The sequence below is a fragment of the Hahella sp. CCB-MM4 genome, assembly GCF_002260525.1.
Classification (GTDB): Bacteria; Pseudomonadota; Gammaproteobacteria; order Pseudomonadales; family Oleiphilaceae; genus Hahella.
Genome location: NZ_MRYI01000001.1, coordinates 1 through 57,671, shown reverse-complemented (window position 1 = coordinate 57,671; position 57,671 = coordinate 1). Strand labels below are relative to the sequence as shown.

Annotated in this window: 57 protein-coding genes (1 of these 57 running past the window's edge); 45 read left to right on the top strand and 12 right to left on the bottom strand. The window is 46.7% G+C overall.

The window, feature by feature from the left end; genetic code table 11:
- Positions 1-1,006 carry the 3' portion of an amidase family protein gene (locus tag BTA51_RS00280; RefSeq protein ID WP_094705127.1) on the top strand. 470 nt of this gene lie to the left of the window's left edge, so 1,006 of the gene's 1,476 nt are visible here — the last part of the coding sequence; its start codon lies beyond the left edge, outside the window; the stop codon is at positions 1,004-1,006.
- A 112-nt stretch (positions 1,007-1,118) separates the two neighbouring features.
- Here the strand turns inward: BTA51_RS00280 and BTA51_RS00275 are convergent, their stop codons facing one another.
- From BTA51_RS00275 to BTA51_RS00245, 7 genes are all read right to left on the bottom strand, one after another.
- Positions 1,119-2,153, bottom strand: coding sequence for an AraC family transcriptional regulator (locus BTA51_RS00275; RefSeq protein WP_168188009.1), 1,035 nt, complete (start codon positions 2,151-2,153; stop codon positions 1,119-1,121).
- Between the two features lie 126 nt (positions 2,154-2,279).
- Complete coding sequence (locus BTA51_RS00270) at positions 2,280-4,142, bottom strand: alpha/beta hydrolase (protein WP_094705123.1); 1,863 nt, start codon at positions 4,140-4,142, stop codon at positions 2,280-2,282.
- 90 nt (positions 4,143-4,232) lie between these two features.
- Positions 4,233-4,622: a phasin family protein gene (locus BTA51_RS00265; protein ID WP_094705121.1), complete on the bottom strand. Its 390-nt coding sequence runs from the start codon at positions 4,620-4,622 to the stop codon at positions 4,233-4,235.
- Positions 4,623-4,793: 171 nt separating this feature from the next.
- A complete protein-coding gene (locus tag BTA51_RS00260) occupies positions 4,794-6,194 on the bottom strand; it encodes a wax ester/triacylglycerol synthase family O-acyltransferase (RefSeq protein WP_094705119.1) in 1,401 nt (466 codons plus the stop codon).
- A 228-nt stretch (positions 6,195-6,422) separates the two neighbouring features.
- Positions 6,423-8,147 carry a SulP family inorganic anion transporter gene (locus BTA51_RS00255; protein WP_094705117.1) on the bottom strand — a complete coding sequence of 575 codons (1,725 nt, stop codon included), beginning with the start codon at positions 8,145-8,147 and terminating at the stop codon, positions 6,423-6,425.
- A gap of 69 nt (positions 8,148-8,216) precedes the next feature.
- Positions 8,217-9,890: a bifunctional protein tyrosine phosphatase family protein/NAD(P)/FAD-dependent oxidoreductase gene (locus BTA51_RS00250; protein ID WP_094706007.1), complete on the bottom strand. Its 1,674-nt coding sequence runs from the start codon at positions 9,888-9,890 to the stop codon at positions 8,217-8,219.
- Positions 9,891-10,032: 142 nt separating this feature from the next.
- Complete coding sequence (locus BTA51_RS00245) at positions 10,033-10,932, bottom strand: MBL fold metallo-hydrolase (protein ID WP_094705115.1); 900 nt, start codon at positions 10,930-10,932, stop codon at positions 10,033-10,035.
- A 527-nt stretch (positions 10,933-11,459) separates the two neighbouring features.
- On the opposite strand from BTA51_RS00245, the gene BTA51_RS00240 reads away from it, so the two are divergent.
- From BTA51_RS00240 to BTA51_RS00225, 4 genes are all read left to right on the top strand, one after another.
- The gene (locus tag BTA51_RS00240; protein ID WP_094705113.1) at positions 11,460-12,590 is read left to right on the top strand and encodes an HD domain-containing phosphohydrolase; all 1,131 of its coding nucleotides are present in this window, start codon (positions 11,460-11,462) and stop codon (positions 12,588-12,590) included.
- A 185-nt stretch (positions 12,591-12,775) separates the two neighbouring features.
- A complete protein-coding gene (locus BTA51_RS00235) occupies positions 12,776-14,116 on the top strand; it encodes a sigma-54-dependent Fis family transcriptional regulator (RefSeq protein ID WP_168188008.1) in 1,341 nt (446 codons plus the stop codon).
- Between the two features lie 42 nt (positions 14,117-14,158).
- On the top strand, positions 14,159-14,980 hold the full coding sequence (locus BTA51_RS00230) for a class III extradiol ring-cleavage dioxygenase (RefSeq protein ID WP_094705111.1): 822 nt from the start codon (positions 14,159-14,161) through the stop codon (positions 14,978-14,980).
- A 173-nt stretch (positions 14,981-15,153) separates the two neighbouring features.
- Positions 15,154-15,975, top strand: coding sequence for a hypothetical protein (locus tag BTA51_RS00225; protein WP_094705109.1), 822 nt, complete (start codon positions 15,154-15,156; stop codon positions 15,973-15,975).
- A 156-nt stretch (positions 15,976-16,131) separates the two neighbouring features.
- Here the strand turns inward: BTA51_RS00225 and BTA51_RS00220 are convergent, their stop codons facing one another.
- Positions 16,132-16,959, bottom strand: coding sequence for an ABC transporter substrate-binding protein (locus BTA51_RS00220; protein WP_094705107.1), 828 nt, complete (start codon positions 16,957-16,959; stop codon positions 16,132-16,134).
- A 326-nt stretch (positions 16,960-17,285) separates the two neighbouring features.
- Entirely contained in the window at positions 17,286-17,693 is a 408-nt protein-coding gene (locus BTA51_RS00215; protein WP_094705105.1) for a ketosteroid isomerase-related protein, read from the bottom strand.
- Positions 17,694-17,947: 254 nt separating this feature from the next.
- Here BTA51_RS00215 and BTA51_RS00210 point away from each other — a divergent pair, with 254 nt between their 5' ends.
- Complete coding sequence (locus tag BTA51_RS00210) at positions 17,948-18,454, top strand: polysaccharide biosynthesis/export family protein (protein WP_094706005.1); 507 nt, start codon at positions 17,948-17,950, stop codon at positions 18,452-18,454.
- Positions 18,455-20,857 (top strand): polysaccharide biosynthesis tyrosine autokinase, encoded by a 2,403-nt coding sequence (locus BTA51_RS00205; RefSeq protein ID WP_094705103.1) that lies wholly within the window; start codon positions 18,455-18,457, stop codon positions 20,855-20,857.
- Positions 20,858-20,877: 20 nt separating this feature from the next.
- Here BTA51_RS00205 and BTA51_RS00200 read toward each other — a convergent pair whose 3' ends face one another.
- The gene (locus BTA51_RS00200; RefSeq protein WP_094705101.1) at positions 20,878-21,636 is read right to left on the bottom strand and encodes a Mut7-C RNAse domain-containing protein; all 759 of its coding nucleotides are present in this window, start codon (positions 21,634-21,636) and stop codon (positions 20,878-20,880) included.
- Positions 21,637-21,883: 247 nt separating this feature from the next.
- Here BTA51_RS00200 and BTA51_RS00195 point away from each other — a divergent pair, with 247 nt between their 5' ends.
- The 11 genes from BTA51_RS00195 (at position 21,884) to BTA51_RS00145 (ending at position 34,412) form a co-directional block, all read left to right on the top strand.
- Entirely contained in the window at positions 21,884-22,834 is a 951-nt protein-coding gene (locus tag BTA51_RS00195; RefSeq protein ID WP_168188007.1) for an endonuclease/exonuclease/phosphatase family protein, read from the top strand.
- Positions 22,835-23,547: 713 nt separating this feature from the next.
- Positions 23,548-24,564 carry an N-acetylneuraminate synthase family protein gene (locus tag BTA51_RS00190; protein WP_094705097.1) on the top strand — a complete coding sequence of 339 codons (1,017 nt, stop codon included), beginning with the start codon at positions 23,548-23,550 and terminating at the stop codon, positions 24,562-24,564.
- A complete protein-coding gene (locus BTA51_RS30430) occupies positions 24,548-25,465 on the top strand; it encodes an HAD hydrolase family protein (RefSeq protein ID WP_094705095.1) in 918 nt (305 codons plus the stop codon). Before BTA51_RS00190 ends, BTA51_RS30430 begins: the two co-directional genes overlap by 17 nt.
- 15 nt (positions 25,466-25,480) lie before the next feature.
- The gene (locus BTA51_RS00180; RefSeq protein ID WP_094705093.1) at positions 25,481-26,176 is read left to right on the top strand and encodes a cytidylyltransferase domain-containing protein; all 696 of its coding nucleotides are present in this window, start codon (positions 25,481-25,483) and stop codon (positions 26,174-26,176) included.
- The gene (locus tag BTA51_RS00175) at positions 26,164-27,075 is read left to right on the top strand and encodes a dihydrodipicolinate synthase family protein (protein ID WP_094705091.1); all 912 of its coding nucleotides are present in this window, start codon (positions 26,164-26,166) and stop codon (positions 27,073-27,075) included. The genes BTA51_RS00180 and BTA51_RS00175 overlap by 13 nt, the downstream gene beginning before the upstream one ends.
- Before the next feature lie 359 nt (positions 27,076-27,434).
- Positions 27,435-28,613 carry a hypothetical protein gene (locus tag BTA51_RS00170; RefSeq protein WP_094705089.1) on the top strand — a complete coding sequence of 393 codons (1,179 nt, stop codon included), beginning with the start codon at positions 27,435-27,437 and terminating at the stop codon, positions 28,611-28,613.
- The gene (locus BTA51_RS00165; RefSeq protein WP_094705087.1) at positions 28,613-30,061 is read left to right on the top strand and encodes a hypothetical protein; all 1,449 of its coding nucleotides are present in this window, start codon (positions 28,613-28,615) and stop codon (positions 30,059-30,061) included. Before BTA51_RS00170 ends, BTA51_RS00165 begins: the two co-directional genes overlap by 1 nt.
- A gap of 18 nt (positions 30,062-30,079) precedes the next feature.
- A complete protein-coding gene (locus BTA51_RS00160) occupies positions 30,080-30,811 on the top strand; it encodes an SGNH/GDSL hydrolase family protein (RefSeq protein ID WP_141215502.1) in 732 nt (243 codons plus the stop codon).
- Complete coding sequence (locus BTA51_RS00155) at positions 30,811-32,265, top strand: lipopolysaccharide biosynthesis protein (protein WP_094705083.1); 1,455 nt, start codon at positions 30,811-30,813, stop codon at positions 32,263-32,265. Before BTA51_RS00160 ends, BTA51_RS00155 begins: the two co-directional genes overlap by 1 nt.
- A gap of 44 nt (positions 32,266-32,309) precedes the next feature.
- Positions 32,310-33,446, top strand: a complete 1,137-nt coding sequence (gene gmd / locus BTA51_RS00150; protein WP_094705081.1) for a GDP-mannose 4,6-dehydratase — start codon at positions 32,310-32,312, stop codon at positions 33,444-33,446.
- A 6-nt stretch (positions 33,447-33,452) separates the two neighbouring features.
- Positions 33,453-34,412: a GDP-L-fucose synthase gene (locus tag BTA51_RS00145; RefSeq protein WP_094705079.1), complete on the top strand. Its 960-nt coding sequence runs from the start codon at positions 33,453-33,455 to the stop codon at positions 34,410-34,412.
- 31 nt (positions 34,413-34,443) lie between these two features.
- On the opposite strand, the gene BTA51_RS00140 is transcribed toward BTA51_RS00145, so the two are convergent.
- A complete protein-coding gene (locus tag BTA51_RS00140) occupies positions 34,444-35,229 on the bottom strand; it encodes an ABC transporter substrate-binding protein (protein ID WP_246840862.1) in 786 nt (261 codons plus the stop codon).
- 184 nt (positions 35,230-35,413) lie between these two features.
- Here BTA51_RS00140 and BTA51_RS00135 point away from each other — a divergent pair, with 184 nt between their 5' ends.
- From BTA51_RS00135 to BTA51_RS00005, 27 genes are read left to right on the top strand one after another with little or no spacing between them, the layout of a single operon-like run.
- Positions 35,414-35,950, top strand: a complete 537-nt coding sequence (locus tag BTA51_RS00135; protein WP_094705077.1) for a lipopolysaccharide assembly protein LapB — start codon at positions 35,414-35,416, stop codon at positions 35,948-35,950.
- Between the two features lie 11 nt (positions 35,951-35,961).
- Positions 35,962-37,098 (top strand): tetratricopeptide repeat protein, encoded by a 1,137-nt coding sequence (locus tag BTA51_RS00130; RefSeq protein ID WP_094705075.1) that lies wholly within the window; start codon positions 35,962-35,964, stop codon positions 37,096-37,098.
- Positions 37,099-37,110: 12 nt separating this feature from the next.
- Positions 37,111-37,377 (top strand): flagellar biosynthesis protein FliQ, encoded by a 267-nt coding sequence (gene fliQ / locus BTA51_RS00125; protein WP_094705073.1) that lies wholly within the window; start codon positions 37,111-37,113, stop codon positions 37,375-37,377.
- Positions 37,378-37,384: 7 nt separating this feature from the next.
- A complete protein-coding gene (locus tag BTA51_RS00120) occupies positions 37,385-38,155 on the top strand; it encodes a flagellar biosynthetic protein FliR (protein ID WP_094705071.1) in 771 nt (256 codons plus the stop codon).
- A gap of 39 nt (positions 38,156-38,194) precedes the next feature.
- Positions 38,195-39,304, top strand: a complete 1,110-nt coding sequence (locus tag BTA51_RS00115; RefSeq protein WP_094705069.1) for a flagellar biosynthesis protein FlhB — start codon at positions 38,195-38,197, stop codon at positions 39,302-39,304.
- Complete coding sequence (locus tag BTA51_RS00110) at positions 39,301-41,400, top strand: flagellar biosynthesis protein FlhA (RefSeq protein ID WP_094705067.1); 2,100 nt, start codon at positions 39,301-39,303, stop codon at positions 41,398-41,400. Before BTA51_RS00115 ends, BTA51_RS00110 begins: the two co-directional genes overlap by 4 nt.
- Entirely contained in the window at positions 41,397-42,104 is a 708-nt protein-coding gene (locus BTA51_RS00105) for a flagellar hook-basal body protein (protein ID WP_094705065.1), read from the top strand. The genes BTA51_RS00110 and BTA51_RS00105 overlap by 4 nt, the downstream gene beginning before the upstream one ends.
- A 10-nt stretch (positions 42,105-42,114) precedes the next feature.
- Positions 42,115-42,885 carry a flagellar basal-body rod protein FlgG gene (flgG, locus tag BTA51_RS00100; RefSeq protein WP_094705063.1) on the top strand — a complete coding sequence of 257 codons (771 nt, stop codon included), beginning with the start codon at positions 42,115-42,117 and terminating at the stop codon, positions 42,883-42,885.
- 9 nt (positions 42,886-42,894) lie between these two features.
- Positions 42,895-43,878, top strand: coding sequence for a flagellar basal body P-ring formation chaperone FlgA (gene flgA / locus BTA51_RS00095; protein WP_094705061.1), 984 nt, complete (start codon positions 42,895-42,897; stop codon positions 43,876-43,878).
- Positions 43,875-44,456 carry a flagellar basal body L-ring protein FlgH gene (locus BTA51_RS00090; RefSeq protein WP_094705059.1) on the top strand — a complete coding sequence of 194 codons (582 nt, stop codon included), beginning with the start codon at positions 43,875-43,877 and terminating at the stop codon, positions 44,454-44,456. The genes flgA and BTA51_RS00090 overlap by 4 nt, the downstream gene beginning before the upstream one ends.
- A complete protein-coding gene (locus tag BTA51_RS00085) occupies positions 44,426-45,580 on the top strand; it encodes a flagellar basal body P-ring protein FlgI (RefSeq protein WP_246840861.1) in 1,155 nt (384 codons plus the stop codon). Before BTA51_RS00090 ends, BTA51_RS00085 begins: the two co-directional genes overlap by 31 nt.
- Positions 45,581-45,596: 16 nt before the next feature.
- Positions 45,597-45,977, top strand: a complete 381-nt coding sequence (locus tag BTA51_RS00080) for a flagellar basal body protein (RefSeq protein ID WP_094705057.1) — start codon at positions 45,597-45,599, stop codon at positions 45,975-45,977.
- Complete coding sequence (flgC, locus tag BTA51_RS00075) at positions 45,977-46,384, top strand: flagellar basal body rod protein FlgC (RefSeq protein ID WP_094705055.1); 408 nt, start codon at positions 45,977-45,979, stop codon at positions 46,382-46,384. Before BTA51_RS00080 ends, flgC begins: the two co-directional genes overlap by 1 nt.
- Positions 46,381-46,686, top strand: coding sequence for a flagellar hook-basal body complex protein FliE (fliE, locus tag BTA51_RS00070; RefSeq protein WP_246840860.1), 306 nt, complete (start codon positions 46,381-46,383; stop codon positions 46,684-46,686). Before flgC ends, fliE begins: the two co-directional genes overlap by 4 nt.
- Before the next feature lie 51 nt (positions 46,687-46,737).
- Positions 46,738-48,171 carry a flagellar basal-body MS-ring/collar protein FliF gene (gene fliF / locus BTA51_RS00065; protein ID WP_094705051.1) on the top strand — a complete coding sequence of 478 codons (1,434 nt, stop codon included), beginning with the start codon at positions 46,738-46,740 and terminating at the stop codon, positions 48,169-48,171.
- A gap of 2 nt (positions 48,172-48,173) precedes the next feature.
- Positions 48,174-48,647 (top strand): hypothetical protein, encoded by a 474-nt coding sequence (locus BTA51_RS00060; RefSeq protein ID WP_141215501.1) that lies wholly within the window; start codon positions 48,174-48,176, stop codon positions 48,645-48,647.
- The gene (locus tag BTA51_RS00055) at positions 48,647-49,444 is read left to right on the top strand and encodes a FliH/SctL family protein (protein WP_094705047.1); all 798 of its coding nucleotides are present in this window, start codon (positions 48,647-48,649) and stop codon (positions 49,442-49,444) included. The genes BTA51_RS00060 and BTA51_RS00055 overlap by 1 nt, the downstream gene beginning before the upstream one ends.
- A gap of 1 nt (position 49,445) precedes the next feature.
- Entirely contained in the window at positions 49,446-50,753 is a 1,308-nt protein-coding gene (locus BTA51_RS00050) for a FliI/YscN family ATPase (RefSeq protein ID WP_094705045.1), read from the top strand.
- A gap of 6 nt (positions 50,754-50,759) precedes the next feature.
- Positions 50,760-51,206: a hypothetical protein gene (locus BTA51_RS00045; protein ID WP_094705043.1), complete on the top strand. Its 447-nt coding sequence runs from the start codon at positions 50,760-50,762 to the stop codon at positions 51,204-51,206.
- A 49-nt stretch (positions 51,207-51,255) separates the two neighbouring features.
- On the top strand, positions 51,256-51,927 hold the full coding sequence (locus BTA51_RS00040; protein WP_094705041.1) for a hypothetical protein: 672 nt from the start codon (positions 51,256-51,258) through the stop codon (positions 51,925-51,927).
- Positions 51,927-52,337, top strand: a complete 411-nt coding sequence (locus tag BTA51_RS00035) for a flagellar hook capping FlgD N-terminal domain-containing protein (RefSeq protein WP_094705039.1) — start codon at positions 51,927-51,929, stop codon at positions 52,335-52,337. The genes BTA51_RS00040 and BTA51_RS00035 overlap by 1 nt, the downstream gene beginning before the upstream one ends.
- Before the next feature lie 4 nt (positions 52,338-52,341).
- A complete protein-coding gene (locus BTA51_RS00030) occupies positions 52,342-54,324 on the top strand; it encodes a flagellar hook-basal body complex protein (RefSeq protein ID WP_094705037.1) in 1,983 nt (660 codons plus the stop codon).
- Positions 54,324-55,085, top strand: coding sequence for a flagellar motor switch protein FliM (locus tag BTA51_RS00025; protein WP_094705035.1), 762 nt, complete (start codon positions 54,324-54,326; stop codon positions 55,083-55,085). The genes BTA51_RS00030 and BTA51_RS00025 overlap by 1 nt, the downstream gene beginning before the upstream one ends.
- A gap of 50 nt (positions 55,086-55,135) precedes the next feature.
- On the top strand, positions 55,136-55,498 hold the full coding sequence (locus tag BTA51_RS00020) for a FliM/FliN family flagellar motor switch protein (RefSeq protein WP_094705033.1): 363 nt from the start codon (positions 55,136-55,138) through the stop codon (positions 55,496-55,498).
- A complete protein-coding gene (locus tag BTA51_RS00015; protein ID WP_094705031.1) occupies positions 55,495-55,983 on the top strand; it encodes a hypothetical protein in 489 nt (162 codons plus the stop codon). The genes BTA51_RS00020 and BTA51_RS00015 overlap by 4 nt, the downstream gene beginning before the upstream one ends.
- A gap of 5 nt (positions 55,984-55,988) precedes the next feature.
- Positions 55,989-56,738 (top strand): flagellar type III secretion system pore protein FliP, encoded by a 750-nt coding sequence (gene fliP, locus BTA51_RS00010; RefSeq protein WP_094705029.1) that lies wholly within the window; start codon positions 55,989-55,991, stop codon positions 56,736-56,738.
- A 13-nt stretch (positions 56,739-56,751) separates the two neighbouring features.
- The gene (locus BTA51_RS00005) at positions 56,752-57,348 is read left to right on the top strand and encodes a tetratricopeptide repeat protein (RefSeq protein WP_168188005.1); all 597 of its coding nucleotides are present in this window, start codon (positions 56,752-56,754) and stop codon (positions 57,346-57,348) included.
- 126 nt (positions 57,349-57,474) lie between these two features.
- Here BTA51_RS00005 and BTA51_RS30425 read toward each other — a convergent pair.
- A partial coding sequence (locus BTA51_RS30425; RefSeq protein WP_210404732.1) for a hypothetical protein occupies positions 57,475-57,671 on the bottom strand: 197 nt, incomplete at its 5' end.

Here is a 57,671-nt window from a genome sequence, read left to right as displayed (position 1 = left end):
GGGAGGTGCTGCTGCCGCACTGGCTGCGGGACTCACACCTCTGGAACTGGGCAGCGATCTGGCGGGCTCCATTCGAATACCCGCTCATTATTGTGGCGTCTACGGACATAAACCCAGTCATGGAATTATCCCATTACGTGGGCACATTCCCGGTCCGCCCGGGACTCTGGGAGAGCCACCCCTGGCAGTGGCAGGTCCGATGGCACGGACAGCTGATGACCTGGAGATGATGCTGGATATTGTGGCCGGGCCACCACCGGAAATGGCTCCTGGTTGGCAGGTGAATCTGCCTGCTCCCGGAAAAGAAAAACTCCAGGACTATCGAGTATTGATGTGGACTGAAGACCTGCTTTGTCCTGTGGATGAGGGGATGCAGCAGAAATACGCAGAGCTGAAAACCCGGTTGGTAGACGCCGGTGTCCGGGTCGACTCAGGCGCTCCCAAGGGAGTGGACATGGAACAACTGTATGCTACCTACATGCGGCAGTTGGGTGGTTTAATTGGCACTGCCAGTCCCAAGCGATTAAGGGTGTTGATTTATCTGGCGGGTCTGTTGCTGGGGCGTCTGGAAGAATTTCTGCGTATGCCGAAACAGTTCAGGCAGTTTATGGCAGGGAACAATATCAGTTATGCCGGATGGACCGGCCTGGATCAGACAGCCAGGCGTATTCGGGAACAGTTTAATCGGGTGTTTGATGATTATGATGTCATCTTGATGCCGCCAACGGCCACCACTGCCATATTGCACCAGCAGGAACCGGACATTCCAAGACGCCGAGTGCAGATCAATGGGCAAAGTATCAGTTATATGGATCTCTTTATCTGGATTTCGCCGGCCACGCTGTTTGGCTTACCTGCCACTAGTGCGCCGATTGGGGTAAGCGATAGGAAAACGCCGGTGAATGTTCAGATTGTTGCGGGTCCATATCAGGACCGGGCAAGCATTGATTTTGCCCGTCATCTGGCCACGATTATGGGGGGCTTTCAGGCTCCCCCGGGGTATTGAGGACGATAAGTTTGCTCCCTAATTGCGCTGGGCTTGAGAGTGTGGAATATGGGATATGAGAGAGCGGGATGTGATAAGGGATGTGAGAGAATGAAAACTAAGAGAACAAGCGTCAGTCATTATCCCGCATCTGTCTATACTGGCTGGGGGTGTGGCCGGTCCATTGACGAAACGCTCGGGTAAAATTGGCAGGATCCTGGTATCCCAGTAATCCGGCAATCTTCTGAATGGATATTGCTCTGTCATCCAGCAGTTTTATCGCGTCCCGGCGACGCGCGTCATCCAGCAGTGTCTTGTAGCGTGTACCTTGCTGCTGGAGACGCCTTCTCAGTGTACGGGCACTCAGGTTAAGTCGATCGGCCATATCATTCAGTCCCGGATAGCCGCGCGAATCGAAGACCATTTCCCTCTGTACTCTATCCAGGACCGGATCACTTTTCAGCTGGGTAAGCTGGAACTCTTGTTCGCACTGTTCAACGGCAAACGCCAGTCCTGTTGGATTGGACATATCCAGTGGATGGGACAGAAGTGTTTTTGCCAGCCTGAATTGGGTTGCCGGCATGCCAAAATATACACTTCCAAGTATTTTCCTGGCTTTTTCCTCGTAAACCGGAGCTGGGCTGTTGAGCCAGATTTCTGCTTTGGCGCTACTGTCTCTTAACAGAAGATGAAACCCCCGCATGACACTGGCGATGGTCGTTTCCAGGATTTGCTGCCGAAACGGTTCGCGAATCATGTCCGGCACTGACAGATCGACCACACACAGATCATCCTGAATACCGGCGGTCATGTTGACTCCGCGGGCGTTGATATGCCAAAAGCGTTGGCACAGCTCAAGCACTGACTGCAGGTTCGGGCAACACAATAGAGCATAGCCGAAGTTTCCGTAGGCTGTTGGTGGCAAACGCCATCCGACTTCCAGGCCAATACCGTTATCGTCGGCAACGTCCAATACAGCCAGAATCAATACTTCGAATTGTTCCAGGCTCAGCTCCTTCCCGGCTCCTCTGGCAAAATCTCCAGGGATACCGGCCTGCTTCAATATGCCGGGAACGGACGCTCCGCGCTCACCGGCAATTTGCAGGTAAGCCTGGGGATAGATATGGGGTACAGGTTGGCTGAATATATCAACGCTTCGTCTGGTCATGGCCATGGAAATCCGGAACGGGTAGGGCTATCAGAGTGAATTGATCCTACGCGTTTTCCCGCTGGATGGCCACTGAAGACAAGTCTGCAACGCTAATCTATTTCCAGACGATATTGATGAATGAATTCAGGTGCACGAGAGTTTCAGTACGTCAGCAATTCTTTGTTTAACGTATCTTCCCGGGGCGTCTTCCAAAATTGGAAGCTGTCCATTCTCCGGTTTTCGTGCGGTGATCTTGCGCCCGGAATAGGCTTTGATCCATTGTTGCCAGTGCGGCCACCAGGAACCATCATGCTTTTCAGCGTGCTGGTACCAGTCGTCGGGGTTTTCCGGTAATGGTTCACCTTTACCAAGAATCCGGTAGCCATATTTGTTGGCTGCCGGAGGATTCACAACCCCGGCAATATGGCCGGATCCGGATAGTACGAAAGTGACGCTGCCTTGATGGGCTTTGGCGCCGACGTAAGTGGATTTCCATTTTGCGATATGATCCTGCTCAGCCGATAGAAAGTAGCTGGGAGTTGTAATATTGCGCAGGTCAATGTCGGTCCCGGCCAGACAGATCCCTTTCGGCTTTATCAGCCGGTTTTCCAGGTACATATTGCGCAAATAATACTTCTGCATCGCGGCGGGCAGGTTAGTGCCGTCTGAGTTCCAGTAAAGCAGATCAAAGGCGGCAGGCTTTTCACCCTTCAGGTAGTTGTTAACGAAATAGGACCAATAGAGATCATTCTCCCGCAACATATTAAAACTGAACGCCATAGCCCGGCCGTCAAAATAGCCGGTTTTATCCAGGAATTTCTCAATATTGCCGATAGTGTGCTCGTTAATGAAAACCCCGATTTCACCTGGATCTGAAAAATCCAGCAGGGTGGTGAAATAGGTGGCGGATTTGATCTGATCAGCTTCATCGCGTGCATGTAAATAGGCAAGAGTACAGCCCAGCAGAGTGCCCCCGATGCAATAGCCGATGGTATTCAGCTGCTCTTCTCCGGTGGCTTCACGAACTACCCGGATGGCTTCCAGAGCGCCTTGGGTCATGTAGTCTTCAAAGCGCGTATCTCCCATGTCCGGTCCCGGGTTTTTCCATGACACCACAAATACCGAATGGCCCTGGTCCACGGCCCATTTGATAAAGGAGTTTTTAGCCTTGAGGTCAAGAATGTAATACTTGTTAATCCAGGGAGGGATAATCAGCAAGGGCGTCTGAAATACCTTGGCTGTTGTCGGTTCATACTGGATCAGTTGCATCAGGTCGTTCTGGAAGATGATCTTTCCGGGCGTGGTGGCAATATTTCTTCCCACTTCGAATGCGGAATAGTCGGTCATGGCAATATTGAACATGCCGGGATTACTGCGATAGTCCTCCCACAGATTTTTGGCGCCCTCAACCACGCTTAACCCTTTGGTTTCCCATATTTTGCGCAAGACCTCCGGGTTCAGTACCGGCAAATTCGAGGGAGAAAGCGTGTTCACCAGTTGGCGGGTATAGAACACGAACTCGGCGTGGCTGTGGGTGCGGGTATCCTCCAACTGATCCACAAGTTCCAGTACAGCATTCGCGTTAATCAGATAGGCCTGCTTGATGTAATCAAACAGTAGATTATTGGACCAGTCCTCATGATTGAAACGGCGGTCCGCAGCCTCTGGTGTGACGACTGGCTCAACCTCCTGTCCCAGGGCTTTGCGGGCCGTATGAATGATCAGTCTGGCCTGATCCCTGATCAGCTTGATCTCTCTTTTGGACGTCTGCACCGGATGTAAAGCCAGTTGTTCCAGTATCACCCGGTAACTGTCCATCATGTCCAGCAGGGTCGACATCTGGGCATCATTGACGGCTTTGTTTCTGCTCCATAATTTTTCCAGTTGGTCGCGGTATTTCACTGCGGCGTCATCCGCAGCATCCACCATTTTTCGGGCGATACGCGCCGCCGGGTTGTTGCTGAAGAATTCATTCTTGAACAGATTGTCCGTAAAAAGAGAGGTCATGGTTCGAGGTCCGTGTGGGCTTATTATTGTGACGGTGGCCACCCGCTATTCATTGATACTGCGGGTGGCCATTGGGAATATCAGGAAGCACTATGCCTCTTTGTCTGAGATTTCTTTGTCAGTGCCTTCTTTGGCGGATTCTTCCTCTTGCCCGGATGATTCGGAGAAGGCTTTTTCCACGTCTTCCTTTAGCTCAGCTCCCAGCTGACCCAGGGTACGAAAATCCTCCATGATCCGACTGCCGAGGTTGCCGACAAAGTCCGCTTGACCGGAGGCATAACCCTTAAGGGATTCCAGGTCCTTAACGGCAGAAGCCCCTTTGATATTCTCCAGGGTCATATCGCCGTAGGTGCGGGCTGATTTCATCTGGAATTCTGCCAGCTTGCCCATGTGTTCCAGCAGTGCCGTATTCAGACGTGCCGCCGGTTCCATCATTTTTTTCATTTGTTCTGTCATGGTGTCGAATTGATGGTTTTCCATTTCTCTCTCCTTGCAGGTTGTAGAATTTGTGAAAACTAATTGGAAGTTATGACAAACTTGTTGCGTTACTGTCCGGGTCAACAATTCATACAGGGCCAACAGTTCTTATCCGCTGGCGATATTAACGAGTTTAGGGGATTCCCCCCGCTATTCGGTTGATATGGGTCAACCTCATTTCAGGCTATCGTCCGCCAGTCTTTTAAGTTCCAGGTAGGACTGCTTGAATCCTGCAACCAATTGATCCGGATCGGGGATCAATTGCTGGTCTGCCACCACTCCGAATTGCACCGTGTTGTGATAGCTGAGAATACTTAACCCCATGCCGACTTCTCCGGACTGGGGAACCCAGAAAATGGGCTGGCGAACCTGGCACCCCGCCAGATACAGGGCATGTTTTGGTCCAGGGACGTTGGTCATGACCAGAGAGGCTTTTTTACTGAGTATTTCCAGAGCGGTCTGTTCCAGGATGCTTGGGCCTTTGCCGAACACGCCCAGCAGACCGTAGAACACCTGGGCCTGGTAGGAGTGTTTGAGTGCATGCATGGCGTTTCGTATTTGTTCCAATTGCATGAGCGGTTGATGAATACCGACGGGCAAGGGCACGATTACCAGTCCAAACTGATTGCCCAGGGTGGTGATGGGTTGGTCCAGCGGGCGCAGGTTAAAAGGCACTGCTGCGTGCAGGCGGGCGATGTCCAACTCCCCATTATGTTCTTCATTTCTGGCCAGTAAATAACGGCGTAAGGCTCCGGTGGTGGCCGTTAAAAGAATATCGTTAATGGTCGCTCCTAGTAGCTTGGCCGTGTGTTTGACCTCCTCAAGAGGCAGGCTGGCGGACCAGGAAACATTTTTACGGCCGCCCAGTGTGCCTTTAAAGCAGGATGGCGGGTCCGTCGGCATCGCGGCAATGCGTGCCACTTCTGAGGTGATGGCGGCTCCTTCCCTGGCAAGATCCAGCAGATGTTGTGGGTGCTCGATCAGATCAAGGCCTCCGTGGAATAACTGTTCTCCCAGATTGGCTTCATGTTTTAACCAATTCAAAGCAGGAGTGAGCAGGTGGTCCATCAGGCTGTGGTGAGTGTTCTCATGATGTTCCTGTGGCGGTGGGACAGCGCCAACATCGGTTAGTGACAGCATCACCCTGACCAGGGAGATACCATCGGCAATGCAATGATGAATACGGAAAATCAGCGCAGAACCTCCCTGGTAACTCTCTACGACGTGGATTTGCCACAGAGGATGGGTAAGGTTCAACGGAGTGCTTATCAGATCGCTCGCCAGTCGCTGCAGGTCTTCCTGACGATCCTGACCTGGCAGGCCGATCAAATGAATATGATTGTCGATATGAAAATGAGGATCCTCTTCCCAGCATGGCCGCTCTTCTACATGGGTAACCCGTTGCCTGAAGCGGGAGAACTTGAGTAGACGCTCCTGGATGATCTGTTTGAACCGATCCACATCGACGGCTTGTTCCAGGATCAGGACCGATCCGATCATCATCAGGTTGGAAGGTGACTCCATTCGCAGCCATGCGGTATCCACCGCTGACATCGGTTCTCGTTGGATGGACATGAGACACTCCGCCTATCTTTGTTATTGTGTGCCTGAGTTAGGGCCTTCATGTTTATACGCTAGCCCCTGTTTTATAGCTGATCATTGATCACAGCAGTGGCCGGCGAAATAAGTGTGAACAGGCCCTAGCATAGGCTTGCCGGAGCGGGAATATATTGATGAATATCATAAACAGGACGTTGGACCTCCCTGTATTGAACATCATTCTGCATTTGAGACGGGGCTGTGTCAGATGCAGTAGTCGTGTTCCATCAGGTCGGATACCGCGCGATGTTGGGAAAGATAGACATTGCCGCTAAGGTGCTGCAAGAAGCTACTGTGTTTCAGGTTGTCCATCACGGGGCCTTTCACCTCGGACATGTGCAGCTTGATACCCCTGTCGGTTAGCCGTCTGTTCAGAGCTTCCAGCGATTCCAGTGCGCTCATGTCGATGGCGTTGACGGCCGTACACATCAGCACGACATGGCGCAACGAAGGGCGTTCTGCGGCCATGCTGTCGATCTGGTCTTCCAGGTAGTGGGCATTGGCGAAATAGAGGCTTTCGTCAATCCTGACAGAGAGGATATTGGGATGGGTGATGACCTGGTGGCGTTCCACATTACGGTAATGCTCGGTCCCTTCTACCTGACCGACGATGGCCATGTGAGGACGGGAGGTTTTCAGCAGAAAGATAATGATCGACAACAACACCCCCGCTGAGACACCGAGTTCGACCCCCATGGTGAGTGTCACAATGATCGTGGCACTGACAGCAATAAAATCCGCTTTGGAATAACGCCATGTTTTACCAAGAATTGACAGGTCCACCAGGGAGAGAACTGCGACAATAATGGTTGCCGCCAGAGTTGCCTTGGGAAGATAAGCCAGCAACGGGGTTAACAGTAAGGTGGCCAGGGCGATACCCACAGCGGTAAACATACCGGCCGCCGGGGTTTCTGCGCCGGCATCAAAATTGACCACGGAACGGGAAAAGCCGCCGGTGACTGGAAAACCTTGAGTTGAGCCCGCAGCGATATTGGCCGCGCCAAGGGCAATCAACTCCTGGTTTGGATCAATGCGTTGTCTCCGTTTGGCGGCCAGGGTTTGTGCAACGGATACGGATTCCACAAAACCAATAATGGAGATGAGGGCAGCCGGACCAGCCAATGCCAGCCAGAAATCCATCGAGATGTTGGGGATCGAGAAGCCTGGTAACTGACTCGGAACATCACCGACCAGGGCGACGCCCTGACTGCCCAGGTCCAGCAAATAGGCCGCCAGTGTGGTGACCACAACGGCGAACACGGGGCCGGTTTTGGACGCCAGATCGGCATAACGTTTCGACATGCCGAGTTTCAGCAGGAGAGGCTGCAGGCCTTTTCGCACCCAGAACAGAAATGTTGTGGCTGCCACACCTATGATAACCGTGGGAACGTTGATTTCTCCTATATTGGACAATAACCCGTGAAGCAAATGGATCAGGTTATCCCCACTGGCTTTGATGCCAAAGATGTGTTTGAGCTGGCTCAGGGCGATGATGATTCCCGAGGCGGTAATGAATCCGGCAATCACCGGATGTGACAGGAAGTTGGCAAGAAATCCCAGACGCAAAACGCCCAATATCATCAGGAATCCACCCGACAATAAGGCTAGACATGCGGCAGCGAGCAGCTTATCTGTGAGATCGCTGAATCCGAGACTGCCAATCGCCGCCGCGGTCATCAGTGATACAACGGCCACAGGTCCTACGGCCAATGTCCGGCTGGTGCCGAAAATGCCATAAGCAACCAGTGGCAATAGCGAAGCATACAAACCCGCTTCGGCAGGTAACCCTGCCAGTAATGCGTAAGCGAGGGACTGAGGGATCAGCATAATGGTGACAATACAAGCTGCCACCAGATCGCTGGTCAGTGTGTCGCGATTATATTGTTTGCCCCACTCCAGGATGGGCAGATACTTACGCAATCCCCTCATGTCACCTCTTTTCTCTGACTTTCTCTGATAAGCCTTAATATCGACATTACGACAGCCTTGTAAGGTCTCTTACTCAACAATTGTTGGTTTGGTCAGCCATTCCTTACCTTTCAACATAGCCTCCCAATATACGGGAGGAAGGATTCTCTCTTTGAGTATCCAGGCGCTGCGGGTCGGCCTGGTTCCATCCAGCAACCAGGATGGAAAGGTCGGTAGCAGTTTGCCTCCATAGCCAAACTCGGCGAGGACGATTTTCCCCCGTTCAACCGTCAATGGGCACGAGCCGTAGCCGTTGTAATGGGCTATTCCTGTGCCCAGCCCCATATCATGCAGTACGTTATTGGCCACTACCGGCGCCTGCATGCGTGCTGCCGCCGCTGTTTTTGCATTGGGAGCATTCATGGTGTCGCCCAGTGACCAGATGTTCTCATAGCGTTTATGCCGCAGGGTATTCTGGTCGACATCCACCCAACCGGCAGCGTCGGCGAGAGGGCTGCGGCGAATAAAGTCCGGTGCCTGTTGTGGGGGGCAGACGTGGATCATGTCGAACTCAGTCTCAACCACTTCTTTTTCGCCGTCCGCGAGAGAGTGTTCAAACCAGGCCGTTCTTGAGGGGCCATCGATCCTGATCAGATTATGGGAAAAATTCAGTTTTGCCTTATAGCGTTCAACGTATTCCATCAGGGCTGGGACATACTCCTTAACCCCGAACAAAACGCCGCCTGCGTTATAAAACTGAATGTCGATGTTGCCAAGGACGCCTGTGCGATACCAATGGTCCGCGGAGAGATACATGGCCTTTTGGGGAGCGCCTGCACATTTGATCGGCATTGGCGGCTGAGTGAATATCGCCCGGCCGCTTTTAAGCTGTTGCACCAACTGCCAGGTATAAGGCGCAAGATCATAGCGGTAGTTGGAGGTCACGCCGTTATGGCCCAGTGTTTCTGCCAGTCCTTCAATGCCGTCCCAGTTCAGCTTCAAGCCTGGAGCAACAATCAGCCGGCGATATTGAACAATACGGTTATCCTCCAGCATCAACTGGTTTTTTTCCGGTTCGAAGGAGGCGACAGCGGCCTTTATCCAGTGAGCATGGCGGGGAATCAGAGACGCCATTTGACGCTCAGTATTTTCCGGTTTGAACACTCCCCCGCCCACCAGGGTCCAGCCTGGCTGGTAATAGTGATGTTCTGCCGGATCAATAATACCGATTTTGATGTCAGAGAAGCGGGACAGCAGGCTGGAGGCCACGGCGATACCAGCCGCACCGCCGCCTACGATAACGACTTCATAAGTCATCGAAGGCTTGCTGGCTTCGGCTTGCTGGAAGTCTTTTTCAAATCGTTGCAGTAGGGGAGAGACGTCATAGCCGATGGATTTCGCTGTGGTCTCAAGCTGATGAATGTCTTCACCGCTGAGTGCCTGGGCCAGAGCCCATAACTGTGTGCTGCGGGTTCCGGTGCGGCAATAGGCCAAAACCGGGCGGATTGCCTGATCAAGCAATGTGTCCATTGCCAATGCATCGTTGTCCGTAACCTGTCCTGATATCACGGGTAAATGATGGATAGTGATGCCGTGGCGGGCGGCTTCCTCTTCCATTTCCGCGAAGCTGGGTTGATCGCTGCTTTCCGCGTCCGGACGGTTGCATATGATGGTCTTGATGCCATGCTCAGCCGCTGTCGCGATTTCGGTGGGCAGAATCTGTCCCGAAACATAGAGATCAGGAGTTAGTTGCTTGAATTGCATATAGGTTTCACCTCTTGTTTTAGTCTTGGTCATCACATACGCCTGACTGTGGTACAGTCATGTCACCTGGCAGAAGCGGTTATCCACTGGATAACCGCCGGCATCCTCAACACCAGGCTGAGGCTGCCGCGCTGGATGTTCGTTAAAGGATGTTGACGGGAACTTTGAGGTATACCTTGCCGTTTTCCTCTTCCGGTGGAGGCAGATGGCCTGCCCGCATGTTCACCTGAAGGCTTGGGATAATCAGCCTGGGCATGCCCAGGGTTTTATCTCTGGCTTCTCGCATATTGACGAAGTCCTCTTCGGAAGTGCCGTCCTTGATATGTATATTGTTTCTGCGTTCTGCTTCTACTGTGGTTTCCCACTGTGGCTCCCGACCGTTGGGCATGTAGTCGTGACACATAAATAACCGCATGTCCCCGGGCATTGAGAGGACCCGTTTGATCGATTGAAACAGAACTCCGGCGTCACCGCCGGGAAAATCCGCCCGGGCAGTTCCACCATCCGGCATGAATAGAGTGTCCCCGACAAAAGCGGCATCACCGATAACATGGGTCATGCAGGCCGGGGTATGGCCGGGAGTATGCATGGCATAAGCCGTCATGGTGCCGATGGTATAGCTGTCACCATCGGCGAAAAGCCTATCGAACTGTGAACCGTCTCTCTGGAATTCGGTGCCTTCATTAAAGATCTTGCCAAAGGTGTCCTGGACGGTGGTGATGGCGTTGCCGATTGCCAGTTTGCCCCCCAGCTTTTCCTGAATGTAAGGCGCAGCAGACAGATGGTCCGCATGGACATGGGTCTCGATAATCCATTCCAGAGTCAAATGATTTCCTCTGATGTACTGAATGATCCTATCAGCGCTTTCATAGCTGGTGTGCCCACTGGGGTAGTCAAAATCCATGACCGAATCTACCACGGCACAGGCATTGGAATTGGGGTCTTTGACGATATAAGAGAATGTATTGGTCGGCTCGTCAAAGAAAGCGATGACCTGTGGATGTGTTTCCATATCGGGCAAAAATGGAATGGCTTTAGTCATGTTGAACCTCATCATTCGGCAGCGCTACTTCTTACTATAGATCCAGTTACTATAGATCCAGTTCCTGTTTTTCATCCGGTTCTTGTATCAGGATCCGGTTTTCAGGTGGCCCATGCCTGACATTTCTGGCGTATCAAGAAGAGGTAATGAGTGCTGAATAAGCACAAGCCGTCACCTTCTATCGCACACGATTTTGTCATCGGGCATGCTGCTTGTTTCTACATATACCTGAATGTATTGCAAAGGGTGGGCCATTCTAACCTTATTTTTCGCTTCAATATAACCATATGAAATAACTATATATTAATTTCTTCTAAATATGACAGCGTGTTGGATCTTTTACTTGAGGTGCTATTTGTCTGACACTAGTGGCGGGCGGCTTGCCATTTTTGGCAGTTCTTCGGCTCAAAGAGAGAATGCTATAGTTAGTAATGTCATTCCGATGGTTACCAGGGCTGTTTTAACAGTCACCAGTATTCTATTGGCTGAACCGGTTGCTACATCTGTCAGGTAAAGGAGAAGTCTGCATGTCATATAGCCACATAGATGCCTGGAATGGGTTGCACCAGCATAACTCGATAGTGGGTAAGTTGAAGTACATGCACCAGATTTTGAGTGAGCATATGCCCTATATCTCACGCCTGGCCGTGGCTCTGTATGACAGTAATACGGATTATCTGCGTACCTATGCCTACAGCAGTGAGCGGACCAGCCCACTGAATCATTACCACGCCCGACTTGCAGACTGCCGGTCGTTACAGGAAGTGGCCAGCAACAGACGACCGCGGGTTGTACAGGATCTGGCGGTATTTAATGACGGCGACCATCAGCATACGAAAACCATATACGATGCTGGCTATCGGGCCAGTTACACCATGCCGCTGATCTGGGATGAACGCTTTTTGGGATTTGTCTTCTTTAATTCTGATCAGCCTAACGTGTTTACGGAACGGTCTATGACGGAATTGGATGTCATCGGTCATATGATTACGTTGATGGTGTATAACGAGATAGCCAAGATCCGTACTCTGCTGGCGACCTTAAAGTCCGCGTTGGATATGACTCATTCCCGGGATCCGGAAACCGGAGGACATCTTGAGCGAATGTCCCGTTATGCTCGTCTGATTGCGAAAAATCTGGCCGGGGATATGGAGCTGGATGATCAGTTTGTGGAACATGTATTCATGTTTTCCCCGCTGCACGATCTGGGAAAACTGACCATACCTGACAGGATTCTCCTCAAAGCCGGCCCTTTGGATGACAACGAGTTTTCCATCATGCAAACCCACTCCGAAGAAGGGCGGAGACTCATTGACCGCTTACTGGAAAACTATGGGCTGGACGGAGTCTCTCATGTGGAGATGCTGCGAAATATTGTTTTGCATCATCATGAGTCCTGGGACGGACGGGGTTATCCCGATCAATTGGCTGCGGAGTCCATTCCACTGGAGGCCAGAATAGTCGCCGTGGCTGATGTGTTTGATGCGTTAACCAGCCGACGACCATACAAGGATGCATGGAGTAATGACAAAGCGTTCGCCAAATTGCAGGAGTTGGCAGGCACAAAACTGGATCGCCGGTGCGTCGAGGCGCTGCTGCAAAATCTTGAAGAAGTGGAGGAAATTCAGCGGGCGTTCCAGGAGAACACTTACGGCTGACAACTTGGCAGCTGGATCACTTTTAACTCCCTGAGCTGTGTTTCCGGTTGTGCTGGGGGCAATGGCTGTTGTGTAGGGGGCTCGTGGTTGTGCAGAGGGCCATGATTGTGCAGAGGGCCGTGGTTGTGCAGAGGACAGTTATATGTCAATTTTGACAGACTAGGTGTTATTTGTGGCAGAACGATATGTCCGATGCTTTCCCCCTCAATCTCCCTTCGCTGACGTCTATGCTGGAAGCGATTCCTGCTCCTGCCGTTCTTCTGGATCGTGAATATCGCATAAGGGCGGCAAACAATTTATACCGGCAAACCTTTCAGCAAGATGCTTCTTTGATCAACCAGAATTGTTTTCGTGTTTCCCATGGATACAGCGTGCCCTGTGACCAGGCAGGGGAGACCTGTCCTTTGCGCCAGAGTCTGCAAACCGGCCAACGTCAGCGCATTCTGCATATTCATAACACGCCTAAGGGGAAGGAGCATGTGGATGTGGAGATGACTCCGGTTCGGGACGAAAAAGGCGAAATTCAATTTTTTGTCGAGACCATGACACCGGTATACAAGGCGCAGGGACAGAAACATATGATTGGATTCAGCCCTGCCTACACCCATATGCTGGATCTGTTGAACCGGGCTGCGTCCTCGGATATCAGCGTTCTGTTGCTGGGAGAGTCAGGGACCGGCAAGGAGCTTGCCGCCAGACACCTTCATGACCACAGCCCCAGGGCAGGCAAACCATTTGTGACGGTGGAATGCTCAGGGCTTACCGATTCGCTGTTCGAAAGTGAACTGTTTGGTTATGAAAAAGGTGCGTTTACCGGTGCCAACCAGCGCAAGCAAGGGCTGGTGGAAGCGGCCAGTGGCGGGACATTGTTTTTGGATGAAATCGGGGATATTCCTCTGTCCATGCAGGTGAAGCTTCTGCGTCTGATTGAATCGGCGACCTACCGACCTGTTGGCAGCGTTACCTCCAAACAGGCAGATTTTCGTCTGATCTGTGCCACCCATAAATCTCTCCCGGCCCTGATCCGGGTGGGCGGGTTCAGGGAAGATCTTTACTATCGCATCAGTCCGTTTCCAGTTGTTCTGCCTTCCTTGCGCGATCGTCGGGAGGATATTCCCCATATCGCCCGGCATATACTGGAAGTCATCAGTCAAAAGCGGCCTCGGAGCCTTTCCAATGATGCAATGAACTGGCTGCAGAAACAGTCGTTTCCCGGAAATATCCGTGAATTGCGCAATCGTCTGGAGCGGGCTGTGCTACTCTGTGATTTACAGAGCATAGAGCCTGAGCATCTGGAAATGGATCTTGGTGAATATGATCTGACCTCTGGCGAAGAGCCGAAAGAGAATGACGCCGATAATAGGCCTCGATTCCTGCCTAGGGTTATAATGCCTCTTGAGGAACTTGAGAAAACCTATCTGGCGCAGGTAGTGGATACCTATCGGGGGGATAAGCTGTCATTAGCCCGAGAACTGGGAATCAGCGAACGCACCCTATATCGCAAGCTCAAGGAACTGGACCGCTAAGGTAGATGAAACGTTGTAATACCATCGGCTGGAAGTCGCACCATGGCATGTACAAATGAGATATCTGCTGCACCTGTCCTCTTTCTTTCCCATGGCGGTGGGCCTTTGCCACTGCTTGGTCACTCCGGGCATGCGGAGATGGTACGGACTTTTGAAAAGCTCCGAACCGGTTTACCCCCGTCTCCCGCCGCCATCATATTGATCAGCGCTCATTGGGAAGCGCAGCCTGTTGAAGTAACGGGTGGCGCAACCCCGTCCCTCATTTATGACTACTACGGATTTCCGCCTGAGTCATACGGAATTAAGTATCCCGCACTCGGAAAGCCAGAGCTCGCCACAGCTGTCAGCCGGCATTTAAATGAGCAGGGGATTCCCAGCCAGATTAATGGTCGCCGGGGCTTTGACCACGGAATGTTCATACCTCTGCGAATGCTATATCCCAAGGCTGATATTCCGGTGGTCCAGTTATCTCTGGATGCTTCATTAGACCCGGGGTTGCATGTCAGGGTCGGGAGAGCTTTGCGAGAATTCCGCGCCCAAAACATTATGATCATCGGATCAGGGTTTTCCTTTCATAACCTTTCAGTATTTTTTTCACCTAAAACACCAACCGCAGGTGTTTCCATTGCAGACTTCACCCAGTGGCTGGATGCTGTAATGAGCGGACAGGAACTCTCTGAAGAGGAGAGGACCGCCAGACTCGAACAATGGGAGCAGGCCCCGTCAGCCCGGTTCTGTCACCCCCGGGAGGAGCATCTGTTGCCGCTGCATTGTTGTTTTGGGGCTTCGGGGTCGGCGGTTTCAGAAATTTATTCGTTTAAGACCATGGGCGTGGAAAGCCGCTGTTATCTCTGGAATACCTGACTCTGGAATACCTGAATTTTCTCTCTTAATCCTCATCGCTCAATGGCTGTACCTTGCTGTGCTCATGAGAGCCGCTCCCTTATATCTGATCTTTATTAAGACTGGCCACCTTTGTATAAATGTAGGCTAAGATAGAAAGCGTTGATCGTATCCGGCACACAGGAAGGTGATTTGTGAATAAGAAGATATGGTATCTGTATGCGATCTCATTGCTGATACCTGTGGCAGTCTTTGCTGAACCGATGACTGTCAAAGTCGGTGCCTATGAATTTCCGCCCTATTTTTATTCCACTCATGCCAAAGCCGGCCCTAAATATGAGGGAGCAACAGTGGCGTTGGTGGATGCCATCAATGCTATCCAGAGCGATATTCGGCTTGAGATTTATCTGACATCGCCAAAGAGACGTTATTTGGATTTTGATCGTCATCAATACGATCTCATCATGTTCGAAAGCCTGATATGGGGGTGGGAGGGATATCCTCTGGAGGCCAGCCGGGTATTCATGGGAGGCGGGGAGGTCTATGTTGCCTTGGAGAAACCGGGGCGTGACCAGAATTTCTTTAATGATGTCGGCAGCCGCAGCCTGGTCGGCATTCTCGGCTATCACTATGGATTCTCCAACTACATTTCCGACGATGAATACCTCAACACCAAATACCGGGTATTTCTATCTTCTGATCACGAGAGAAATCTACAGCTGATATTGCTCGATCGACCTTCCATTGCCGAGGTGGCGATAGTGACCCGTTCATACCTGAATCTGTTCATGCGGGACAATCCGGACAGCAGGGGCAGGTTTCTGGTGTCTGAAAAGTGCGATCAGGAATATCGTCACACTATTCTGACCCGCAAACAGGGAGTTGTATCCGTCGAAGATCTGAATCGATGGTTGGATATTCTGGAAAAAAACGGAAAACTTGCAGACATCCGGGAAAAGTTTGGTTTGGTTACACCGGATTCTGGTAAGCCTAAATTTTCCCTGCTAGTTAAGTGATCCTGCGGTGCTGACCAAGATGGCCCGCAGTGTTGATCAAGATAGTCTGCAGTGTTGATCAAGATAGTCTGCAATGTTGGCCAAGATATCCTAAAGAGCTGACCTGGATCGCCTCGATGTAGATCCGGAAAAGCCCGTCGTAAAGATCAAAAGCCCTCACATTCCATAGTGTTTCAGCATGGACTGGTACATTGGGGTCTGTTTAAGCTCGTATATGGCCCCTGTGAGCTTTGATGCCAGTTCCAGAGCTTTGGGGTGTTTACGACTGACCGCCATATAAATAGGACTACGGTCGACAACCGGCTGTAGAAATTGCACCTGACCGTTATAACCCTGAGCCTGCGCCTGCAGCTGAATGGCAAATGGATTGCCGATGGCAAGATCAAAGCGCTGACCAACCAGCATTCTGACCAGGGTTGGTTCATCCAGCACTTGTTCTTTTAGAAGATATTCCGCTTCATCAAATTTATGGCCATAGGAATACCCCCGTATCATTCCGATTCGGTACGCCGACAGTGACTCCAGTCTGCCGGTAAAGGACACTTCACTTCCTTTAAGAGCAAAGAATGTGTTGATTTCGTATGCGTGAGGTACACCTGTATATACCACAAAAGGTGCTCTTTCAGCCGTATTGAAAAAGGTCGTGACGAGATCGACAGAGCCGTCTTCAAGTGACTTGAGTACGCGTGGCCAGGATAGTCTGATAAAGCTGGTATTGAGATTGATTTGACGGGAGATATGATTCAGAACTTCGATGGAAATACCGGTCATTTCCCCATCTTTGACGTAATAAAAGGGCGGGTAGTCCGCCTCTGCCAGTACAGCGCGGACCCTGATCGGCCTGTCGTCGCTTAGGGCGTGGTTTGAGAGTGCTGCAAGTACAAGAACAACTCCCCAAAGTGTTTTTAACTGCATATCGACACCATTGAAGGACATCATGCTTTTTTTGCTTTGTCTGATCTGCGCCATCAGTCCTTGTCGCATCGTCACTATCGCTTCCGGCAACCCTGGTTTCGGCCAAAATCAATCATTTATAGCACAAATGGACTATAACGTTTGGATTACCTTATAACCATAGTACAGATTAGTGAACTTCGCGTTAACACTTATACTTATGCTGCTTTTGGGTGTCCGGGAGCTTGGTGATGCTTGTGGCAGGAGCGCAGAGAGCCGAGTATGAAAGAGTGGTGATGGCGTTCCTGAATGGCGTTGCAGGAGAGGATGTCCGCCAGAATCTTCCCTAGCGGACTTCTATCAACCAGTGTCGGACTTCTATCAACCAGTGGGGGACTTGAGTTGTTGGTTGATCGCTAGTTGGATACCTGGGCGATCCAATCTCCGAGGTTATAGTAGTTGGTGACGCGGACAATTCTTCCATCGCGGACTTCAAAAAATGCCCCGGCAGCCAATTGATAGGACTGGCCATCTGCAGGCGGCAGGCCTTCGTCGGAAGCCAGATACTCACCCAGAACGACGAATTCTGCGGCAGCCCGAGAGCCATCCTTATTTGCCATCACGACAATATCTTCCAACTTCTCCCGGTAGCATTCGTTCATCTTACTCATGAAGGCGGCGAATGCCTCTTTACCTGTTTGGCGGGAACACTGGTTGATATCGTGAACGACATCATCACTTAGAAGATCAAGAAACCGCGCCATATCCCCGGCGTTAAAGGCAGCGTAATAATCTTCAATCAATCTAATGGTGTTGGCCTGCATGAATCGTCTCCGAATGGTTAAGGTTGCGGGAGAGTAGCATGGATTAAGACGGAATTTTGGTCAGTCTGCGACGAGGATGGCGCTATTTTCACCAACAGACCCTAGGGCATTTAGCCAGTGGATGAAAAGTAAATATCATGGAATCATATTGTCAGGTTAGGGAAATGTTCTGAGAGGCCCCTTGAATGGATTGCTTTGCGCTGTCAAAAAGATTCGTGACAGTTAATTTTGTATTGTTTGCCGTTTTATTGCTAATGAGTGTTGTGTCGAATAGCCATGCCGAGGAGCCGGTATCGGCAATTGAACAGTATAAGCTGGGGCCGGGAGACCTGATACGAATACAGGTGTATGGTGAAAACGATTTAACCCTGGAAGCCAGACTAGGTGAGGCTGACTCAATAGATTATCCGTTTCTGGGGGAAATCAAACCGGTGGGGAAGACCCTGGATCAAATGCAGGCGCAGATTGCGCAGGGGCTAAAGCAGGGATATCTGGTAGATCCACGTGTCAGTGTCACCGTATTGGAATATCGACAGTTCTATATCAGTGGAGAAGTAAAGAATCCCGGAGGTTATGCCTATCAGCCCGGCCTGACCGTTCGAACGGCCATTTCTCTGGCCGGCGGATTCACTGACGACGCCGCTGAAGACGAGATCCAGCTCATCTCAGAAAACGATCCTGCCAAGACGCCACATCCAGCAAGTCAGGATGTACGCCTGAAACCGGGCGATACCATCATTGTGAAGGAGAGCTTTTTCTAGATGGAAAATCTAAGGGCAGAACCGATTCAGCGGGTAAAGAAACCTTCCGCTGGTCATCCAATTATTGACCCAGGGAGACTGGGTGCAGCCATTCTAAAGTATAAGCGCGGCATACTGTTTCTGGTGATGTTGTCCTTATTGGCGGGTTATCTGGGGCTCAGCGGCGTCAGACCGGTATATCAGGCAACTGCAACCCTATTGATTGAGCGTCCTGCAGTCCTGTCCAAAGCTGTTACCTTGTCTAAAGACGGTAGCAAAAGCTCTAATAAGGACGAGGAAGTTCAAAGCTTTCTGCAAACCCAGCACGAAATATTGCGCTCGCGTAGCCTTGCTGAAGCGGTCGTTGCTGAACTCAATCTGACGGAACAGGCTGAATTCAATCCTGAAATGCAAACCCCGCTGGCTTTGGATGAATTCCTTCTCATGCGTTGGCTGAAATCCCTTTGGCCGATGGATGCAGATAATGATGAGACGCCGGAGCAACCTGTGGAGGGTGTAGCCCCCTCGATTCCCCTGGAGCAGGTTGTCGCCATTTTTATGGAAAGACTCTCAGTTGAACCTGTACGTAATACCCAACTGGTGGATATTCGCTTCAGCGCTTTTGATCCGGAGATGGCGGCTCGAGTTGCCAATGCCGTGGCAGATCAATACATATCAACCTATATGACCGTGGAAACGGCGCAGGCGGTGGAGGGGGAAGCCCTATCGTCAGAGGATCTGGAAGCGGTACATCAACGGTTACTGGAATCTGAAGCTCGATTGAATCGTTTTCAGCAATTTGTTGATCCTCAGCAAGCAGACGGGATCGAGGAGGCTTCAGACCCGGGCCAGAACGACCAGGGTCAGGGAGGTCGCGACAATGATGAAGTCATCGCTGAGCTGACCGTTCGTAATGTTGCGCTGAAAAGAGCCAGGATTGAGGCGGAAAACATCTATGACAGGGTGGTGATATTTGGCGCACCACCACCTGTTGAATACCTCCTCCAGCTGCCGGAAATTGTGGGACGACCATTAGTTGCCGCTGCGCTCGAACGTCAAAAAAATGCTCAGTCCAGAGTGGATGAACTTGCCAAAACCTATGGCGCCAAGCATCCCAAGATGATTTCTGCCCAGGCTGAGCTGACTGGCTTCAAGAAAGATCTGGAAACTCAATTGCTGGATGCCGCGTTGGATGTTGAGTCTGAGTATCAGGCTGCATTGGAGAAGGAAAGAGCCAGCAGCAGGCAGCTATCCATGGCAAGACAGAGACTGCAGGATGCGGAGCAAGTGATATCGCGCCAGAGTGAGCTGGAAATGCAGTTGATTTCGGAGCTGACCCAGGAGGTAGAAAGCAATCGTACGCTTTATGAAGGTCTTATGACGAGGGTTCGCGAAATTCCGACTCCGATTCCCGGGGCTACGGTCAAGAATGCCCGGGTGGTGGATTCGGCAGTGACACCGGGATTACCGTCCAAACCGGATACTCTCCTGGTATATCTTATTCTGGGCATTGCGGCATTGATGGTCGGTATTGCCAGGGCCTGGATGCGAAGCCTTCGGGACAACACTATCCAGCAGACCAATCAGGTGGATGAATTTCTCCATTTGCCTGTGTTGGGGTCACTGCCGATAGCTGAAAACACCGGTTCAACAGACGGACAAGGAGAGTCGCCAATATATGAGGGCGTCCAATCCTCCGCGGATAGCCCCTTTGCTGAGGCCGTACGTAGCCTTCGCACCAGTTTGATCCTGTCGCGGGTGGATCGCACCTGTAAGGTCATCCTGGTGACTTCTTCCCAGCAGGGGGAAGGTAAAAGCACACTGGCACTGAATCTGGCGGAAGCTCTGGGTAAACATGAAGAAGTGCTGTTGATGGATGCTGATCTGCGCCGATCCATGCTGGCCGCGTCTTTGAATATCTCTCTCAACGCTCCCGGTCTGACGGATCTCATTGCCAACACGGCTGAAATAGAGCAGTGCCTGCATCCGCTGAAAGGTACCAGAGCCTCTGTGATGCCAGCCGGAAGTCCTCCCGGAAATCCTGAAGAAGTGCTTTCAAGCCGCAAGTTTCAAATGGTTCTGGCGGTGTTGAAGAAACTGCATGATCGAATCATTATCGACACTGGTCCAACGTTAGCCGGCAGTGATGCGACAATCCTGTCTGAGTTTGCTGACACGATTATCTATGTGGTCAAAGCGGGTGAAACCCAGGTGCCCAAAATTCAGGAAGGTGTCAGACGTTTGCAGGAAGCCGAGGGGGCTATTGCCGGGGTGGTGCTGAATCAGGTGAGTTCGGTGTCTTTGAAAAAGCAGTTCGAACAGCGTAAATACCCGACTTATACCGAACCGGAAAGTAGCGAAACCAAAGTACCTGAAGAACCATTGATCACAATTCAGCGCAAAGAACCAACCGGCATCGTTTGATTCGATCCCCCGCCAGAGAATCAATTCTCGGTATCGCCGTTGACAAATTGCTCCACCTGGCGGGCCAGGCCTTCAAAATGAGGGCCTTCCCAATAGACTTTTCCGCATTGGCTGCATCGATAAAAGACGTCGTAGTATTTGCGGGTTCTAGGGAGTAACTGATCCTCTATCTCGCTTTTATCGACCCGATGTATCTCGCCGTTGCACTGCATGCAATAACGGAATGGCTGCAGTGAATCTACCAGATCAAAACGCCGGATGACTTCGGCGACTTGCTCCGGCGGATGCGTAGAACGCAGGAAGTATCCATGCGTAACCGCCTTTCGGCACAGCAGCAGCCGGTCCCGGGTCAGGATAATTCTGTGCTCTTCCAGGGCTTCCCTGACGATCTCCTCGTCTTCATAGTCATTGCGATATTTAACATCCATTCCCAGCAGCCGGAGATGGCGAGCCAGTGTCCCAAGGTGGACATCCAGAATAAAACGGGTTTTCCGTAGAGGCTTGTCGCGGAGTTTAACGATGGGGGTGATATCAATGCTTTCGAATACTGGATAAACCGCTATTCGGTCGCCATCTTTCAGGTGATAGTCAAAACCCACAGACGCCCCATTGGCTATTATCAGGTCGACCTCAGTATGTGGGATCCGGCAGGTTTCTATGGCGTCCTTCACCGAGGGTTTACCGTCAAACGCATAGTCGAAATCCCGTTTCTTTCGTTCCGGGGGGAGGAAATCGTTAAGTTCCTCATAAAAACGAAACCGGACTTTGCTGGCGGTCATGGTGCTCCTGCCTGTTGTGTATACGGATCCTAATCAACAGTTTAGCTTGTTCGCTATTGCATCAAACTCGTGAAGGCAAAGCAATTGATTGACGGCCTCCATCATCCGGCCTTTGATCCTGGCGATGATAAAAATCTGTTGCAATAGCGCCAGGGAAGGTTCTCAATGATGAGATATTGTCCAATAGTCCTCGTGTTGTAATTTCCTGGCTGCAGTATGGATGCAAACCTGTCTAGAGGACTCGATCATGCCCATCAAGATTACAACCTGGAACGTACAAAACTTCACTAAAGCCAGTACCGTCTACCAGGAAAAGCTGAATTATCTGAAGAATACATTGCAGGCCCTGGGATCTGACGTGGTGGCCCTGCAGGAGGTTCTGGATGCGGATGCTCTGGAAGAACTCGCAGATGCTCTCGGCTTTCATGCATATGCCGCTACCCCTGATGGTCGGCACAACCGGGTCGCCATGTTAACCCGCGATCAGGCAATCAGTACCCGTGAAATTAATGCCTGGATACTACCACCGGGGGAAAGCGTTCATCACTTTGATAGCAGCGGTAATGTGGAGATCGCGACGAAGTTTTCCAGACCCGCGCTGCAGGTAACTCTGCCCTATAACGGTGGTGAACTGGACATTATTACCGCGCATATGAAGTCAAAACTCCTGACATTCGGAGGGCATTTTTCCACGACGGATGAATCTCTGAGGGCTCAGACGGCCTTCTATGCTCTTCAGCGTCGAAGTGCCGAAGCTGTCAGCATCAGGGAGCATGCATCCGGGTTGCTGGCGGATGACCGGAGTCTTGTCATTCTTGGCGATTTCAACGATGTCCACGAGTCTGCTACTACCCAATTATTATATGGCCCGCCGGGCAGCCAGCCGAAGGGGCCGGAAGATGCAGACAGAGCCTCCGGCGCATTTCAGCGAAGTGACCAGGGAGACAGCCAGAGGCTGTTCAATGTGACGAATCTGGTAGACAAAGACAAGCGCTGGACCCGGAAACACAACGGTGAAGAGGAGTTGCTGGACCATATCCTCGCAAGCGCCCAATTGATGCCGAGAAATCAGGCAGGACTACGCCAGGTGCCACAAGTCTCTATATTAAATGACGATTCTCCCAACCTGACTGACAGTAACCCCAATGTTGTCGGTGTCGTACCTGATCATGCCCCGGTAACGGCCGGGTTTGTGTGAGTTGAATTCAAAGGAGTAGGAGGGAATGGGGCGAGCCGAGAAGTAGAGCTACCGAGGGGAAAGCCTGATGTCTGGGCAAAGGCCCTTGCGGGGTATGCCGACGGAAACGCTTTCTAACCCTGGATATAGATATCAGAGAAAAACGTCCAGCAGGATGCTAAAGGGGGGGGGAAATAGATCATCGCTGGTGGACACATAACAGAAGTAAGAAGAGTTTTGGACTTCATCATAGGCACGCGGAACGGCATTCGTTATTATAGTCAGCGGATAAAAGCCTAGTATGAGGCTAAATGGTTCTTTTAACTATACTTTAGTAAAATTGACGTGTTATGACCTTCGGGAATTGTTGCATTAGTAATATAATTTGATAACTAATTCTGAAATTCACATCTATGGTTTCTTGAAGGTCCAATAATGCCGGATATGATTACCTGAATTAAATTTCATTAGACTATTTTGGTTTACTTCAGTAAGAAAAATGAAAATAAGATTCACCAGATTTGCTTTCTATCAGGGAAGAATAAATGGTAAAAGTGGATTTAATTCATAATTCGGTGGCAATTGGGCAAGCCGTAAGTCCAGTAGTATCATCACCTCCTACTCTCATTAAGAGACAACACTTTGACATCTAATTTTTCGATATTTGTCTACTGGCTGATATCAGTGGGTTAGGCTTTATCTGTCGATCAACTTAACATACTCAGGAGAAACTAGTGTTAAGAAGTAGAAAAAACGCCGCATACATTATCGCAGAGGTTGGACAAAATCATCAGGGCGACCTGAATCTGGCAAAAAAATATGTTCGGCAATTTGCTGACGCCGGTGCGGATGCCATTAAGTTCCAGAAGCGGGATATGGCGACTTTATTTGAGCCATTAGCTTTGTCGAAGGAATATAACTCCGAAAATGCCTTTGGAGAGACTTATGGAGAGCATAGGGAAGCCCTCGAGTTGTCAATAGAGGAAATGGCAGAGTTAAAGGAAGAATGTTCAAAATTTGATGTGGATTTTATGTGCACGGCATTTGATCGTGTATCGTTGCATCAGCTAAAAGATATCGGAACTCAAGTAATTAAAATGGCTTCCTTTGATATGGGGAATGTTCCGTTTTTACAAGAGGTTATAGAGTCTGATATTCCATTTGTTATCAGTGCTGGTGGGGCTAATGCTGACATCGTTGATGCCACGGTGGAGTATTTGATTGGTAATAATGCAAAGTTTTCTCTATTGCATTGTGTATCGCGTTATCCATGCCGTGCGGAAGAGTTAACTCTTGGCAGGATTACCCTGCTGAAAGAGAAGTATCCAAGCGTTCAGGTCGGATTGTCTGACCACTTCAATGGAATTTTGTCTGGCGCTGTAGGATATCAATTGGGTGCTGAGGTTTTTGAAAAACATGTAACTTTTGATCGTAGCTGGCGTGGAACCGATCATAGCTTTGCGTTGACATTGCACGGTTTTGAGAACTTTGTCAGGGATATAAATCGTACTCAACAGATGTTGAGGCATGAACTTCCTGAGGGGGTGGGTACTGAGGCCGTTTTTAAGAAGCTGGGTAAGAAAATTGTTGCAGCTACAGATATTAAAAGTGGGGAGTATTTCGACGTGAAGAACTTGTCCTGCAGGATAAATGGTGAGGGGGTTCCTGTAAGAGACAGCGTCAGACTGATTGGTAAATTGGCGAAACGTGACTATAAGTCGGGAGAGTATATAGATGTTTCAGAAATTTAAGAATATTAAAGCGGTAGCTTTTGATTTTGATGGGGTTTTTACAGATAACAGTGTTTACGTCAGTCAGCATGGAGAAGAAACAGTCAGGTGCGTAAGGTCTGATGGTATCGGTCTTTCTAAGCTGAAAAGGTTGGGAATTCCGCATGTCATCATTTCCACTGAAGCCAATCCTGTGGTTACACAAAGAGCCAATAAGCTCGGGATAGATGTCGTTCAGAATGTAGAAAGGAAAGACGTAGAGCTACGGAAATGGGCAAGTGAAATAGGCGTTGAACTGGAAGATATCGCGTTTGTTGGCAATGATGACAATGATCTTGATGCTTTAGGCGTCGCTGGAATTCCAATCTGTGTGTGGGATGCAACTTCCAGCGTCAAGGATGTGTGCGTGCATATTACTGAAGCTCGTGGAGGGCATGGTGCGGTCCGCGAAATATGTGAGCTCATTTTGGACAGCCATGAAAGTGATTCCCATGATCTGGATGTACTCTCAGTAGTTATTCCCGATAAAATTGATATGGGGGCAAGAGTGTGGGGAGAAGAGACCACTTTGGCTCTGGCTTCAAAGAAAGTCATGATGAAGAAGCTTTTCGTTAAAGCTGGGTGTAAAGGTGGATTGCAGTATCACCGGAAGAGACATGAAATGGGCTATGTGGTTTCCGGCAAGATGCTGGTTCGCATCGGTGATGGAAAAAACATTAAAGAAATCATTATGACTGGTGGAGATCATTACTACTTTCCTCCGTACCTGGTTCATCAGGAAGAGGCTATCGAAGATACCTTAATTATCGAATGTTCGACACCTTGGACTAATGACCGTGTCAGGGTCGAAGCTGAATACCAACAGCCTGATGGTGAGGTCGGTCTTCGTACGACAATACCTGGCGAGGAAGTTCTTCTGTAAGATTGAGAAAGATATATGCGTATATTGGCAGTAATTCCTGCTAGGGGGGGCTCTAAGCGTCTGCCCAGAAAAAACATTATGGATCTAGCTGGACGCCCTCTAATAGATTATTCAATACAAGCGGTTAGAAAATCCTCTCTTGTCACTAACCATGTTGTATCCACTGATGATGAAGAGATTGCCAGTGTTGCCAGAGAATGTGGGGCAAATGTGCCATTTATCAGGCCGCCTGAGCTGTCAACAGATAATGTCAGAAATTCACAAACACTTCTGCATGCGCTGGACTGGTTTGCCGATGCTCAGGGTCAGGACTTTGATGCTGTAATTTTGCTGCAGCCGACGGCTCCCCTCCGTCAGTCGTGGCATATAGATGAAGCTGTAAAGTTGTTTGAATCTACAGGGGCCGATACTCTGGCAAGTGTAACCGGACCTCATAAAAAGAGGGATGTAGTTATCAAACAACTGCTGAATGAAAACAGGCTTGTCGATTATACTCCTGACGATCCCAATGTTGGATACTATAGATATAATGCCAGTATATATATCGTGAGATCTGATTATCTAAGGGATAAACAAAGATTTACTTCAGAAAAGGAAGTAGGCTACGTCATGGATGAGGAATTTTCGATCGATGTGGACACCAAACTGGATCTATACCGGGCAGAAGCAGATATCAGATATTGTAAGGAGTTAAATTTATGCGAATTTTAGAGGGTGTCATCCCTGTATTAATTACACCGCTCGATAAAGATCAGACTGTTGATGAAAGTTCTTTAAGAAATATAGTCAATCAGTATGTAGACAAGAAAGTTGGTGGACTTTGGGTTTTGGGGACAGGGGCTGAAGATATGTGTCTGTCGATGTCGCAAAGACTTAAAGTGGCAGAAGTTGTCTGTAATGCTGTCGATGGTCGAGTGCCTGTGATCCTGGGTTGCAGCTTTTTCTCTCCAGCTGAATCTTTGGAATTTATCGATCGCACCAAGCATCTTGAATTTGATTCATACCATGCAATGCCTTATCACCAAAAGGTTTCTCTAGATAATATTTATATGTGGTATGAATTGCTGGCTAATTACCTCCAAGAGCGAGGTAAGACGCTATGGGCATATACCAGTGGCAATTGGGCTGTGAGAATGGGGCCTGAATTTGTGGCTCGGTTGAAAAATATTCCTAACATAGTTGGCGTTAAGTACTCTTCCAGTAATATGGTCGATGTACAAGGTGCTATTGATCTTGCGGATGATGAGTTCCAAGTAATCACAGCGGTAGTGAAAACATTTTATGCCTGTCTCGCGCTTGGTGTCAAAGGAGCCACTTCGGTTGAGGCCTCGGTTTTTCTGGATCAGATACAAAATGTGTATGATTTATATAAGCAAGGTAGCGAAGAGGAAGCGCGTGACGCACAGCGCTATCTCAATTCTACGTTATTGAATTACCCCTCTCCTGCTGCCCGTGACAACTTTCTACGTGTTGCCGAACTCAAGTACCTCGGATCGAGGCTAGGGTTGTGCCAAGAATGGGTAACGCCCTATTATAGGCAGCTAACATCGGACGAGAAACTAGCCCTGGATGTTTATTTTGAAAAGTATTTATCCTCGGAGAGCAAGTAGCTGCTAGTGAGTGGGAGGCTGAAGCCTCCCTTTTGGTAAAGAGCTGACTAGGGCTGATAGTTTCCGTAGACAGAAAAACTCCCTTGGGGTCTAAAGGGGGGACTGAATTTCAAGCCAATTGTTGAGATTCTGTCATTAGATCGTCTCCATGAGGCTTGCCTATAATCAAAGTTCTGATGCTCCAAGCATATAGGATTAAGCGGACCTTTATTCTGATTGTAAGTTATGGTTGGAGTCTCTCTACAAGTTGGTTGTATTTGTTGTGAAGGTTATTATATAAAATGGCGCGATGTATAAACGAACAATTTAAGGAGGTGAAATTTAACTATAGGATAAATATACTTGCTGCATGGTGTGGCATGTCGTTTATATCTCCCCTCCCTTTGTCTACAGATATTCAGCCGCTTATTTTTATTTTTGCCTGTCTCGTATTTTTCTATGAGATGATAAATCATAACGTTAAACTAAACCGGTTCCAGATATATTTTTTGCTTCTCTCCATAATTCAAATTGGCTATATCAATGTAAATAGGGACTTTAATTTTAGTCCTTCCAATCATCTTGTATTTTTATTCGCTTTTGTTTTGTTTTATCTGTTTTCTCGTTACCGAGATGAAATAAGTCCAAATTGGGTGTTCTTTGGATTTTATGTGAATTTTTTCTCTGCTCTTCTTCAATATCTGGTGCCTGATATATGGGTCGCCTCGGTGGGAGAGCATTTTATTGGTGATTTTCGGGCAGCTCAGTCCTCTGGAGGGAGAGGGGTTGGAGGAATAAATCCGGAAGCCGGATTTTTAGGTGCCATTGCAGGAGGTTACCTAGCCATAGCGAGCTATTACTATGGCCGGAGACTTATTGGTTGGACTCAATATGCTCTTATTATTGCGGCTGGAATTATTATGACCGTATTGAGTTCGTCGGGGACTGGATATTTGCTTGTCAGTTTGTGGGTGGTATCAAGATTCTCATTAAATAGAAGTACGATAGTGCTGGCTATTGTTGTTGGCCTTGCTCTGTTTGTTGTACTAACGGGTAATTCGGGGATTTACACTGGAAGCCGCGGAAGTGAAGTCTTGTTGAGCCTGATGAAAAACCCTGTGTTATTTTTGTCAACGGATGTGTCTTCTCTCATGCGGGTTCTGGCCTTTTTAATCGGGCCCTTAACCATTATTGATGGGCATGTGATTGGAACGGGGGTTGGTACTTTTGATCAAGTCGCACCCAGCATTATTTCCAATTATTTGTCTGGGATCGGGAATAACGAAGCATTTAGCCGATTAATGGATGCCCATGGCGGGTCATCGGCTTTTGGTCGCCATGCTGCTGAAATGGGGCTTCTATTTATTATTTTGCTCATGGGGATATTCAGTAGTGTGAAGCTGTGTCGTGCTAAGCTGCTACTTGCTGCTTATGCTGTTCTTTTTATATCGTTTTCGTTTTCTTTTGCATTTCCGCTAACATGGTTGTTGATTTCATTAAGTCATTCAGATTTAGGCCATGTAAAAAAAGAGTGGACTGAAATTTATGAGAGTAATTAATGAGAATTGCCTTTTTCCCAAGAAATCTCAATCACTTGCGGCTATATGGCAAGTTGAGAGAAACAATTGCCAAAGAGTATCCAAGCACTGATGTAAATATTGTCTACGAAACTTCCAGCGAAATCTCTGATGTGGATTTTGCATACGAAGAGCATATAGAGAGTGTGCTAAGGACAGATGTGAGCAATGTTGCTTCGCTGGAGCAATTTCTTCAGAAATACCCATCATTTAATTTTAATAAGGCCATTTTAAGCGAGAGAGAGCTGGTATTTTTTCCTTCCTATTTCAACTATGGACATATGAAATATAAGGAAATTTGTGCCTACACAGCTGCCTGCTTTCACGTGATGGAAATGTTCTTGGACTCAGTCAAGCCCGATATCGTATATGGCGAGCTGATATTGGGTCTCGCGGACGCAATTCTCTATGAAATCTGTAAAGTTAAAGGCGTAAAGTATCTGTCGGTTAGGCAATCCAAAGTAGGAAATGGAATCATTGTCTGTGATCCCTATGTTGACTTGCCAATAAATCATAGAAGTAAATACGAGGCATACTTGGCAGAGAACCCCGATTCGGAGTGTTTTAATGAAGCCAGACAATATCTGGACAACCTAAAACAGAGGATAGAAAAGCCTGTATATATGGAAAAGACTGGGCAGAACTATCGACTGTTTCCAAAACATAAGGTTGCGGAGTTTATTAGACGAATTACCCAAGCCTCCGAGAATAAGGAAAAGCTGATTCTCAAGAGGAGGCCGTTGTTAAACCCGGTTTTTTGGCACGCCACCAAGCTGATAAACATAGTAAAGACAAAAATCTATGGCAATCATTGGTTTGTTGACCTTGAGAACATTGATAGTCCCTATGTGATTTTTCCTCTTCATTACGAACCTGAGTCATCAACTTTGGTTAGGGGGGCTGAGTTCTCTGACCAGTTGGGAGTGATTAAGTTCATTTCACGGCACCTACCGTTGGGCATTATTCTGGTTGTGAAGGAACATGGCGGAAATCATGGATACAGGAAGCCGGAGTTTTACCAGGAGGTAAGCCATTTGCCGAATGTTGTTTTGGTTTCCAGGGATCAGTCGCCCCGTGAACTGATAAAAAACTCCGCTGCGATAATCACCATTACCGGAAGGATGGGGTGGGAAGCTCTTGTGTATGGGAAAAGTGTGATATGCCTCGGCAATGCGTTTTGGTCAACAATGCCGGGAGTTCAAAGATGTAAACAATGGAGTGATTTGATCGAAGCATTAAGGTCAGTGTCTAAGGAGGCCGATACGCCCTCTGCATCAGGCGTCGAATTGCTTGCCTTTACTGCTGCTTATATAGAGTGTAATCACCAAGCCAACTTTGTTCTCAATTCCTCTCAATTAGAACAAGAGAAAAATATTCAGAGTTTGGCTGGCTTGTTTAGCCAGAACCACTTTGACGTGTTAAGTAAGTAGTGTGAACAAGGTCGCAGCGTGGAAGAAAGGAAAAAGCTGAAGGTTTGTATAATGGGCAATTCGGTGGGGTTAAGAGTAAGACCACCAGAAACGGCACCTGATAATCATACCTTCGGAGCTCTTTTGGAAGAATGTCTGGTTAAAAATGAAGACTGTACTTCTATATCCGTAGAGAATATTTGTATGGGGCGTTCCCTTCTTGAGCAGATATTTAATGATGGAGATAAAGTTATAAACAGATTTCCAGACTATTACATCATAGTGGCGGGAATTACTGACGCATCAACCAGGGAAATTCCTCTATGGTTTTCCAATGTGCTATATGGCAAAAGGACTGGCTTTATACGCCGTGTCGCCATGGGGCTCTATGTATATATTATCAAACCGAGAAGGCGTCATTTTGTCAGACTGAGGGGAAACAAAAGTTGGACGACGGCAAGTCGTTTTAAAAAGATTTATACCAAGATAATTTCAGAGCTGATAAAAAATACCAATGCAAAGATTTTGATCCTCACTATCAATCAATGCACCCAACGAATTGAAAACGAGCTACCTGGAACAAAAGAGAATATAAGAGTGTTCAACGACATTATCATGTCATTGAAAGAGAGTAATAGTAGAGTTTCCATCATTGATACAACAGATCTTGACCCCGATACGCACTTGCCTGATGGAATACACTATTCTAGAGCTGGCCACGAAATTGTAGCCGATCGAATATATAGAACCATTAAAGGCGCAAAGCAGTAGTGAGTCGGGAAGCAGACAAAACTCGTAAGAATATAATCGTAATTTTCATTGGTCAGCTATTGCTGGGGCTTATTACCGCCCTAAGCTATAAGTTGATGGTAGGCTATGTTGGGGCAGAAGAGGGAGGGCTGATTGTATATTCCATTGCTCTTCTCAATAGCTTGAGGGCTCTGTTTGACTTGGGATTGGCTAAAACTGTCATAAAGTACATAGCTGAAAACCGGGATATCAGGGAGAAGCTGGTAAATGTCTGCCAGTACTTTACCGCAATTTACGGTTTGATTTTTATCCTGCTAATGATTTCAGTGACATTGTTCTCCCATGATATCAGCATGTTCTTTTTTAGTGGTACTGAATTTAACTCCGCCCTTGGTGGGTGGCATGTCTTCTTGTATGCAGCGCCAATTATTCTGATCATTTCGTATCTTAGTAGTGTTCTCGCTGGTTTTGAAAGATTCGTAGTGGTTAGTTTGGTCGACCTGCTAGTGGGAGTACTGTTGTATGCTCTCTCCGCAGCGTTGCTGGTCTCAGGCGTGAGCTTTTCGAATATTGCAGTTGTAATTGTATCTCTGTATCTACTAAAGATGACGTTGTTTCTTGGTTGTTGTGTAAAGCGGGTAGGTTGGGGCTTCTTATTGCCGAAGTATAAATCTGTATTCCATCATGAAGTAAAAGGTCACATGAGGAATATGTTTTTGCTTTCTGGACTGCTTTTTGTTCACAAACAGGCAGATAAACTTGTAGTGGGAAAGTTGCTTGCGATAAGTGATGCGGGGTTTTATGTCATCATATTCTCGCTTATAGGTAAACTTTCCATATTAACTCAAAGTATTTCTCAGGCTTTATCTCCACAGTTCAGTAAAGGTAAACACGAAGAGAGTCGATTGAAATATCTCAAGCTCAGTCGCTTCAACTTAGGGTTTATGATGCCAATATATATTGGTGCGGCTATTGTGATGGATGAAATTCTCGTATTTCTTCTAGGTAACGAATTTCCAAAAGAATACCTATATTGTGCTTATGCGGTAATTTTATACTTCTTTTTGAATGCCGCGATTAGACTGTTCCGGACTCTTTTGATTTCGCGTTCAGGTTCTTCTTTGGTGCTGAAAGCTGACGTGTTTGGAGTTGTTTTATCATTTCCATTGTTGATTGTTTCTGCGTTCTACTACGGGATTATAGGTGTTTGCGTTTCGATGCTGGTATTTTATTTGGTTATGATCCCCGTGCTCGTTGTAGGCGGATATCAAAAAGTATTGGATAGCTCACCTGTGTCATGGCTGAATCAAGTAATAGAAGTGTCAAAGCTTCCTTTTTTATTTGCAATACCTATAGTGGGTTATAAGTATATATATGACGTCCCCGCGTATCAGGATATCTTATTAGCAATGACCTTTGGGCTTATATGCTTTGTTGTTTTATATCGCGATTGGTGTGGTTCCAGAAAACTGTAGTGTTATGCTGTGAATACGCATATAAATAAGTCATACCAGTCTTAATGAATTTGGAGACGAGATTGAAGAAGAAAGCGCTTATCACCGGTATTACCGGGCAAGATGGCTCGTATTTGGCGGAATTTCTATTATCGAAAGGTTATGAAGTTCACGGTATTAAGAGGCGTGCCTCTTTATTCAATACGCAAAGAATTGATCACATTTACCAAGATCCCCATGTCGAAAACCAAAACTTGGTTTTGCACTATGGTGACTTGACTGATAGTTCCAATCTTACCCGTATCATCGCTGATATCAGGCCGGATGAAATATATAATCTCGGGGCACAGAGCCATGTTGCAGTAAGCTTTGAGTCGCCGGAGTATACGGCTGATGTCGATGCCATTGGTACTTTGAGGTTGCTGGAAGCGGTGCGCTTTTTGGGGTTGGCCGACAAAACCCGCTTTTATCAAGCATCCACATCAGAGCTTTATGGGCTGGTACAGGAAGTTCCACAAAGGGAAAACACTCCTTTCTACCCAAGAAGTCCCTATGCAGTAGCTAAGTTATACGCATATTGGATTACTGTAAATTACAGGGAGTCATATGGTATGTACGCCTGTAACGGAATACTGTTCAATCACGAGAGTCCTCGAAGAGGGGAAACTTTTGTTACCCGTAAAATTACCCGTGGTTTAGCAAATATCGCTCAAGGGCTGGAAACCTGCTTATACATGGGGAACATGGATGCATTACGAGATTGGGGGCACGCCAAAGATTATGTGCGTATGCAGTGGATGATGCTGCAACAGGATAAGCCAGAAGATTTTGTTATTGCGACGGGAACTCAATATTCAGTCAGGGAATTTATTCAGTGGTCCGCAAAGGAACTCGGCATCGAATTGAGTTTCGAGGGGGATGGGGTAGACGAGTATGCGGTTGTTGTCTCTGTTAATGGCAGTTCTGCGCCATGTGTCAAAGTTGGCGATGTTATTGTGAAGGTGGACCCTAGATATTTTAGGCCAGCGGAAGTAGAGACATTGCTGGGAGATCCTACAAACGCGAAAGTAAAACTAGGTTGGGAGCCTGTTATCAGCGCCCAGGAAATGTGTTCAGAAATGGTCGCGGAAGACTTGAGGATTGCTCAGCGGCATGCTCTCCTTAAAAAGCACGGTCATGACGTTCCTGTTTCAATGGAGTGATGGTATATGGATAAAAGTGCATCAATATTTGTTGCTGGTCACAATGGGATGGTTGGGGCTTCAATACTCAGCCTGCTAAAAAGTAATGGTTTTAATAATATCCACTCGATAGATCGGAATTCTCTGGATCTCAAAGATCAAAAAGCTGTTGCGGAATATTTTGCTGAGAATCGGTTTCAGTACGTTTTTTTAGCCGCGGCAAAAGTTGGGGGAATATATGCTAATAATGCTTATCCCGCAGATTTCATATATGACAACCTCGCGATACAGTGCAATGTAATTCACTCTTCTTATTGCACTGGTGTCGAGCGTCTACTTTTTTTAGGTAGTTCGTGTATTTATCCTAGGGAAGCTGAGCAGCCAATGAGGGAGAATGCTTTGCTGACGGGTGTGCTTGAACCTACCAATGAACCTTATGCGATTGCTAAGATCGCGGGCATTAAAATGTGTGAAAGCTATAATCGGCAGTACGGGACAGACTATCGTAGTGTAATGCCCACTAACTTGTACGGCCCAAACGATAACTTTCACCCTGAAAACAGTCATGTTGTTCCTGCGCTGATAGGTCGTTTTCACCATGCTAAGGAAAATCAATTGGCTAAGGTGTCAATTTGGGGGACAGGTAGAGCGCTTCGAGAGTTTTTGCATGTTGAGGACATGGCGAGTGCCTGTTTGCATGTCATGTCGATTCCGAAAGAATCGTATCGAGGTATTACCGAGCCTCAGCTGTCCCATATCAATGTGGGGACAGGAGTAGATTGCTCAATTGCTGAGCTTGCTCATACCATATCAGAGGTTATTGGGTACGAGGGAGAAGTTGACTTTGATACGACAAAGCCTGATGGAGCTCCTCGAAAGCTGATGGATAGCTGCAAGCTCAGGCAGCTTGGCTGGAGTCCAAAGTACGACCTGAAGAGTGGTTTAGAGCACGCATATCGTTGGTATTTGGAAAATGTGGTCGAGTAGAGCGCTGTTTTAGGTATAGGTATTTCGGAGATCATTTGTAGGGATAGTAGATTCCCTCTACTGCTTCCTGTAAATGCCGATGGACGAGTCCATTGTCCTTGATTTTTTGTAGACCCCGGTTGAATGCTTCCACTAGCATTTCACCTCGGGGGCTTTGGGTAAAGATCAGCCGGTACGGCCATGACTCAATTGGACGGGGATTGTAACTGATGTGATCCATGACATAAGGCAGCTGTCTTTGCAGAATATACAGGCCGACAAGTTTGTCGAGAGAGAAAGCATCAATTCTGCCGGATAATAGTTTGGCAAAATTAAGGCCTTCATCTGATACTTTCTCCATTTTCATGGATACTCCTGCCAGCTTGGCATCTTCAAACCAAGGGTAAGTGGCGCTCATCAGGCCGCCAAATTTCAACCCCTCAAAATCCTGATAGGTATTCCAACTGAGAGGCCTCTCTTTGCGATGAAAAAAAACTGCGGTTCCTTCAAAAACCACGTCTGAAAACAGGTAAATCTTTTTTCGTTCTTCTGTCTCAACCCAAAGAATAGAGGTATCCCAAGTGCCATCTTCCACATATTGGGCGACCCGATTCCATGGGAAAAAACCGAACTCTACCTGTAAGTCAGCGGCCCGAAAACTTTCTTCAACAATGTGAGCTGCAACTCCATAGTGTGGCAGTTCGACGGAAAGGTAAGGGGGCCATTCTCCAATGGCGATGCGGGCGGTCTCTTCAGCGCGTACGTTTGATGCTGCGGTTACCAAAAACATACTGGTTACCAGGAACATCGCAATAAATGACATGAAAGTATATGGCATGGGTCGACCAGGGACTGACTGTCTTCAACTCATTAGAGTTAGCATATACGAGCTGGTGTATATGGGCAAAATGACATGGGAACTTCCGGCTTCTCAAAATAGCAATAAATTGTTATGATTTGGCGCTTCGTGGAAGGAGGGTATGCAATGTATCCTTCATTGTTAATAAGGAATTGATGGTATTATGCTGGACTTGTCTCTCTTTGAAAGTGACGAATTGTTGGCTTTGGCCAAGTTGGACGTTGAAAAAAATCGTATCGATTCCGCATTGGCAAAATTGAAGCAAGCGAATAACTTGCCTGACCCCCAGCCCGAGTGTGATTCACTGCTGGCTAAACTATATGCTCAGCTAAACCTATTCGACAGGGCATCATACCATTACGAAAGCTACTTAATGAAACAACCGGATGCCTTGTTGGAGCGGTTCCAGTACGGAATGGTTTATTATGAGCAAGGAATCAAGGACAGAGCTCTTCTTGTATGGAAAGAGGTGCTGGATGAGGTTCCGACTTTTCCGCCTGCGTTATACTACTGCGCGTTGGTTTCATGGGAAGATAGCGATGAGTCCGAGGCAAGGAGGTTGATCGATATTCTCTTGAAGTCTGCCCCCGCAGATAATCTATATTTTAAGAGGAGCAAAGACTTGTTGAATGCTCTGGATAGTAATGCAAATTCTGGCTCTGTTGCAGCCCCTCGATTCGATAGCCAAAAGATCAACTGATAGAGAGTTTTATGCTCGTTACCGAAATTAAGGATAGAGTCGGACGTCTGAAGAAATTTCTCATTCAGGATCCTCAAAATATTTCTCTTCACCTCGACTTGATTCGTCAACTTAGTTTGTTGGGGGATATTGAATCTCTAACGAATCATCTTGAAACGGTGAAGAAGTTATATCCATCGCATCCTGGCGTTCTATATGAAGAGTCTCTCTTGTTCATGTCGACAGGTGACTTTGGTGCCGCTGAGGGAAATCTGAAGCAAATATTGTCTCAAGGTGAAACTGACGGGGAGGTTTTATACCTTACGGCATACTGTTGTTTGATGCGCAGTAGTCCGCAAGAAGCTTTCTCATATCTCGAAACCTGCTACCAAGAGAATCGAGACAACATTAGGTTTCCAATTCTGATGGCCCGCATCCAATACTTTTTAAGGGCGTTGGACAATGTCGAGGAATGTTTACAGGAAGCATTGGGGTTGGATGCGGAATCGGTGGAAGCTCTTTCGCTATTGGCATCTTGCAAGCTCGACCAGAGTGACTATAAGGCAGCCAAATTCTATGCTGATAAAGTATTGGCACTGAGCCCGGATGAGGCGAATGCTCTTGGGGTGTTAGCCTATTGCAATATGGCAGATATGGAATTCGATGATGCCCAGGCTCTGATAAGCAGGGCATTGGATGTCAAAAGTGATTCCGGTCGCCTATGGATAGGGCAAGCGTTACTAAGTATGAGGCGTGAAGAATTGGCTATGGCTGAAGCGCAGTTTGTCAAAGGGCTCTCATATATGCCTGGCCACATAGGGTCTTGGAATGCTTTGGCCTGGTGCAGAATTTTGTTGAGTGACCTTCAAGGTGCAATGGATTGTTGTGAAAAGGCAATCGAACTGGACCGCGGGTTTGGGGAGACATACGGCGCTTTAGCAGTTGTTGAATTATTTGCTGGGAATATTGAAAGTGCGCGGTTAAACGCAAAAAAAGCTATTAGGCTGGATAAGGCCAATTTTTCAGGTTTTTTTGCTCAGGCATTGTGCGACCACATTTCTGGAAATGAGCAAAAAGCCTCGGAAATTATCTTGTCTTTGCTGAACTCCCCGGTGGATGAAAGTGGCAAGAAGCTTACAGATTATCTTAGTGGCTTCATCATAGCTTAAGGGGCAGCGCTCATGACAATTGACCAGGCGATGCAACTGACAAATGATATGTTGTGGGCTGCCATTATGATATCTGCTCCAATTTTGGGAGTGGCAATGGTAGTCGGTCTTGTCATCAGTATTTTTCAAGTAATTACCCAAATACAAGAAATGACGCTGACTTTTGTTCCCAAAATAGCAGCGGTAGTTGTCGTTTTATTTATATTGGGGCCATGGATGCTTGCTACATTGACTGTATTTGCAAGCACTCTGATAAAAAATATCCCTGTGTATTTCTGAGATCATTATGACTTTTCAATTTGACATGGGGTGGATATGGTCGGTTGCTCTATTAAGTGTTCGTATGTCGACCATATTCTATTTGTCCGTTCTTGATTTATTTGGGCGCGTACCTGGTCGTTTCCGTCTAATGTTGATAGTGGTCCTCTCGGCGTTGTTGATTAGTGCCAATTTTTCCGCTGTTACCCCTATGCCTGAAACACTGATTGAGATGCTTTTGGGGCTGACTGGTGAGTTGGTTCTCAGCGTTATGCTGGTTCTAGGTTTACATGCGGCTTTTTCTGCTTTTCAGGTAGCTGGTCGCATGATTGACTTTCAGTCAGGTTTTGGTGCTGCGAGTCTCCTTAATCCCGCCACGAATTCTGCTGATCCTCTAATCGGAACATTGTTGTTATTTGTGGCTGCTTTTGTGTTTTTCTCAGTTGATGGACATCATCTGTTGTTGAAAGGACTGGTCTTCAGTGTTCAGCAGGTTCCCCTCGGTAGTTGGGGTGGGGGGATGAATTTTTCCGCCGTTCTACATCATTATGGTCTGATGTTTCTTTTAGGAATGACGATTGCAGCGCCGGTTTTGGCAGTGTTGTTTTTTGTCGATGCAGGTCTCGCGGTAATGGGAAAGACCATGCCTCAGATGAATGTGTACTTTATATTTCTACCGTTAAAAGTGGCTCTGGGAATAGGTATGACGGCTCTGTCGCTTAAATATATGATGCCTTTGATATCTGAGGTGATTTCGAGCGTATTTCGATATTGGGATCAAGTGATTACCGCTGCCTGAAATTAAGTTTATATCGAGTAGTAACAGTAGTAATGAAATATGGCAGAGTCCCAACCCGATAAATCAGAAAAGACTGAGCCACCCTCGCCCCATAAATTACAGGAAGCGAGAAAGAAGGGAGGCGTAGCGAAGAGCATGGAAGTCTCTCATGTGGTAGGACTCTTGGTGTCCGTGGTTCTGCTTTGGTCGATGGCTCCAGAATTGGCCAGAGACTTTCTAAAAGTATGTAGCCGATTATTTGATGTATCAGGATCTATTCCCTTTGATATCAAAACCGTAAGTGGTTGGAGCAAGTGGATTGTAAGCGAGGTTGTTGGAATTCTCAGTCCTTTATTTTTAATGACTATGTTGGCAGGTGTAGTTGCTGTATTAATTCAGATCGGTCCAGTCCTCTCTTTTCATCCGGTAAAGCCTGATATCAAGCGAATTAACCCTATTGAAGGATTCAAGCGGCTGGTCTCTATAAAGATACTATTTGAGCTCCTGAAGAATGTAATCAAGCTTTTGCTCCTTGGAACAATCATTTATTACTGCGTGAAAAGTTTTCTGCCATATTCGTTTGGGCTTACACAAACGGGGGCTTCCAACGCTATTCCTTTTATTTCCGCTCAGCTGGGTTCTTTGATTCTGAAGTTATCGATAGCGCTGATTGTGATTTCCATTGCGGACTTTCTATTTGTTCGCAGGGAATTTATACGCAATATGCGTATGACTAAGAAGGAAGTAAAGGACGAGATTAAGCGCCGGGAAGGCGATCCAATGGTCCGATCAAAAAGACGGGAGTTAGAGCGTGAACTTCGTAAGAGGAGCGCCTCTGTCAGCAGCATTGAAAATGCTGATGTGATTATTACCAACCCTGAGCATTATGCAGTAGTGATCAAGTATGATCCGCAAAGCATGGTGGCTCCAAAGGTGACTGGTAAAGGGGTAGACGCGATGGCTTTGCATCTTAAGGCAGTTGCCAGACGACACCGTGTGCACATTGTTGAGGATCCTCCCCTTGCCCGATACCTTTATCGAAAAGTCGGGATTGATAAAAATATTCCGGAAACTGCCTATATGGGAGTTGCGAGAGCTCTTCGTAAGGCATATAGGCTGAAGAGAACTCTGGGTGGGCAAACTGGCACGCCATATGGGGCCGCTATATGAGTAGTACTAAGACATCATTTTCAACCTTTTTGGGAACACGAAGTGAATTTAGCCTTGTGTTAGGTATGGTTGGAATATTATTGGTCCTATTCACGCCAATTCCATCGCAGCTCCTTGACTTCCTGCTCATTACCAATTTCAGTTTTGGTTTGATGTTGTTGTTGCTGACCTTTTTTGTCGATAAGCCTCTGGGGTTTTCTACATTTCCCTCCCTGCTGCTGATAGCTACGCTATTTCGGCTTTCTCTCAACATTGCAGCAACTCGATTGATCCTTTCGGAAGGCGATGCGGGCAATGTGATAAATGCTGTTGGGACATACGTGGTTGGTGGCAACTATGTGATTGGCCTCGTCGTTTTTTTAATTCTTATTGTTGTTCAGTATGTCGTAGTGACAAGTGGTGCTCAGCGAGTGGCTGAAGTCGCTGCACGATTCACGCTTGATAGCATGCCTGGCAAGCAGATGAGTATTGATGCTGACATGAACATGGGGCTGATTAATGAAATTGAGGCTCGTGAGAGACGTCAGACGATTGAGAAAGAGGCCAGCTTTTACGGAGCAATGGATGGTGCCAGTAAATTCGTAAAAGGAGATGCGATTGCTGGGATATTAATAATACTGATTGATATTATTGGCGGTCTGACGATTGGCGTTGCTCAGATGGACTTAAGTTGGAGCGACGCATTACATACATATACATTGCTGACCGTAGGTGACGGTATCGTTACCCAGATCCCTGCTCTGGTTATTTCGACCGCGACGGGCATTATCATTACAAGAGCCGCCACAGATGCCCATCTTGGAAGTGAAATATCGAACCAGATCACACAATACCCGAAAACTTTAGTCATTGTTGTTTTGGGGCTGTTGTTACTTTTATCTCTACCGGCAATTCCTTTGTTTCCTGTACTTGCTGTCGCAACGATTTTTGGCAGCTTGGCTTTCTTTGCATATAAGAAAAACTCCACTCAGATGGACGTTGTTGAAGAACAATCTGAAGATGAAGAAAAGTCTCTCTATGAAGAGTTAAAGGTTGAGCCGATTGAGGTGGCGTTAGGCTCAGATATTATTACGTTCTTTGGAGAGAACGAAGGCAAGTTAATGGACGAAATCGATCGTTTCAGAAAACAGTTTGCTTTCGAGCTCGGGCTTGTATTACCCAAAGTAAAAATCATACAGGATGGGGCTTCCAAAAGTAATGCCTACAAAATTTGTCTGCATGGGGTCTGTGTAGCAAATGGTGAGCTGATAGCAGACAGGCTCCTCGCAATTAGTGCACACGATATGGGGGACAAGCTCCCTGGCATAAAAGCACTGGATCCTACCTATGGCCTGCCCGCTGTGTGGATTAGTGAATCGGAAGCAGACTTGGCAAAATCATTAAACTGCACACTAGTTGACCCGTTGACGGTATTACTGACTCATTTCAGTGAAGCATTAAGGGGCAAGGCACCTGTGCTCATTTCCAGATCCGAATCTGAAAAATTAATGATGCGGGTTAGAGTCGCCCAACCAACACTCTATGACGATCTGATACCAAATACTCTCACGCTGAGCGATATTCAGCGTATTTTGCAAAACTTACTCGCAGAGAGAGTCTCTATCCGAAACATTGAACTAATTGCTGAGACTTTGGTAGATGTAGGTAAGAGGGTAAAAGACCATGTTCAGTTAACTGAGCTGGTTCGCCAAAAGCTTGGGGCGGAAATATGTCAAAAACTGGTTTCTCAGGATAACTTTCTATACGTGATCAGTTTTGATCCTGGAGTGGAGCAGGTATTTCAAAGTGGCCTGAAAGTGACTGAGGAAGGCGGCTCCTTATTTGTGGACCCAAAACTCACTGAACAGGTTCTGACCAAATTGGCAAAGCTCGTGGAGCAGATGATGGCGGATGGTCTTGAGCCAGTACTCATATCATCACCAAGTCTTCGACCACATTTGAAGAAGCTAACTACGCGTCTGTTGCCCGGCCTGAGCGTTCTTTCTCTATCTGAGATCCCCAGTGGCCTGAACATCAAGTCATTCGGGATTGTTGAATTGGAAAGAGGCTTGCTGGGTAGCGGCGAAAACAGATATGAAAAAAGGAATGAAAGATGAGTGAATTGGTTGAGGCGATACAGATTACGTTAAACGCTGATTTGCTTAGATTAAGGACCATAGGTCAAAACCTGGCAAATGTTGAAACCCCTGGGTATAAGAGCGACAAACTGATATCCCAACCTTTTTCAAAGATCATTTCCAGTGATATGGAGAATCAGGACAGGCTTACCGTCGCAAAGGATCATTCCCAGGGGGCCATCAAGCCTACCGGCCACTTTCTGGATCTGGCTATCGAGGGCGATGGGTATTTTGTTGGAGAAAAGGAAGGCGTGATCCAGTACACCAGGTCCGGTCGCTTGACAATGACTACAGACGGTAAACTGGCTTTGCCAAATGGGGCCTATCTAATGGGCCATGCGGGGCCGATTCAGTTGAACTCCGAGCAATTTGAAATAACTCGGAATGGCACTGTGATCAGTGAGGGAAACAGTATAGATCGACTTAAGATCGTCAGTTTTACTGAACAACAGAATTTGCGTTCTATAGGCGCAGGTACTTTCATCGCGGATGCTGACATGCAATCTTCAGAATCTGAAGATGCTCAGGTTTTGCAATCGTTTATAGAAGTCTCCAACGTGAACACAATGGAAGAAGTCGTAAACATGGTTGAGCTTACCCAGCATTATCGGATGACTCACAATGTTTTAAAGGCGTATGAGTCTTCTATTAGCACATCGATTTCCACGTTAGGAAAGTTTTAGGGAGTTTAAGATGATTGATGCTTTGTATGTTGCTGAAACTGGTCTGCAAGCCGGGCAAAAGCATATCGATACCATTTCCAATAACATGGCAAATCTAAATACGACGGCATATAAAAAAGGTCGTGTTGAATTCAGAGACCTGGTTGTTGGGAGAGAGGTCAGTTCTCTTGATGGAAATGGCGGAAGGGATATTGTTTCCATCGGAAATGGCACTCAGATTTCAAGGGTATGGAAAGAGTTTGAGTCCGGAGACCTGAAGGCAACTGAGAACCCTCTTGATTTAGCTATTCGGGGTGGAGGCTTTTTTGAAATATTGCTGGAAAATGGCGAAACAGCATATACCCGAAATGGTGCAATGAAGGTCGACGAAGATGGATATCTGGGAACTCTGACCGGCTACAGGTTTTCGGACATGATTCAGATACCTCCCGATGCAAAAGAGCTGGAAATATCTCAGGACGGCGTTGTCACTGCATATTTTGATAATGATGCATTGGAAGTAGGCCAGATTCAGTTGGCAAGTTTTATGAACTCTCAGGGACTTGAATCAATAGGACAAGGCATTTATATCCCGAATGAAGAGTCTGGTAACGCTATTTATTCCGATGCTGGAGAGAATGGAGTTGGAATCGTTCAACAAGGATACTTGGAAAGCTCGAATGTGGATTTGGTGAAAGAGTTGGTCGAATTGGTCACTGCACAAAGGGGTTATCAGGCATGCTCTCATGTTATTCGTGCAGCTGACGAAATCATGCAGATTACAAATGATCTCAGGGGATAGGTAGGGCCTTTGTTAAGGCTGTTTTTATTCGCTTTGTTGTTTGTCATATCTGACGCTTGGGCAGGCTCTAAGCTCGTCTTAAGCGGATATGTCAGTGTCAATGTGAAGGATTCAAGCAATAGTGTATTTATACCGGCCGAAGGTTTGGGAAAAATCATTGTTCCGGAAGATGTCGGTCAGATGGAAATGCCAGTGATTGAGCTGACCCCTGAAGTGATATCGGCTGGTTTTGTCTCTAGATCTGAAGTCGACAGGCAGATCCGCATTTGGAATGAAAGATATCCACAAAATGCATTAGAAGTTCAAGGAACTGGCATTGTCAGGATCTATGGATATTCGAAGATTATTGGTTATCAGCGTGTTAAGTCTTTAGCTAAGGCTGAGGTCGAGGAGGTCCTAAAAGCAGAGGGGTTTGATGCTATCTCTGTCACTTCTTTATCTTCTAAAGCGCAGGATATACGGCTAACACAGACTGACATACGATTAGATGTGCGTCCCATTGAGATAAAATATCCATTCAGTCGGCTATGCGTATGGGTGGATATCAAGGGTGAGGACGATGACCTGATTAGGAGCGTCCCCATTTGGCTCAAGGTAGAAGCTGAAAAAAATGTGCTGGTTGCTTCCAGAGATATTGATATCGGAGAAAATGGTAACTCCATTAGCTATAGCGTCCTGAGTAAGGAAATTTCTGCTATTACTGGTCAGCCATTGTGGTCGGCGGATCAGTTAGATGGGATGGAAATCGCCAAGCATCTACATGAAGGAGAGGTGATTTCTATGGATAAGATTAGATTGGTTCCACCTGTAAAGCAGGGGGAGACAGTCACAATTGAAACAGTAGCCGGGACAGTCTATCTAAGCTCTAGAGCTGTGGCGTTGCAGGATGGGCAGGTGGGTAGTCATATCCGACTTCAATCGATCAGTAGTGGAGAGATTATGAAGGGAATAGTGTTGTCGCGTGGTCGGGTTCTTATTGAAGGTGATTCATGATTAAGCGGTTGTCTTTTGTAGTTTTTATTTCATTCGCTATTTGTTTTTGCGTTGATGTCTATGCAGAAAGCCTCTTTGATGAGTCGGCTTTTAGGCCTCTGACTTCTGACAGGAAGGCATTTCAGGTGGGGGACAATGTCACTGTATTGATCGTTGAATCTGCAAAAGCAGGTGCCAGTACGGATGCACAGGTAAACCAATCGCTGGAGGCCTCTGGATCATTTTCAAAGAGCAACAGATCAGATAGCGGAAGCCTGGAGTTAGGGATTGGACGAAACTCCGGTGGTAGTACTCAACGAGAAGGTGAGTTAAAAGCGCGAATCACTGTGGCGATATTGGAGACCGATAATAATGGTCGTTTCCACATTTGGGGGGACCAGAAAATAACGATTAATGGCGAGGAGCAATCTATCAAATTGTCTGGATGGATTAGAGACGAAGATATTTCCTCTCAAAACACGGTGCTATCCACACGAATCTCTGATGCAAAAATTGAGTACGATGGTGTTGGTTTAATTGGTGACACTGATGACCGCGGAATTATCTATTGGGTACTTACCAAAGTTGGTTTGATATGACGGTATACAGAGTTTTTATTGCCACTTTCCTGGTATTGGCAACACTGTTTGGAAGTCTGACAGAAGCATATGCTTCTAATGTCAGGCTAAAAGAGTTGGCACGAATTGAAGGGGTTCGGGAAAACTCCCTATTTGGATATGGACTGGTTGTTGGATTGGCTGGGACTGGTGATTCGCGTAGGAGTAAAGCAACTCTGCAAAGTATTTCGAATGCTCTAGAAACATTTGGTATCACCATCGGTGCTGATGATCTTGCCAGTCGTAATGTTGCTGCGGTCACTTTAACTGCCAGGCTGCCCGCATTTTCCAATTCGGGTGACATGATTGATGTGAATGTTTCTTCATTGGGAGACGCCAGAAGCCTTGTGGGTGGAACGTTGCTGCTGGCGCCGCTGAAAGCTGCCAATGGGAAAACATATGCGGTTGCACAGGGACAGGTGTCAGTGGGCGGTTTTAGTTACGACCTTAACGGTAATGTTGTGCAGAAAAACCATCCAACTGTAGGCGTTGTACCTGATGGCGCCACTGTTGAGAGAGGTTTGTCGTCTGAGTTGGTTGCAGATGATGGCCTGATTCATATTGTGCTTAACCAGCCTGACTTTACCACCGCCAGCCGTATTGCAAAGTCTATCAATAGTGGTTTAGGCAAAAAGAGCGCAAGAGCAATACATGCAGGAAAAGTTGCAGTTGAGCTTCCTGAGGGTGAATTTAACTTGGTGGATTTTTTAACAAAAATTGAAAACTCGGTTGTTGAACCAGATCGAATCGCCAGAGTTGTAATCAACGAAAGAACTGGCACTGTTGTCGCAGGTGGTGAGGTCTCAATAGACGATATCACAATATCTCATGGCAATATCAAAGTTGTTATTTCGACAGACTTTCTCGTATCTCAACCTACCTTGGTAAGAGAGACAGGGGCTGGTGTTAGAACTGAGGTTGTTCCTGACACTTCGATAGAAGTTGATGAAGGGGTTGCGAGTGCTGTCAGTTTAGGGGCAGGTGCTTCAATTGCTGATTTGGTTGCTGCTCTCAGACAAATAAAAACCAGTACCCGGGATGTCATCACAATCCTTCAATTAATCAAAGCGACCGGCGCGCTCCACGCGCAGCTCATCATTCAATAATTGGGAGCTTCATAACATGGAATACCTTACTTCAGTTACGTCGACTCTGTTAAATCGGTCTCTCGATGTTGCCCAGCTACAACAAATGCTTATTGCTCAAAATGTTGCTAACGCAGGTGTTGAAGGATACCGGCAAGTATCTGTGGATTTCAGTTCTTTGATGGAGAGGATGGAAGACATCAGTCATGGCAAATCTACTGATGATTTCAAAAAAGCCGCATTACAGCAGGTGGAAATAAGTGATTACATCAAAACAAGCGAGCTTCCCTCAAAAGTGGAGCTGGACCAACAGATGGTAGAGCTTAATAAGGCCGTTATTAATTATCAGGCCTTACTCACCGCAAAATCGAAATTGGGGAGCATCATGAAGAATGTTATTAGCGGAGGTCGCAGCTAATGGAGATGATGCAAATTTTTGAAATTGGTCAGTCAGGTCTGGATTTTCAAAAGTTAAGAATGCAGGCAATAGCTTTGAATATGGCCAATGCCCAAACAAGCAGCAGAGTCGGTGATAAAGGATTTCAGCCCCTCGTTGCAATCGGAACCACAAAAGCTGGAGATGTGAATTCATATAAAGGCGTTGAGTCCATTGAATTAGTAGAGCGTAATGTGCAGTCAAGGCTTAAGTATGACCCCTCTCACCCACTGGCCAACAATGAAGGTTATATTCAGTTGCCTGCAATAAATCCCGTGGACGAGATGACTACTCTGATGCTTGCTACCCGTGCATATGAAGCTAATGTCAGCGTTCTTAATGCTGCGAAATCTATGGCGTTAAAAGCATTAGAGATAGGGAGTAAATGATGTCAGTCGAGTCTATTTCTTCATTGCTGCCAATAAGCAGTGAAAACGCTATCCAGACATCCTCGATCAATGGCCAGAAGAATGTATCTTTTGCCGACTGGGTGGGTGGGGAGCTTAATGAGGTTTCTTCGAATATTTCTGCAGCAGAGAAGGGCGCTCAAGCTTTAGCGACAGGTGAGGCAGAAAATATTCATCAAGTAATGATTGCCCTGGATAAGGCTCAATTGTCCATGTCTTTGGTAGTGGAAGTTCGTAATAAATTGCTGGAAAGCTATCAAGACATTATGCGCATGTCAGTGTGATTGGTTGAGCTGGTCTGTCCGATTGAGAGATTTTAGAGGTTTGGAGTAGTTATGAGTGGCTTTTGGAATGACTGGAGTGCCAGAAGGCGAGCTATGTTTGTACTCGCAGCAGGAATTATTTTAATGCTGTGTGGCGGTGCATATTACTTTCTGGCGTTGAAAGATTTTGTTCCGATATATGAGAAGTTGAGTTTGGAACAAACTGCGAAAGTCACTGAAAAACTCGATGAACTGAAAGTTAAATATGAGTTAGCTGAGGATGGGACAGTTGTAAAGGTAGAGAGAGAACAGCTCCCTGAGATCAAGGTTAAGCTTGCTGCCTACAATTTTCTATTTGATGGAGCTACTGGTTTTGAGTTGTTTGACGAAGCCGATTATGGAATGACGGAGTTTTCGCAGAAGATTAATTACCAGAGGGCGCTTCAGGGCGAGCTGACCAGAACTATCATGGCTCTAGATAAAGTTAAGTATGCCCGAGTGCATCTGGTACTTCCCAAGTCTACTTTGTTTAAACACCAGGAAGAAAAGCCAAAAGCTTCTGTGACCCTATTGCTGGAAGAAGGGGGGACACTAAGTGTTGATGAAATAACTGGAATCCGGAACCTTGTAGCATCCTCAGTCAGTGGGCTATCTAATGATATGGTCACAATTTTGAACCATAAAGGCGTCTCTCTTACTGAGAATGAGACAGCTGAGCAACAGTTGATTGGTCGACAGCTGAAAGGAAAAAATTCGTTGGAACAGTATTTTCAGCAAAAGGTGAATGCTCTCCTTGTCCCGGTGTTTGGTCCGCAAAACTTTGTTGTCAAAGTGGACGTGTCTCTGAATCACCAGAAAGTTGAAAGGGTCAGAGAAACACTGCTTCCATTTATGGATACGGGGAAAGGCGGGATTGTTAGCCGGAACTCGAATAGAAAGTATGACGAAAATGATCAAAGCGGGAAAAAGCAAAGCGCCAAACTTTCTACAGAAAACGTAGAAGAGCAGTATCGCTACGGTAAAGAAGTAGAATCTCTTCTGGATGAAGGAGGATCTATTCAGCATATAAGCGTTAGTGTTGTGGTTCCTAAATGGGCGTCCAAAGAACAGTTGAGTCAGGTAGAAGCGCTTATATCTTCTGCGACCGGAATTAACCCGGATAGGGGGGATTCAATTGTCGTTGCTCCATTAGGCGACTCTGGATTGGAAGTTGAATCTGCTGTTGGAGATTCCTACGAGGCTGCAATGATGGAGCCGTCTGAAGTTGATGAGTCAACTCCATCTGTTGTCGTGACTGATTCTATCGATTTACAGCCAGAAGGGGTGCTTTGGAATTCCAAGGTAACTCTGCAAAACATTGTGGTTTTGCTTGGAGGTATAAGCCTTCTTTTAGTGGTCGCATTACTATTTACTTTAACCCGAAAATCATCTACTGAGAAATTGTCCAGAGATGAGCGGGAGCTGTTGCTTGAAGATGTCCGTAAATGGTTGGCGGCGGCAGACTGACTATGAAACCTGAATTATTTAATCCCCATAAAATTATTGCGTTAAGGCTGGCTGGTCTTTGTCAATCAGACTTGTCCTGGTTAATGGATCAGGTTGGCGAGTCTGATCGGGAAAAAATTAATAGGGCTTTGCAAGACGTCAGGGAAATGGGAGTTAACAAGGATCTTCTAAGAGATAGCTTTTCTCAAATTCTGAAGGCCGTCGAGCACCATGAGTTAACGGAAGAGAAAATTTCCGATCAAATCAATCCTGAACAACTCAAAGTGAAGCTTTTAACTACAAATGAATTTGATAGTGCTTTGATTTTCCAATCTCTTAATCCCGATTTTCGGAAACAGACGTTTGGTGGCGGCTCACATAAAATTAAGATTGCATTGGCAAGTAACCGTGATCCTGATTGTGTTCCCAGTGATCAGGTTAAGCAGACTGTCATGGAGTTTTTGATGGCAACAAAGACAGAGAGTGCTAATCGTTAATGGAAAAAATACTGAGATCTTCATCGATAGCGGGCTCAAGGCGTTTAACGTACGGCAAGGGTAAAACTGAAAATGCTTTCCGCCGTCAGGAAATCAGTAATTCAGAGATTACCTCAAGTCATCAGATCGAAGATGCCCTTGAAAGCACTATGACAATATCGGCACGAGCGGATGAGTCAGCGGATCAGGGGGACACTTCCCAGCTCTACTCAACGCAAGCAAGAATAGCTGAGCTACTGAAAAAGAACGAAGAGTTGATTCAAGCTAACAGTGAAATGGAAGAGAAGTTGGCTTCGTTGGAGAAACAGGCATACGAAGAGGCAAAAGCCAGGGGGTATGAGGATGGCCAGGCTAAGTCAAAAGAAGATATTGCAAATCTCATAGATCAGTTCAGAGGCCTCTTGGAGAAGATTGATTTAAGCACCGATTCAGCGTTTAACGAGCTTGAGTCTCAGGCATTGGATATCGGGTTTGCCGTTGCTTGCAAAATATTGGGAGCGAAATTGTTAACTGAGGAAGGAGTTAAAGCCGCAGTTTCCCAAGTGTGCAGTTCTATACGGGATGTGTCGACCTTGAAGGTCTTCGTATCTACGCGTGACTATGAATTGTTGAAAGATATTGCAGTTGATGCCCTGGGAGATAGTGCTGTCAATATCGAGCTGGTGGCGGATAACAGAATTACAATCGGTGGTTGTCGGGTTGAGTCTGACATGGGAGGCTGGGATGGTCGTCTTGAGTCTCAGCTCAGAATACTCAGACAAAAACTGGAAGGAGTTTCAGAAGGGGTGAATTCATAGCATGGATTCTTCCGGATTGGCGTCAATTATCGAAAATTGTGAAACGGTCCGCCGAACCGGCAAGGTCGAGCAATTCTATGGGGCGGTTCTCGAATGTATTGGACCTGATGCATTTTTGGGGGAGGTTTGTGAAGTATTTGCACCCCATGATATGACTTCTGTCATGGCCGAAGTTGTGGGCTTCCGCCATGGACGAGTTTTGCTGATGCCTTTAGGGCCCGTGTCAGGAATACATGTTGGGAGCGAGGTTATTGCTTCCGGTATGCCTGCCAGTGTCTCTGTGTCCGAAAGCCTTTTGGGGAAAGTCGTTGACGCTTTTGGCCAACCACTAGATGGCTCAGATATCGAACCTGGAAAATTAATGCCATTGTACCGGTCTCCAATTAATCCGCTCGATAGAGTTCCTGCTAATGAAAAGTTGCATACAGGAATTAATGCTATTGATGGATTTTGTTCTCTGGCAAAAGGACAGCGGATTGGAATATTTGCAGGAAGCGGCGTGGGTAAAAGTACTCTTTTGGGGAACATCGCAAGAAGATGCGAAGCTGATGTCAATATAATTGCTTTAATTGGAGAGCGGGGCAGAGAGGTTATCGAGTTCATTGAGGATAACCTGGGCACAGAAGGCCTTAAAAAGAGTATCGTTGTGGTTGCAACAGCTGATGAACCTGCACTGGTGCGATTGCATGCGGCTTTTGTCGCAACGGTTATTGCAGAATACTTTAGCGACTGTGGTAAAGATGTCATGCTCTACATGGATTCCATTACCAGGTTAGCCACTGCTCAAAGGGAAATTGGTCTCGCAGTAGGTGAACCGCCCACCTCGAGAGGATATACGCCTTCAACTTTCTCATTATTGCCCCAACTAACGGAAAGGGCGGGAAAATTTAAAGTTGGCGGTGCGATTACCGCACTGTACACGGTTCTGGTTGAAGGAGATGATTTTAATGAACCCGTGTCAGATACCGTAAGGTCGATACTGGATGGACATATTGTGCTGACCCGGCAACTTGCAAACCAGGGGGTTTTCCCGTCGATAGATATTCTCGAGAGTCTGAGCAGGCTGTATAAAAGGATAAATGACCCTGAACATCAAAAAATTGTTCAGAGCATTATTAAGTACGAGAGTCTATTCCGGGAATCAAAAGAACTTATAGAGCTTGGTGCATACACTGAGGGTTCTGATGTCGAAATAGATCGTGCTATTAAAGTGCATAGATCGTTGATGAACTTCATTTCAGAGGACGTCAAAGTTGCCTCAAACAGGACTCCTGCGCTTAAGCAAGCACTTCGGTCGGTACTAGGGTAGGTTGGAATGAGTGCCAAACGTCGAATCAAAGCTCTCGAAATTACCCGCACGACAACCTCTATAAAATTATTTCGTGAATTAGAGCAAGTTCAAGCATTGCATGAACAGTATTCGGCGTTAGTGAATAAGATTCAGAGAATTGATACGGAAATTGAATATAGCGAGATAGCCCTACGGAAATTTCAGACCCCTGGAGCTGCTTGTGACATAAATGATTTGATTCTGATACAGGGAGTTCTGAAAGAACTCAACTTCAGACGGAATGAGGTTGCAGGGTTGATGGAAGAAATGCATGAAGCTTTACAGGAGCATAGGCTGGACGTCGCGCTGTTAAGACGCAGGCGTGAAGAGCTGGATAAAAGAAAAAAACTTGTAATCGCGAGCGAAGAAGCTCTAAGGAATAACAAGTTGGATACGGAGCTTAGTGAGCTGAGGCGTTCTCAAAAGTTATGAGTTTGAGCTGTACGCAAGTAGCGATGTAATTGTTACCAGAGTGATATCTATGATGAAAGTGGATGGAAGCGGTGAGTTTTTAGCGGGCGAGCTAATAAGTGGTGGTCATATGCAGAACAGTTCGTTGTTCAAACAGAAATGGACTTCGGAATTGGAAAGTAATCACGATATTACTATGGCTCATGAAGCCAATACTGAAGAAGAGGCAGGTAGTGATAATTTTTCCGGGCAGCCGCACCAGTCAATTCAAGTTTCAGGAAGTAAAGCAGGCATATCTGACGTTGCCCCATTGGTGGATATCGAGTACGCGCATTTTATCAATAGCATTAAGGAAAACGTGGTCCCTAACTCTCGCACCCTTAAAGTTAATCACCCGGTAAGGATGCTGAATCAATCTGCTGCTTATGGCGTTAGTGAGCGAGAGCGAGTGTACGGTAACCAAACCTCGAAAGATGCCGTTGATAAGGATGTATATTCCAATTTAGTCACGCAGATCTCAAAACTTGGTAGTCGGTACTCATTAACCAATATTCATTTAACTCGCCTTGGTAACAAACTGACAGTATGGATAAGAGACTATCAGCAACCCAGTGTATCTAAAGCGGAAGAGCTATTGGCGTTGATATCCGATGCGATTAAAGATACCGATTTTGAAGTTGAAAAAGTCATGTTAAATGGTCGATCCCTGGCGGACGTTAAACACAAAGGAGTAAATAGATAATGGCTGTAGAATCAATCGGTCGAATTAACTCTGACTCAACAGCGTTACGGCAAAATGCGGTGGGGATTGAAGATTTTTTGCAAATATTCCTAACGCAGTTAACCTTTCAGGATCCTTTGGAGCCAGTTGATAATCGAGAGTTCATTGCACAATTAGCTCAGTTCTCGTCACTGGAAACAGCAACACGGACTAACGACAATATCGAAGGATTGCTGGATGTGCAGGCAGTTTCTCAGTCCGTTGGGCTAATCGGGAAGACGGTTCAGGTAGATAATGGTGACGGTTTTGCTATCGGTAAGGTAACGACCATTACTTTCAATAATGGTAATCCTCTACTCACACTGCAGACGGAAGATGACACGCCAATTACAGGCATCTCCCCCTCTCAAATTACTGTTGTGAGGGAGTAACGCCATGAGTATGGGATCTATTTACTCAAGTTTGTCCAGTCTGCTGTCTTTTTCCAAAGCTCTGGAAAACTCCAGCAACAATGTGTCAAACCTGAATACTCCCGGATATAAAGGACGTGATGTCAGATTTTCTGAGCTGGCAAACTTTAGCGAAGGAGATACCACCCGAAACGAAGGAGCCAAAATTCAGGATTCTCAATTACGGTTCCAAAACGGCGATATATCCGAAACCGGGAATGACACTGATCTGGCTATTGATGGCTTGGGTTTTTTCATTCTAAGGACCGGAAGCGAGGAGTTATATACCAGAGCTGGTGGATTTAAGTTCGACTCCAATGGATTCTTGATAGATCCTGAAACCGGCTATAGGGTTGCCGGAATTGATGGTGGCGGTAATCTGGTGGATATCTCCATCAAGAACTCTATTTATTCCGAGCCCGAAAAAACCACCCAAGTATCTTTATCCGGAAACCTGGATTCGGGGACCCTGGCAGGATCGACGGTTAATTCCGGAGCGGATTCTCTGCTTGAATTCGATGTTGTTGATAATCTGGGGACCGCTCGAAAGTTACAAGCGGTATTTGAGAAACAGCTAGGAAATCAATGGACACTGCAGTTTATTGATCAGTCTGGAAATCCTGTAGGTGCTAAAGAAGCCATTCACTTTACGTCGGATGGTCATATTCGCTCTGAAGATAAGAACTATTCAGTTTCCTATTTTCCCTACCGGTTACAGACGGCTGAACAGACGAAAGAGGTTTTTACTCTTCCTGGTGAATTTAATTTTACGGACAGTGATCTTACCACAGGAGGAACACAGTCTTTTACCTTGAGTGATGATGTCTATTTTATCACCAGAGATGAAACTGGCGGGAATGTCCAATTCGTAGGGAGTGGACAATTTAGTTTTACAGAAGATGGTTACCTGGTTAACACCTCTGATATGTCTCGTGTTGCAGGCATTGGCACCGAGGGAACGTTAACAGATCTGAATATTTCAGACTTGGTCACCAATCCCGCACAGCCGACTAACCAGGTATCAGTATCTGGAAATCTGGACCCGGATTTGAGTATAGGAAGTGTCGTGCCAGCGGTAGGTGATCCGGCAATAACCTTCGAAATTACTCAATCCGATGGTTCACATATGGAAATACATACTGAATTCACCAAACAAGATGACCAGGAGTGGGAGGTTGTGTTCAGGAACGAAAGTGGCACGTTGCTAGCCGGACCTCTGGCTCTGAATTATGAAGAGAGTGGTCTATTGGCTGCAGAGAGCAGGGTGCTGACTGCTACCTTTCCTGATAGTGATGAAGGCACTTTGAGTATTCAGGTTAGGTTTCATGAATCGACCACCAATAGCCTTACTCAAATATCCGGCTCGGCTTCTTCTGTTAGTTTTGATGCTAATGGAACTGATGAAGGAGATATCGAGTCATTAAATTTCACGGAAGAAGGCTTTGTTGAAATTCATTATACAAATGGAAACACCGTAGAAGGACCTCGTATTGCTATTGCAGATAGGAGTGGATCTGCCGTCTCCGAGTTTGAGGTATCTCTGGAAGGTCTCACGTCTTTAAGCGGCATTAACAGTGTGGAAATCGCCGATGTAGACGGAAGGTCTGCTGGGCGGCTGACAGCGTACAGTTTCAACGAGAGTGGGCAGATGACTTTAAACTACTCTAATGGCGAAAGCGTTGATGGACCAACAGTGGCTTTGGCGAATTTTGTCAACATTAATGGATTGACTGGTATTGGTGAAACGCTATTTAAAGCTGATAAAAGCGCAGGTCGTTTTATCGCCAAGGCCGGGGAAAAGGGGCTGGGGAAAATTCAAGGTAAAAGTATTGAATTGTCGAACGTTGAGTTATCCCGTGAGTTTGCCGAAATCATTATTATTCAGAGAGGTTACCAGGCAAGTTCTCAGATTATGAATGTATCAAATGAACTTATAGAAACTCTATATAATAACGTTCGAGGTCGCTAATGGTTGTGCGTCCTTTTATTTTTTATCGCCAGAACGTCATTGAGAAAATCAGAGGACATTTGCTGGAAAAGGTTACAAGTTGGTATCAGAATTGGTTTGGTCAAGCAGAGGTTCCTTCGATGGAATTGTTTCAGGGGGATCAGCATCCTGGATATGTCGATACCTGCCAAACATATATTGATAAGGGTGACAACCTGGCAGTCGAAAATGGGGTAATCCTAGCTTGGGAAAATAGCCAGATTATCCTGCAGAAACTAGCAAAGGAAGACACGCTCCATGCTGATGTGGACAGTGAGCTTAGTCGTTACCTGATGGAGAAGTTGGCGAAGGATTTTTCCATGATGGTAGCCAACGGGAATACTGTCATGGAGGGACAAGACTGTGCTGAATTTAAACATACCTCAGGATCTGGCTGGCTAACCGGGTTCATTATGGTTGCAGACATGAAGTTCTGTTTCTGCATTCCTCCCTCGATTGTAAGTTCATTGGCTGATTCACTTCAGTTGCCGTTACTCCAAAAGGTATCTGGTGATTTGGAGCCAGTTGTCAGTGGTTGCAAACAGTTAGTTGCGGAAATGAGCGCTGAGCTAATACCACTGGAACTCACTTTGGGCGAACTACTGGAGATTCAGGTTGGGGATGTTATTCGTCTGGATCATCCCCTTGAAGAGCCTGCAGTCCTGGTTTGTGGGGGAGAGCCTTTATTAAAAGGCACCTTGGGAATATCTGGAGAACGGAAAGCAATTAAGCTGGTTAGTTAAATTAAGCTGGATAATTAAATAAAGCTGGATAGTTAAAAAGGTTAATTTTGATGTCGGAAAACGAAGTAGGATTTGAGAAAAGTGATGAGGTTTCTGCCGCATCTGGAGCTTCAAATAAAATAGAGGAAGTGATTCTGGAAGATCTGGTTGAGGAAGGAGCTTGTAAGAGTATCAACCTAAACCCACTTGAGCTCGTAAAGAATGTAAAGGTTAGCCTATCGGTAGAGTTAGGAAAAGCGACTCTCACTGTTGATGAACTCACTCATTTGAAAGAGCAGTCAGTTGTTAAAATGGATAAGTTGGTGGATGAGCCAATCGATTTGCTGTTGGATGGCAAAACGGTTGCCAGAGGTAAGCTTGTAGCAGTAGGGGATGTGTTCGGAGTACAGATTACTGAGATCCAGAGTCAATGAGTGCTCGTTGGATTAGATACTTTGTTGTTTTGCCTTTGGTATTTGGTCCATTGTGGGCAAGTGCAGAAAAGTCTGCTTTGCCCGATGAAGAAGTTAGTCGTGTCGCTGAACTTTCTCCTGGGAGTGAAGAGAATCGGCAATCCACCAACTCTTTGGGGAAAGTTAAAATTCAGGATTTACCCTTCAAAGAGCAGAGTCCGGCTACTGGTCCGGGCAGTGCTTATATAGTGATGAGTATGTTGGCTGCCGGAGCGATAGCTTTGCTTTGGTTTGGGCGTAAATATCTGGTAAAGCAGGGACATGTACCCAATTCATCTGACGATATAAAGTACATTAGCAACCGTCGGCTAAATAACAAAACTTTTGCCTATATATTGGAAGTCAGTAATCAAAAATTTCTTGTAGTGGAAAATCAAAATCATATCACTATGTCTGCAGTTAATAGCAGCAATGAAGATTCAAAGAAGCGTTCGGAGCAAGAATAAATTTTATGATAAGAATGATTGCTCTATTTGTTGTTTTTTTAATCCTGCCTACCCTGGGGTACGCAGCAGAACCATCTACGTTAGCCATCGATTTCAATCTGCCCAATGTCAATGATGCTGAGCCGGGGCAAGTAGCAACGGTGTTGCAGGTGCTGGCTGTATTAACCGTCCTGAGTCTCGCCCCCGCGTTGCTGATAGCACTTACAGCCTTCACGCGAATCATTATAGTGCTATCAATGCTCAGGTTTGCCTTTGGTATGCAGCAAACCCCTCCGAATACTGTTCTGATTTCGCTGGCGTTGTTTTTAACCCTTTTCACGATGATGCCTGTCATAAAGCAAATGGAGAGTCAGGCATTAAACCCCTATCTTGCTGGGGAATTGGATGCTTCTATCGCAGTAACTGAGGCAGTCAATCCACTTCGGGAGTTTATGATAAGGCAGACGAAAGAAAAGGATCTGGCGATGGTTCTGGATATGCAGGATGGACCTCCACCGGAAGACTTTGCTGACATCACAAATGTGACACTGGTGACAGCCTTCATGTTGTCTGAACTTCAGACGGCCTTTCAGATAGGGTTTGTAATTTTTCTTCCGTTCCTGCTTGTGGACTTGGTTGTTGCCAGCGTACTAATGTCTATGGGGATGATAATGGTTCCTCCATTGACTCTTTCTCTGCCGATCAAGATTTTGATGTTTGTCTTGATCGATGGGTGGAGCTTGGTGGCGCACTCTTTGGTTGGTAGTTTTTTATAGGAGGTTGTTGGGTTTGACTATTGATATTCTGGACTCCGAAGAGCTTTTCTTCCTTGGGATCAGGGCTAGTGAAAATAATGATCATGAAAAAGCACTGATTTATTTCAAAAAGTCGGTTGGATTGGATAAAAATCCTCGCAATGTATACATGCTGGGGGCTGAATATGCTGAGCTTGGTATGTTTGATAGAGCATATACCACTATGCAGGAAGCCGTTGGACTTGAGCCTCAACTATGGGATGCCCACTTTCAATCAGGTCTGGTGAAATTTGTCATCGGGGATGTCAATGCTGCGGAGTCCGCATGGCAATCTCTTGATCAACTCCCTCCAGATTCAGCGTTAGTGTTATTTAAACGTGGAATACTTGCGTTTTCATCTGGAAATAAGGTCGATGGTGAAAGCTTGTTGAATCAAGGGGTTTCAAGCAACACGACTAATCCTGCCTTAAATCAGGTGATTTCCTCCTTAATGGAGAAGCTGCTGGAAATGGAATTTACATCTCCCTCCGAAGGTGATGTAAACCAGATGACTACAGCAGATGAGGGAGATGATCATGATAAAATGAATCGATTATTCATGCAGGCTTATAAATCTAAAACAAGACAATAAAAGTAAGTTATTTAGGGGTAGTAGATCGACCTTGGGCCAAGGAGATCTCGGATAATTAGATTAAACTTGATTTCATGATTGTTTGTTATTAAATTCTTGATTCTCGCGAAGAAACTGATAGATCATTTAACGAACAAGGAAACATCCCCAGGGATGAGGCGTATTCTTCAGAAGTTTGTTGCAGTCGTTAGCGTTTACAACGCTCAACATCAAGTAAAGCATTTCGAGAGCCGCGGCTTTCGCGCGTAACGCGTGAGGGCAGCGGCTTTTTTTATTGGATTCCAAAAAGTAGGGTGACACCATGGTTGCGGTCGTAACAGGAG

Bases quoted from the DNA above. Each gene is read 5' to 3' on its own strand.
- BTA51_RS00275 (WP_168188009.1), bottom strand. From the start codon at position 2,153: ATGACCAGACGAAGCGTTGATATATTCAGCCAACCTGTACCCCATATC.
- BTA51_RS00270 (WP_094705123.1), bottom strand. From the start codon at position 4,142: ATGACCTCTCTTTTTACGGACAATCTGTTCAAGAATGAATTCTTCAGC.
- BTA51_RS00265 (WP_094705121.1), bottom strand. From the start codon at position 4,622: ATGGAAAACCATCAATTCGACACCATGACAGAACAAATGAAAAAAATG.
- BTA51_RS00260 (WP_094705119.1), bottom strand. From the start codon at position 6,194: ATGTCCATCCAACGAGAACCGATGTCAGCGGTGGATACCGCATGGCTG.
- BTA51_RS00255 (WP_094705117.1), bottom strand. From the start codon at position 8,147: ATGAGGGGATTGCGTAAGTATCTGCCCATCCTGGAGTGGGGCAAACAA.
- BTA51_RS00250 (WP_094706007.1), bottom strand. From the start codon at position 9,890: ATGCAATTCAAGCAACTAACTCCTGATCTCTATGTTTCGGGACAGATT.
- BTA51_RS00245 (WP_094705115.1), bottom strand. From the start codon at position 10,932: ATGACTAAAGCCATTCCATTTTTGCCCGATATGGAAACACATCCACAG.
- BTA51_RS00240 (WP_094705113.1), top strand. From the start codon at position 11,460: ATGTCATATAGCCACATAGATGCCTGGAATGGGTTGCACCAGCATAAC.
- BTA51_RS00235 (WP_168188008.1), top strand. From the start codon at position 12,776: ATGTCCGATGCTTTCCCCCTCAATCTCCCTTCGCTGACGTCTATGCTG.
- BTA51_RS00230 (WP_094705111.1), top strand. From the start codon at position 14,159: ATGGCATGTACAAATGAGATATCTGCTGCACCTGTCCTCTTTCTTTCC.
- BTA51_RS00220 (WP_094705107.1), bottom strand. From the start codon at position 16,959: ATGCGACAAGGACTGATGGCGCAGATCAGACAAAGCAAAAAAAGCATG.
- BTA51_RS00215 (WP_094705105.1), bottom strand. From the start codon at position 17,693: ATGCAGGCCAACACCATTAGATTGATTGAAGATTATTACGCTGCCTTT.
- BTA51_RS00210 (WP_094706005.1), top strand. From the start codon at position 17,948: ATGAGTGTTGTGTCGAATAGCCATGCCGAGGAGCCGGTATCGGCAATT.
- BTA51_RS00205 (WP_094705103.1), top strand. From the start codon at position 18,455: ATGGAAAATCTAAGGGCAGAACCGATTCAGCGGGTAAAGAAACCTTCC.
- BTA51_RS00200 (WP_094705101.1), bottom strand. From the start codon at position 21,636: ATGACCGCCAGCAAAGTCCGGTTTCGTTTTTATGAGGAACTTAACGAT.
- BTA51_RS00195 (WP_168188007.1), top strand. From the start codon at position 21,884: ATGCCCATCAAGATTACAACCTGGAACGTACAAAACTTCACTAAAGCC.
- BTA51_RS30430 (WP_094705095.1), top strand. From the start codon at position 24,548: ATGTTTCAGAAATTTAAGAATATTAAAGCGGTAGCTTTTGATTTTGAT.
- BTA51_RS00180 (WP_094705093.1), top strand. From the start codon at position 25,481: ATGCGTATATTGGCAGTAATTCCTGCTAGGGGGGGCTCTAAGCGTCTG.
- BTA51_RS00175 (WP_094705091.1), top strand. From the start codon at position 26,164: ATGCGAATTTTAGAGGGTGTCATCCCTGTATTAATTACACCGCTCGAT.
- BTA51_RS00170 (WP_094705089.1), top strand. From the start codon at position 27,435: ATGTCGTTTATATCTCCCCTCCCTTTGTCTACAGATATTCAGCCGCTT.
- BTA51_RS00165 (WP_094705087.1), top strand. From the start codon at position 28,613: ATGAGAATTGCCTTTTTCCCAAGAAATCTCAATCACTTGCGGCTATAT.
- gmd (WP_094705081.1), top strand. From the start codon at position 32,310: ATGAATTTGGAGACGAGATTGAAGAAGAAAGCGCTTATCACCGGTATT.
- BTA51_RS00145 (WP_094705079.1), top strand. From the start codon at position 33,453: ATGGATAAAAGTGCATCAATATTTGTTGCTGGTCACAATGGGATGGTT.
- BTA51_RS00140 (WP_246840862.1), bottom strand. From the start codon at position 35,229: ATGCCATATACTTTCATGTCATTTATTGCGATGTTCCTGGTAACCAGT.
- BTA51_RS00135 (WP_094705077.1), top strand. From the start codon at position 35,414: ATGCTGGACTTGTCTCTCTTTGAAAGTGACGAATTGTTGGCTTTGGCC.
- BTA51_RS00130 (WP_094705075.1), top strand. From the start codon at position 35,962: ATGCTCGTTACCGAAATTAAGGATAGAGTCGGACGTCTGAAGAAATTT.
- fliQ (WP_094705073.1), top strand. From the start codon at position 37,111: ATGACAATTGACCAGGCGATGCAACTGACAAATGATATGTTGTGGGCT.
- BTA51_RS00120 (WP_094705071.1), top strand. From the start codon at position 37,385: ATGACTTTTCAATTTGACATGGGGTGGATATGGTCGGTTGCTCTATTA.
- BTA51_RS00115 (WP_094705069.1), top strand. From the start codon at position 38,195: ATGGCAGAGTCCCAACCCGATAAATCAGAAAAGACTGAGCCACCCTCG.
- BTA51_RS00110 (WP_094705067.1), top strand. From the start codon at position 39,301: ATGAGTAGTACTAAGACATCATTTTCAACCTTTTTGGGAACACGAAGT.
- BTA51_RS00105 (WP_094705065.1), top strand. From the start codon at position 41,397: ATGAGTGAATTGGTTGAGGCGATACAGATTACGTTAAACGCTGATTTG.
- flgG (WP_094705063.1), top strand. From the start codon at position 42,115: ATGATTGATGCTTTGTATGTTGCTGAAACTGGTCTGCAAGCCGGGCAA.
- BTA51_RS00090 (WP_094705059.1), top strand. From the start codon at position 43,875: ATGATTAAGCGGTTGTCTTTTGTAGTTTTTATTTCATTCGCTATTTGT.
- BTA51_RS00080 (WP_094705057.1), top strand. From the start codon at position 45,597: ATGGAATACCTTACTTCAGTTACGTCGACTCTGTTAAATCGGTCTCTC.
- flgC (WP_094705055.1), top strand. From the start codon at position 45,977: ATGGAGATGATGCAAATTTTTGAAATTGGTCAGTCAGGTCTGGATTTT.
- fliE (WP_246840860.1), top strand. From the start codon at position 46,381: ATGATGTCAGTCGAGTCTATTTCTTCATTGCTGCCAATAAGCAGTGAA.
- fliF (WP_094705051.1), top strand. From the start codon at position 46,738: ATGAGTGGCTTTTGGAATGACTGGAGTGCCAGAAGGCGAGCTATGTTT.
- BTA51_RS00060 (WP_141215501.1), top strand. From the start codon at position 48,174: ATGAAACCTGAATTATTTAATCCCCATAAAATTATTGCGTTAAGGCTG.
- BTA51_RS00055 (WP_094705047.1), top strand. From the start codon at position 48,647: ATGGAAAAAATACTGAGATCTTCATCGATAGCGGGCTCAAGGCGTTTA.
- BTA51_RS00050 (WP_094705045.1), top strand. From the start codon at position 49,446: ATGGATTCTTCCGGATTGGCGTCAATTATCGAAAATTGTGAAACGGTC.
- BTA51_RS00045 (WP_094705043.1), top strand. From the start codon at position 50,760: ATGAGTGCCAAACGTCGAATCAAAGCTCTCGAAATTACCCGCACGACA.
- BTA51_RS00040 (WP_094705041.1), top strand. From the start codon at position 51,256: ATGATGAAAGTGGATGGAAGCGGTGAGTTTTTAGCGGGCGAGCTAATA.
- BTA51_RS00035 (WP_094705039.1), top strand. From the start codon at position 51,927: ATGGCTGTAGAATCAATCGGTCGAATTAACTCTGACTCAACAGCGTTA.
- BTA51_RS00030 (WP_094705037.1), top strand. From the start codon at position 52,342: ATGAGTATGGGATCTATTTACTCAAGTTTGTCCAGTCTGCTGTCTTTT.
- BTA51_RS00025 (WP_094705035.1), top strand. From the start codon at position 54,324: ATGGTTGTGCGTCCTTTTATTTTTTATCGCCAGAACGTCATTGAGAAA.
- BTA51_RS00020 (WP_094705033.1), top strand. From the start codon at position 55,136: ATGTCGGAAAACGAAGTAGGATTTGAGAAAAGTGATGAGGTTTCTGCC.
- BTA51_RS00015 (WP_094705031.1), top strand. From the start codon at position 55,495: ATGAGTGCTCGTTGGATTAGATACTTTGTTGTTTTGCCTTTGGTATTT.
- fliP (WP_094705029.1), top strand. From the start codon at position 55,989: ATGATAAGAATGATTGCTCTATTTGTTGTTTTTTTAATCCTGCCTACC.